This window comes from Lysobacter sp. Soil_C_15 (assembly GCF_057657315.1).
Genome location: NZ_JBDGIR010000008.1, coordinates 1 through 57,445 on the forward strand (window position 1 = coordinate 1; position 57,445 = coordinate 57,445).

Here is a 57,445-nt window from a genome sequence, read left to right on the forward strand (position 1 = left end):
GGTTAGACAGTGCCGTTACTTTCTTTGTCGCCTTGGACAAAGAAAGTGACCCGGCCGCTTGCGGACGGAAGCTTTGCTTTTGAGCTTTTGAGCTTTTGAGCTTTGTAGCTTTAGAAGCCTTCGAACGACGAACGCCGCGAGACCGCAAGAACGCGGTCGCGGCTTACGCCGCTCCTACAGGGGCGCAGGACAAAGACGTGGCTAGTGGGAGGGACGGCGGTCGCGGCTTTAGAAGCCTTCGAACGACAGACGCCGCGAGACCTTCAGAACGCGGTCGCGGCTTGCGCCGCTCCTACAAGGGGCGCAGGACAAAGACGTGGCGCGGTCGCGGCTTGTGACCGAAGGAAGTCCCTGTGGGACGCCGCACCTACATAAGGCATGCGACGCCAAAGCATGCTACGCCGCTGCGATCGGTCTCGCGCAAATTCACATGGCGCATACGCGAAGCGGCGCATCGGGCTGAATCGGCATTCATGCGCGCGGCCGCGCCGCGCCGCCGCGCATCGCCAGCGCCCGGTGCCGGGCAAACCGCTGAAATCCAGGCCCGCCGGCGACGCGCCGTTCGTCGCCGGTCCGGCCGCCCGGATAAAAATCAAGCAGAAACAATCATTTGCAAGCACCGAAAACGGCGGAAACACTTGCGCCGAAACCCTGCTTGCACACATTCTTGCAAGGACCAGACCACAGGAGAGCCGATGCACCACACGTCCCTGATCGCGATTCTGGTAGCCGGCTTCGTCCTGGCCTTCATCTTCGGAATGATCGCGCAACGCCTGCGGCTGTCGCCGCTGGTGGGCTACCTCATCGCCGGCATCGTCGCCGGCCCCTTCACGCCCGGCTTCGTCGGCGACCAGACCCTGGCGCCGCAGTTGGCCGAGATCGGCGTCATCCTGCTGATGTTCGGCGTCGGCCTGCATTTCTCGCTGCGCGACCTGCTCGAGGTCAAGGGCATCGCCCTGCCCGGCGCGGTGGTGCAGATCGCCGTCGCCACTGCCCTGGGTTGGGGCATGGCCTGGATGCTGGGGTGGTCGCACGGTGCGGGGCTGGTGTTCGGCCTGGCCTTGTCGGTCGCCAGCACCGTGGTGCTGTTGCGGGCGTTGGAAGAACGGCGCCTGGTCGAGACCGGCAAGGGCCGGATCGCGGTCGGCTGGCTGATCGTCGAGGACCTGGCGATGGTGCTGGCCCTGGTGCTGCTGCCGGCGCTGTCGGGCCTGCTCAAGGGCGAGGCCACCGACGGCGCGCAGATCTGGTCGCAGTTGTTCACCACCCTGGCCAAGGTCGGCGCCTTCATCGCGGTGATGCTGATCGTCGGCCGGCGGGTGATCCCGTGGATCCTCGAGCGCGTCGCCGGCACCGGTTCGCGCGAACTGTTCACCCTGTGCGTGCTGGCCATCGCCCTGGGCGTGGCGTTCGGTTCGGCCGAATTGTTCGGGGTGTCGTTCGCGCTCGGCGCGTTCTTCGCCGGGATGATGCTCAACGAATCCGAATTCAGCCATCAGGCCGCCAACGAGACCCTGCCGCTGCGCGACGCCTTCGCGGTGCTGTTCTTCGTCTCGGTCGGCATGCTGTTCAACCCGATGATCCTGATCCAGGAGCCGCTGGAAGTGCTGGCGGTGTTCGCGATCATCGTGCTCGGCAAGTCGGTGGCCGCGTACGCCATCGTGCGCGCGTTCGGCAAGCCGCACACCACCGCGCTGATGATTTCCGCCAGCCTGGCCCAGATCGGCGAGTTCTCCTTCATCCTCGCCACCCTCGGCCTGGACCTGGAGATCCTGCCCAAGGAAGGCCAGGACCTGATCCTGGCCGGCGCGCTGCTGTCGATCATCGTCAATCCGCTGCTGTTCGCCTGGCTGGACCGCAAGCAGGCACGCGAAGCCGCGGCGCTGCAGGAAGCCAAGACCGACCCGGTGGTGCCGCCGGTGCCGGCCGACATCGACCGGCACGTGATCCTGATCGGCTACGGCCGGGTCGGCAGCGAACTGGCGCGGCTGCTGACCGACCGCGGCGTGCCGCTGGTGGTGATCGACGGCGAAGACAGCCTGATCGCCAAGGCGCGCGCCGCCGGCTTGCCGGCGATCCTCGGCAACGCGGTCAACGAGCGGGTGCTGCGCGAAGCGGTGCCGGAGCGCGCGACCACGGTGATGCTGGCGATCCCGCAGGCGCTGGAGGCCGGCGAGATCATCGCCAAGCTGCGCGAGATCAACCCGGGACTGAGCATCGTCGCCCGCGCGCACAGCGACAACGAGGTCCGGCACCTGCTCGAACACGGCGCCGACGGTGCGGTGATGGCCGAGCGCGAGCTGGCCCACAGCCTGGCGGAAATGGTCATGGCCGCGCCGGTGTATCGTGGCGGCCGCCATCTGCCGCCGTCGACCGCGCTGACCTGAGCCCGCGTCCACGACTCTTTCCCACGATCTGCTGCGATACCGTCATGAGCGAAGCCACCGACCCGACCCCGCCCCAGGACGCTTCCGAATCCGCCGCGCCGCAGCTCAGCGCGGTCGAGGCGCGGATCGTCGCCTGCCTGATCGAGAAAGAGGCGACCACGCCCGACGTCTACCCGCTGACCCTCAACGCCATCGTCGCCGCCTGCAATCAGAAGACCGCGCGCGAGCCGACGATGCAGTTGGAGCAGGGCGAGATCGCCAACGCCCTGCGCCGGCTGGAACCGCGCGGCTGGGTCAAGTCGCAGCACACCGCGCGCGCCGAGCGTTATTCCCACCGCGCCGCGGCGGTGCTGGACCTGACCCGTCCGCAGGCGGCGCTGGTCGCCCTGCTGATGCTGCGCGGCCCGCAGACCGCTTACGAGCTGTTGTCGCGTAGCGAGCGCCTGGCCAAGTTCGATTCGGTCGGCGACGTGCAGTACGCGCTGGAGCGCCTGGCCCAGCACAGCCCGCCGCTGGTGCGGATGCTGGGGCGGCAGAGCGGCCAGCGCGAAGACCGCTACGGCCATCTGCTCAGCGGCGAACCGGTCTGGCACGGCAGCGCCCACGACGCCGGGCATGGCGACGGCGGCGGCTCGGCCGAGGCGCGGTCGGCCCTGGTCGAACGGATCGAAGCGCTGGAAGCGAAGCTCGCCGAACTGGAAGCGCGGCTGGAGGCGGCGGGGGCGTAGCTCCGTCGACGGGATGCCCGTAGCTTCTGCAGAAGCGGCGTCCCGTGGGATTTCTTGCGCTCGCAAGCCGCGGCTCAGGCTTGCAGCGGCAGGTAGACGTCGGTGCGCAGCAAGGCCTGCGGCACCTGATCGGGGTCGTCCAGGTAATCGTGGTAGAGCGGCGCATCGCCGATGCGCTCGCCGCTGGCCGGCAGCCAGCGCGCGAGCAGCGCATCGGTCAGCGCTTCCAGGCCGTCGAAGGCGCCGACATGGCGCACCCGTGCGTAGCGCCCGCCGCCCAGCCGCAGCAGGCGCAAGCCCGGTGCGCCCGCCAAGTCCAGGTCCGCGCCCAGCGCCAGCATGCAGTCGAAGCGGCATTGCGGCTCGGCCACGTCGCGACGGTCGTCCACGGCCACGCCGTACAGACCCTGCAGCCGGTCGAGCAGACCGTGCTCGCCGGCCCAGCCGAACAGGCGCTCGTAACCGGCGTGCTTGGCCTGGTAGCCGCCTTGCACCCGCAGCGCCACGACCTGGAACGGATCGATGCTGACCACTTCGACCCGCAGCGGCGGCGCGTCCTCGCCCTGCTCCGGCTGCGGCGGTTGCGCCAGCCGGTCGATCTCGCGCCATAGCCGCTGCGGCTCGGCGCGCAGTTCGCTGGGCGCGCTGCCCAGGCTCTGGCGCAACGCGCGGGTGAAGGCCTGCGCGCTCTGGTAGCCGACCGCGAGCGCGGCGTCGGTGACGCTGCGCTGTTCGCTGGCGAGCAGGCGCAGCCCCTGCAGCAGGCGCAGCCGGGCTACGGTCTGGCCGGTGGTCTCGCCGGTCATGGCGCGGTACACGCGGTGGAAGTGGAACGGCGAGAACGCCGCCGCTTCGGCCAGTCGGCCCAGCTCGGGCGGCTCTTCGCCCTGGGCGATGGCGCGTTCGATCAGGGCGACCGCGCGCTCGATGCGGCGCTGGTGCGCGTCGCGGGTGCCGGCTTTGAGCGCGGGACGTGCGGCTTCGTTGACGGGGGCCATCGCAGTGTCCTCGGGGAGGTCGGGCGGGATGCGGCCAGGATGGCCCGCGCCGGCGCCGCCGGCGGTTCCGATCTTGCGCTTTCGCGCCCCGCCGCGGCTCAGACGCTGGCCGCGAACCCCACCAGCACGGCGGCCTCCACCGCTTCGGCCAGGGCGCCGCAGCAATCGCCGGTCATGCCCTGCAGGCGCTCGCGCCAGGCCCGGCGCCACAGCGCGAACACCAGCCAAGCCAGGCCCAGCGCCAGCGCACCGCGCCAACCCGCCAGGGCGCAGGCCGCGGCGCTGATCAGCAATGCGGCGATGCAGGCCGCGCGCGGCGCGGCGACCAGGGACTGGCCGAGCCCGCCGCTGCGCACATAGGGCGTGCTCAGAAACGCCAGGGTCAGGGCCGCGCGCGCCAGCACCGGCGCCAGCAGCAGCGCCGCCCAGGCCGGCGCCGGCAGGCTGGCCAGCGCGGCGAATTTCAGCACCAGGACCAGCACCACCGCGACCACGCCGACCGGGCCGCTGCGCGGATCCTTCATGATCGCCAGGGTGCGCTCGCGCCGTTCCTGCGCGGTCGCGCCCATGCCGCCGACCCAGCCATCGGCGCTGTCGGCCAGGCCGTCCAGGTGCAGGGCTCCGGTCAGGCCGACCCAGGCCGTCAGCAGCAACGCCGCCGACAACAGCGGCGGCCGGGTCTGCAAGGCCCAGGCCAGTGCGCACAGCAGCGCACCGATCGCCAATCCCGCGGCCGGGTACCAGGCCAGCGAGCGCGTCTGCGCCTGCGGATCCTCGAACACCCGCGCCGGCACCGGAATCCGGGTCAGGAACCCGATCGCCGCCAGCAGCGCGCGCATCAACCGCCGACCGGGTCCGCTTCGAGGCGTTCGCTGCGCTCGGCGCGATGGAGCGGATGGCCGGCGCCGAGCGGCGCGCTGGCCGATGCCGGCGGCGGCCACGGCAACGGGTGCAGCGAGGCGTGGCCGACGTCGATCGCCAGCATATCGCTGTAACGGCGCCCGGCGGCCAGGCAACGCAGCAGGCGGATCACCCCGCCGTGGGTGATCACCAGCACGCGTCGGCCGGCATGCTGCTGGGCCAGGTCGTGGGTCGCCGCGACCAGCCGAGCGGTGAAGACTTCGAAGGTTTCCGCGCCCGGCGGCGGGTAGGCGACCGGGTCGGCCCAGAACTGCGCCAGCGCCTCGCCCTGATCGGCGGCGATGGCGTCGACCGAGCGGCCCTGCCAGTCGCCGAAGTGGTACTCGACCAGGCGCGGTTCCACGCTCAACGGCAGCCCGCGCGACTGCGACAGGTCGCGCGCGAACGCGGCGCAACGTTGCAGGGGCGAGCTGACCACCGCATCCCATTCGCGCCCGCGCACCGCATCGCGCATCTGCCGCCAGCCCAGCTCCAACAGGCTGTCGTCGAGCTGTCCGCGGTAGCTGCGATGGCCGGTGTCGCCATGGCGCAGCAGGTCGATCTGGGCAAGCGTCATCGCTTCGGCTCCGTTCCGTGTGCGCGTCGAGCGGTGGGAGCCCCCATCATGCCCGCTCCGCGTGACCGGTGGAGACGCCGGCTTGTAGAAAAGTCGCCATTTCGCCATGCAGCGCACAGGACAGGCGCAGCAACGGCACCGCGACCGCCGCGCCGCTGGCTTCGCCCAGGCGCATGCCCAGGTCGAGCAAGGGTTGCGCCCGCATCGCGTCCAACACCGCGGCGTGGCCGCGCTCCTGCGAACGGTGCGCATACAGCAGCCAGGGCTCGCAGCCCGGATTGAGCGCGCGCGCGGCCAGCGCGGCGACGCTGGCGATGAAACCGTCGACCAGCACCGCCAGGCCGGCCTGGGCCGCGGCGAGGTAGGCGCCGGCCAGCGCCGCGATCTCGAAGCCGCCGAGACGGCGCAGCCGCTCGGCCGCGACCTGCGCCGCATCGCCCGGGCCGGCCGACGCATGCAGGGCCAGCGCGCGTTCGATCACTACGATCTTGTGTTCGATCCCGGCCGCGTCCAGGCCGGTGCCGGCGCCGGCCAGTTCCGCCGGCGCGCGCCCCAGCAGCGCGCAAGCCAGGGCCGCCGCCGCGGTGGTGTTGGCGATGCCCATCTCGCCGCCGACGAACAGCTGCGCGCCGTGTTCGCGCGCCCGGCGCACGCTGTCGGCGCCGGCCGCCAGCGCCGCGTGCCACTGCGCCGGAGACATCGCCGGCTCCTGGCAGAAGTTGGCGCTGGACGGCGCGATCCGGATGCGCCGCACACCGGCGATCGGGCCGGGGTCGTTGACCGTCCCCAGGTCGACCACGTCCAGGTGCGCGCCGAGGCTGCGCGCCAGCACCGCGATCGCCGCGCCGCCGCCGGCGAAGTTGCGCAGCATTTCGCCGGTCACCGCTTGCGGAAACGCCGATACGCCCTCGGCGGCGACGCCGTGGTCGGCGGCGAACACCGAAATCCAGACCCGATCGACGGTCGGCGTCGGCGTGCCTTGCAGGCCGGCCAGGCGGATCGCCAGGTCCTCCAGCCGGCCCAGCGAACCGGGCGGTTTGGTCAGTTGGCCCTGACGCGCCTGCGCCTGCGCCTGGACCTCGGCCTGCGGCTGCGCGCACGCGCGCCGCCACCAAGATGCATCGTCGTTCATTGTGCGACTCCTACTATCGCGCCCGTCCCGCCCAGCGCGGGCGGCGCGCCTTTCAAAACCAGAGGCAGGCCCGCGGCGACGAACAGCACCTGCGGGCACAACGCGCCCAGCGCCTGGTGCAGCCGCCCGGCTTCGTCGACATAGCGGCGGCTGATCTCGCCCATCGGCACCACCCCGAGCCCGACCTCGTTGCCGACCAGCAGCACCCGGCCCGGCAGCGACGGCAGGGTCGCCAGCAGGTCGGCGCGTTCGCGCGCGAACGCGGCCGGTTCGGCGCCGAACAACAGATTGCTCAGCCACAGGGTCAGGCAGTCGACCAGCACGCAGCGCTGCGGCGCGGCATGCGCGCGCAAGGCCGCGGCCAGGGCGATCGGCTCTTCGATACAGCGCCAGTGCGCCGGCCGGCGCGCGCGGTGATGGGCGATGCGTTCGGCCATTTCCGCATCGCCGGCCTGACCGGTGGCGATGTAGACCACCTCGGCATGCTCGCCGGCGATGCGTTCGGCCAGCGCGCTCTTGCCCGAGCGCGCGCCGCCGAGGATCAGGCTGTGCATGCGGGTTCCTCCAGTCCGAAGCATTGCGCCAGGCGCGCGGTGTCCAGGTGCGCCTCGACCGCGTCGGCGAGCCGCTCGATGCCGGCTTCGCGCAAGGCGGCCAAGTCCAGCGGCTGCGCCTGTTCCAGACCGGCCCAGCGCAGCAGCGCGGCCAGCGCCTGCGGCGCATCGAACAGACCGTGCAGATAGGTGCCCAGCACCTGCCCGTCGGCGGACAGCGCGCCGTCGTCGCGGCCGTCGTCCAAACGCAGCGCGGGCCGCTGCAGCGCGAGGCCGTGGCTGATCCCGCAATGGATTTCGTAGCCGGCGACAGTCGCCGATTCGTCGTCGAACGCGAACCGTCCCTGCACGTTGCGCAGTTGCTTGTGCGGCTCCAGCGTGGTCTCCAGCTCCAGCCAGCCCAATCCCGCGCTCGAGCCAGGTTCGCCCTCGATGCCGTGCGGATCGTGCACCGCGCGGCCGAGCATCTGCAGCCCGCCGCAAATGCCGATCACCCGCCCGCCGTAGCGCAGATGGCGTGCGATCGCCTCGGCCCAGCCGTGGCGGCGCAGCCAGTCCAGGTCGGCGCGGGTCGATTTCGACCCCGGCAGCACGATCAGATCGCAGGCCGGCGCCGTCTCGCCGGGGCCGACGAAGCGGCACTCGACCTGCGGGTGCGCGCGCAGCGCATCGAAATCGTTGTGGTTGCTGATCCGCGGCAGCGCCGGCACGACCACGCGCAGGCGCGCGCCGGCCTTGGCCGCCGATTCGCGCGGCAAGGCGTCTTCGGCCTCCAGGTGCAGCCCGTGCAGATAGGGCAGCACGCCGAGCACCGGCTTGCCGGTCTCGCGCTCCAGCCAGTCCAGTCCGGGTTGCAGCAGGGCGATGTCGCCGCGGAACCGGTTGATCACGAAGCCAATCACCCGCGCGCGTTCGCTATCCGACAGCAGGGCCAGGGTGCCGACCAGATGCGCGAACACGCCGCCGCGGTCGATGTCGGCGATCAGCACGACCGGGCAGTCGACCGCCTCGGCATAGCCCATGTTGGCGATGTCGCGGTCGCGCAGGTTGATCTCGGCCGGGCTGCCGGCGCCTTCGACCACCACCGCCCGGTAGCGTTCGCACAGGCGCGCGTGCGAGGCCAGCACCGCGGCCATCGCGGTGCGCTTGTAGTCGTGATAGGCGCGCGCGTCCAGGTTGGCCACCGCGCGGCCGTGCACGATCACCTGCGCGCCGGTGTCGCTGTTGGGCTTGAGCAGGATCGGGTTGAAGTCGGTGTGCGGCGCCAGCCCGGCGGCTTGCGCCTGCACCGCCTGGGCCCGGCCGATCTCGCCGCCGTCGGCGGCGACCGCGGAATTCAGCGCCATGTTCTGCGGCTTGAACGGCGCCACCGCCACGCCGCGCCGGTGCAGCCAGCGGCACAGCGCGGTGACCAGGGCGCTCTTGCCGGCATCGGAGGTGCAGCCCTGCACCATCAGCACGCGCGCGCTCAACGCTGCGTCTCCATCGTTGCTATCTCCTCCACCGCGGCGGCCAGCGCCGCGTCGAGCCGGCTCCATTCGGCCTGGTCCCCGGGCAGGCCGAAGCGCAGGCTCGGCGGTTGCTCGAACAAGCGGGTCAGCACGCCGCGCCGGGCCAGGGCCTGGTGCAGCGCCGCCGCCTCGTCGCAGCGGCGCCATTGGAAGAACGCGCAGCCGCCGCTCGGCGCCAAATCGTGCGCACTGAGCAGCGCGGCCAGACGCGCGCCTTGCGCGAGCAGGCGCTCACGCTGCGTCGCCTGCCAATCGCGGTCGGCCAGCGCTGCGCGCAACACGTGCCGGGCCGGGCCGGTCAGGGTCCACGGGCCCAGCCGTTCGCGCAGCGCCTGCAGCAGCGCCGGCGCGGCGCAGACGAAGCCGGCGCGGGCCCCGGCCAGGCCGAAGAACTTGCCTACCGACCGCAGCACGATCAGCCCCTCGCGTGCGCTGTCGGCGCACAGGCTGTGCTCGGGGGTCGCATCCATGAACGCCTCGTCGACCACCAGCCAGCCGCCGCGCGCGGCCAACGACGCCTGCGCCTGCAACAACGCCTCGCGCTCGAAGCGGTCGCCGCCAGGATTGTTCGGATGGATCAGCACCAGCACGTCGAACTCGTCCGCGCGGCGCAACAGTTCGGCCGCCGGCAGGGACTGCACCGCGTGGCCGCAGCGCCGCCAGGCGTGCGCATGCTCGGCGTAGCCGGGCGCGAGCACCCCGACCCGCGCCGGCGCGCGCAACTCCGGCAAGGCCTGGATCGCCGCCTGCGAACCGGCCACCGGCCACAGCGCGGGCGCGCCGTAGTAGGCGCAAGCGATCTCGACCAGACCGTCGTCGTCTTCGGGCAGGCGCTGCCAGGCGCGCGCCGGGACCGCCGGCACCGGCCACGCGAACGGGCTGATTCCGGTCGACAGATCGAGCCAGCGCTCCGGCGCGATGCCGTAGCGTTGCGCCGCCCGCAGCAAGCGTCCGCCGTGTTCAAGCATGGGTCGACTCCGGATCGGGGCCGCCGCGCGAGCCAGCGCAGCGGCCGATGGAAAAGCGGGGCTCAGGATACCGACGCGCCCGCCGCGTCCGTGCGGCGCGCGCCAGGGCGATCGCCCGCAGGCGCTTGCAGGCGACCAGGATCGCGGTGACCGCCAAGGCCGCGCCGATCGCCAGGCCGCCCAGCAACAGGCCCAGGCGCAGGCGCGGACGTTGCAGCAGCCACGGCAGGTCCCAGCTGTGCAGGCCGTGGTAGAGCCAGCGTTCGATGCGGCTGCGGCGGTCGCTGCTGGCGACGATCTCGCCGCGCGCCGGCGCGATCTGCACCCAACTCGCGGCCGGATCGGCCAAACGCAGGCGCCAGACCGGCAGCGGCGGCGGATCGCGATGCGCCGCGTGCAGGTAGTAGGCGTCGTAGGCGCGCAGTTCCCGCCGCGCCGCGATCTTCACCCCGCTGGCGGCTTCGGCGCGGCGCAGCGCGGCGCCCAGATCCGGCGCCTGCGCAGCATCGGCCAGCGCCGGTGCCCAGGCCGACGCGCCCTCGCGCGACTCCAGCCGGTACCAGGGTTCGCCGGCCAACCACAGCAATTCGGCTTCGAGCCAGCCCGGGCCCGCCGGCACGCGCGCGCTCCACCGCGCCGGCCATGCCGGCGGCGGCGCGGCATAGGCCTCGCGCCAACGTTCCAGCGCCGGGTTCGGCGGCGCGCGCAGCGGTCCCATCGACATCCAGCCGCTGAACAGCCAGCTCAGCATCAGCAACCCGCCGCCCCAGCCGAGCCAGTGGTGCCAGGCGTACACGCCGCGATACTGAGTGATCCGGCGCACGCGCCGCCAGACGTCGACGCTGCGCCAGGCGCCGATCGCGACGCCGGCCAGCGCGGCGAGCAAAGCCGCACCCGACAGCCACATCACCACTTGCCGCCACAGCGCCGGTTGCGCGCGCAAGGCGGTCGGATAAATCCAATGCACGATCGCCCCGACCCAGTTCCAGCCGCGCTCGCTGCGGGTGCTGTCGCGCACCACCTCGCCGGTGATCGCCGAGACGTACAACTCGGTCGCCCGCGCATCGGCGAAACGCAGCTTGTGCAAGGGCGGACGCAGGCCGGACAGGCCGTTGAGGGTCCACTGATCGCGCTCCAACCGGCCGAGGTAACGCGGCGTCGCGGCCGCCTCGCCGCGCCGGCGCTGGAAATCGCGCGCCACCGCCGCCGCGGCCGAGGCGTCGAGCGCGGGCAGCACGCGGCCGTCGTCGGCGCCGACCAGGTGCCAGCGCTCGTCGCGATCGCGCAGCCGCCATACCGGCCGTGCGCCGAGCATGCCCAGCCGCGCGCGCTGCGGCGGGCCGTCCAGCCCGGCCGCCTGCGCCGCCTGTCGCGCATCGATGCGCACCGTCGCCAACGCCAGCTCCGCACGCCCGGCCCGCGCCTCGGCTTCGCTCAGGCGCGGGAACGGCACGAACAGCAACACCGCGCCGGACGCGAACCACAGCAACACCGGCAGCGCCAGGAACACGCCCAGCCAGCGATGCCACCACTGCAACTGGCGCTTGAATGCGTTCAAAAACGCTGCGCCCATTCCAGCTCGAACTCGCGTCCCGGGCCGAGCAGGGCCTGCGAGCGGCCGGAGCCGACGTACAGCGCGTCGCCGAGGTTGCGCGCACGCAAAGTCAATCGACTGCCGACGCGCGGACGCCAGGACAGCTGCGCGTCGGCGACGGTATAGCCGTCGATGCGCGAGCTGTTGGCGTTGTCGTTGTAGCGATGTCCGACCCGGCGCAGGCCCAGCGAGGCGCTCCACGCCTCGACCGGATCGAAGCCCAGCCACAGGTTGAATATCCGCTCCGGGGTGTTCGCCGGAGTCCGGCCGTCGCGCGAGACCAGACCGCCGGCGACGACCTCGCTGAAATCGTCGAACCGCGCGTCCAGCACCGCGGCATTGGCGTCGATCCGCCAGCGCGGCGACAAGGCATAGCCCAGGCCGAGCTCCAGCCCGCGCGAGCTGCGCTGGCCGATCTGCTGGACCCGGTTCGGGTCCGCTTCGTCGCGGCTGAGCAGGTTGCGCTTCTCGATCCGGTACGCGGCCAGCGTCCAGTCGCCGCGGCCGCCGGCGAAACTCTGCTTCAGGCCCAGCTCGACCTGCCGCGCCGGGGTCAGCGACCAGTCCTTCTGCGCCAGCGGCAGGGTCACCAGGCCGGAAATCGGATCGATGCCCTTGCTGGTCTGCGCGTACAGCGAGGTGCGCTGGTCGAGCGCGAACACCGCGCCCAGGCGCCAGGCGGTGAAGTCGAACCGCGCGCCGAAGCCGGTACCGGTCGGCAGCTCCTTGCGCTGCAGCTCGATGCGCTCGCGGCGCAGGCCGCCGACCAGGGTCCAGCGCGGCCACAGCTCGATGCTGTGTTCCAGGTACAGCGCGCGCTGGCGGGTGATGGTGCCGAAACGCGGCTGCGTTCCGGCGAGGTTGACGAAGCCGCCCGGGACGAAATCGAACGCCGGCACCGTGTCGCGGCCGCCGTAGGGACCGTTGTTGCTGTGGGTGAATCGCACCCGAGCGCCTTCCACGCCCAGGTTCAGGCGCTGCGCGCGCCCCCACAGCTCGCCCGCGACGAGCAGGTCGAAACGCTGGCCCCATTGCTCCTGGTCGTGGCCGATTTCGATGAAGTCGCTGCGCACGACCAGGTTCTTGCGCGGATCGAAGGCGTAGCTTTCGGCATTGCGCCAGCGCCGGTCGATCGCCACGCGATAGGTCTCGGCGACCAGTTGGGCGCGGTCGCCGAGGGCGTAGTCCAAGCGCAACCGCGTCAGGCCATCGTCGTAGCGGATATGGCTGTCGGCGACGTCGTAGTTGCGCTCGCGCAGGCGACGGTCGAGACGGCCGTCGGCCAGCGGCGTGCCGAAGTAGCGCGGATCGTGGCGGCGGCCGGCGTCGTACTTCAGCGTCGCGGTCAGGCGCGGGCTCAGGTCCCAGGCCAGGGCGCCGGAGAAGCCGTAGCGTTCGTAGCCGGCGCGGTCGATCTCGCCGTTGCCGCCGGCGCCGGTCAGGTCGGCGCGCCAGCGCACGCGCTCGCCCACGCCCTGTCCCGCGCCGAGGCCGAAGCGGTAGCCGTCCCAGCTCGACACCGCCAGCATCGCCTCGCGCCGCGGCGCGCTTTGCAGGGCGCGCGGCACGTAGTGCACCACGCCGCCGACGCTGCTGTCGCCGAACAGCACCGAGGCCGGGCCGCGCAACACTTCGATCCGATCGAGCTGCCAGGTGTCGCCGGGAAAGCTCAGCGTGCCGGAGGCGACGAACACCCGAGTGCCGTCGTAGACCTGCGCCACCGAACCGTGGCCGGAGAAGCCGCGCAGGCTCAACGAAGAATTTCCGTTGCCGGGCGCGCCCATCGGCACCACCCCGGCGGCGCGCGCCAGCGCGCGTTGCGGGGTATCGTCGCCGCGCTCGCGCAATGTTTCGCCGTCGAGAATCTCGACCGCGGCCGGCAACTCGCGCAGGCTCAAGCCGAGCCGGCTGCCGGCCTCGGCGACGCGCTCCAGCGGCGACTGCGCGCGCACCTGCACCGCGTCGAGGGTGGTGGATTCGTCGGCGCAGGCGGCCTTCGCGAACGCCAGACCGGCCAGGGCCAGGCCGAGGCGGCGCAACGCGGGAGCATGGCGGCTGAAGCGGCGGGTACCGCGGCGGGAAGTTCGGACGGACAAGCGGGCGGTCTCCGGTGCTGGCGCACGGGATGCCTGCAGATCCGGAGCGGCCGGCGCCGGCGCGCCGCTGTGCCGCGACGCGTCCACGCACGAACCCGGCCCGCGCGCGTACGCAGCGGCCGGGGCCGGACGCGTACGCAGCGGCCGGGGCCGGACGCGACGCGATCGGGATTCGACTCCAGTCCCGCGCCCGCACCCCGGAGCGCATGTTCGACTGATCGCCGCAGGGTCGGTCTTCTGGCTCGCCTTCGACCTCCTCCGCCGGCCTTCCCGGTCGCGACGACCAGTGGCATGTGGGCGGATTCGTCAGGCTTACAGCAGCGGGGGCTGCGCCGGAATGGCCGGGCCGCATCGCGGCGCCGGCGTCACCGGACTTCCCTTCGGCCTTGCGGCCGATGCCGCGCGATGGCTTGCGCGGCGAACCCTGTGGACGGCGCGAGCTTAGGCGAGCGCTCAAGGCGCCGCAACTGCACAGCGCAGTATGGCGCGAAGCTCGCGCCGCGCGGCCGACGCGGCGCGTCACAGCGCGCGCCAGGCCCATGCGCCGAACGCGATCGCCGCCAGCCACAGCAACACGCCGCGCCCGACCAGGCGCTGCGCGCGTTCGACCGAGCCCGCATCCGGCGGCTCGCCTTCGCCCAGCGATGGCCGCGCTTCCCACACGCCGTGATACGGCGCGGCGCCGCCCAGGCGCACACGCAGGGCGCCGGCACCTGCGGCCATCACCGGGCCGGCGTTGGGGCTGTCCCAGTGCGGCGCCTGCGTGCGCCAGCAGCGCCACGCCGCGGCGGTGTCGCCGAGCGCGGCATAGGTGATCGCGGTCAACCGCGCCGGCAGCCAATTCAGCGCGTCGTCGATGCGCGCCGCGGCCCAGCCGAAGCGTTCGTAGCGCGGGGTGCGATAGCCCCACATCGCATCCAGGGTATTGGCCAGGCGATAGCCGACCGCGCCGGCCGGGCCGAGCAAGACGAACCAGAACAGCGCGCCGAACACCGCGTCGTTGCCGTTTTCCAGCACCGACTCGGTCGCCGCCGCGGCCACGCGCTCGGCATCCAGCGCGGCGGTGTCGCGGCTGACGATGCGCGACACCGCGGTCCGCGCCGCCTCCAGGTCGCCGTCGCGCAGGGCGCAGGCCACCGGTATCGCGTGTTCGTCGAGGCTGCGCAAGCCGATGCACAGATACAGCGCGACCGCGCCGAACAGCACCTGGGCCCAGGCCGACCACGCGGCCAGCGCCAGTTGCACGTAAGCCGTCGCCGCGACGATGGGAACCACCGCCAGCGCCCAGGCCAGCACGCCGCGCAGGCGCCCGTCGGCGTGCGCCTGGGTTTCGATCGCCCGCGCCAGCCGGCCGAAACCGACCAGCGGATGCGCGCGTCGCGGTTCGCCGAGCGCGGCGTCGAGCATCACCCCGGCGAACAGGGTCAGCACCAGCAACGCGGCGCTCATGACGGCAGGCTCATGGCAGGGCATTCATGGCAAGAACAGACGCACCGCCGCGTCGGGATTGGAAGGGAAATAGAAGTGCACGAAGCTGGCGTTGAGCCGGCGGTCGCGGTACAGCGCCTCGCGGCTGGGGCCGCCGTTGGGGTTGTGCGAATGCGCGATCGGCGCGGCGGCGATTTCGGCGCGCGCGTAATGGAAGGTGTGGCCGCGCAGTTCGCCCTCGGGCAGCGCGACCGACTGCAGCCCCAGTGCGGCCAGCTTCGGCTGCAACGCCGCGTGGCCCGGCAGCAGGCCGGCCATCTCGCCCTGGGCGCCGTCGCGGTCGCTGAGCCGGTCCAGCGCGTACAGCAGGCCGCCGCATTCGGCCAGGATCGGCGTGCCGGCGTCGCGGCGCGCGCGCAGCTCCGCGCCCAGGTCGGTGCGCGCCGACAAAGCCGGCAAATGCAGCTCCGGGTACCCGCCCGGCAGCCACACCGCGTCGCAGGACGGCAGCGCATCGCCCGCCAGCGGCGAAAAGAACGCCAGTTCGGCGCCGGCTTCGCGCAGCAGGTCGAGGTTGGCCGGATACAGGAAGCAGAACGCGGCATCGCGGGCGATCGCGATGGTCTTGCCGCGCAGCGCCGGCGGCACCGGCGGCGGCGCGCTCGCGGCGAACTCGACCGGCGGCGGCAGCTCGGCGTCGGCGTGTCGGCCCCAGGCATCGGCGAGCGCGTCCAGGCGCGCATCCAGATCGCCGAGTTCGCCCGCGGCCACCAGGCCCAGGTGCCGTTCCGGCAAGGCCATCGCCGGATCGCGCGGCAAGGCGCCGAGCCAGCGCAGCGACTCCGGCAGGCTCTCGCGCAACAGCCGCGCGTGATACTCGCTGCCGATCCGGTTGGCGGCGACGCCGTACACGCGCACGTCGTCGCGGTAACGCGCCAGGCCGGCGGCGAGCGCACCGAAGGTCTGCGCCATCGACGAGCCGTCGATCGCCGCCAGCACCGGCACGCCGAGCGCGACCGCCAGGTCGGCGCTGGACGGCTTGCCGTCGAACAAGCCCATCACCCCTTCGATCAGGATCAGATCGGCCTCGCCGGCCGCCCGATGCAGGCGCGCGCGCACCTCGGCCTCGCCGCACATCCACAGATCGAGTTGGTAGACCGGCTGCCCGCTGGCGCGCTCGAGCACCATCGGATCGAGGAAATCCGGGCCGGTCTTGAACACCCGCACGCGCCGCCCCTGCCGCGCGTGCCAACGCGCGATCGCCGCGGTGACGCTGGTCTTGCCCTGGCCGGAGGCGGGGGCGGAAACCAGCAGCGCCGGGCAGGAGGCGGGATTCGGGACTCGGGACTCGGGACTCGCAGAAGCGGGACAGCCGACGGTCTCGGGCTTGGCGAGTCCCGAGTCCCGAGTCCCGAGTCCCGTCGAGCTCACAGCTCAATCCCCTTCTGCGCCTTGATCCCCGCCTTGAACGCATGCTTGACCATGCGCATCTCGGTGACCGTGTCGGCGGCCTCGACCAGCGCGTCGGGCGCGCCGCGGCCGGTGATCACCACATGCTGGCGTTCGGGCCGGGCCGCGGTCGCGGCGAGCACGTCGTCGAGGGCGATGTAGCGATGCGCCAGGGCGATATTGAGTTCGTCGAGCAGGACGAAGTCGTAATCCGGGTCGGCCAACATCCGCGCCGCCACCGCCCAGGCCGCCTGCGCGGCGGCGATGTCGCGCTGCTTGTCCTGGGTCTCCCAGGTGAAGCCCTCGCCCATCACGTGATAGTCCAGTTCCTCGAACTTGCGGAAGAACGCTTCTTCGCCGGTCGAGAAACTGCCTTTGATGAACTGCACCACGCCGCAGCGCAGGCCGTGGCCGAGCGAGCGCGCCAGCATGCCGAAGCCGGACGAGCTCTTGCCCTTGCCGTTGCCGGTGTTGACCACCAGCACGCCGCGCTCGACCGTGGCGCGGGCGATCTTGCGGTCGATCAGTTCCTTCTTGCGCTGCATGCGCTCGCGATGGCGCTCCTCGGTGGTCGCGGCATAGCCGGCGCGCGATTGCGCGGCCTGGTCGGCAGGCCCGTGCGCGCTCATGCCGCCGCTCCGACCCGCTGACGCTGGCCGGCCAGCCGGACCAGCGCGTACACGGCGAAACCGGCGCCGACATAGCCGGCCAGGGTGCCGAGGCTGCGCGGGTAGTACTGCGGCACGCGCTCGAGGAAACCGGCCAGGCTGGCGTCGGGATAGCGGCCCGACAGGAAGTAGAAGCCGCCCTTGGAAATAAGGTACGCCGCCACCGAGGTCGCCAGCAGCACCAGCGCCAGGCGCGGCACCGCGCTCCAGGCGTCGCGATGCGCTCGCGCATAGATCCGGCCGCCGAACCACAGCGCGCCGTAGGCGAAGGCCAGCGCCCAGTACGCCGGCGACAGGCACCAGTCGGTAATCCGCCCCTGCGCCAGGCTGCCCAGGTCCAGCGCCGAGGACAGCAGGAACAGCGCCGGAAAGCTCCAACCCGGGCGCAGCAAGGCGCCGGCGAGGAAGAACACCGCCCAGGACGCGCTGGGCAGCGCGTCGACGCTGGCGAAATGCTGGCCGCGGGTGCAGATCATCAGCACCGCCAGGGCCAGGCCGACGCCGATCTGGGCGGCGCGCGAACGCAACGGCAAGGGGGCGGAAGCGGTGTGTTCGTGGGTCGTGGACATGCTCGGACTCCGGTGACGGAACGGATGGATGGCGGCGCGGCTCGCGGCGGACTCAGCCGCGACGCTGGGCGATGGCGAGCTGGCCCAGGTGATGGGCTATCACCGCGTAGAAACCCAGGGCGACGGCGATGTAGCCCAGCGTGGTGCGCACGAACAGCGGACCCCAGCGCCACAGCCGGCTGGTGTACTCGGCGAAGTTGGGATCGGCGTAGCGCCCGCCGAACCAGTAGAACGCGCCGTTGGAGATCAGGAACGAGACCGCGGCGGCGAGCGCGGCGACCGCGAACACCGTCGCCAGCGCGCGCCATTGCGGCGCCAGCCGCGGCGCGATCCAGCGCCCGCCGTACCACAGCGCGGCATAGGCGAGCAGCAGGAAGGCATAGGACGGGGTCACGCAGTAGTGCTGGAAGAAGCCCAGCCCGCGCGAGGTGATGGCGAGGTAATCGACCGCCACCGCCATGCCCAGGTAAGCCACGAAGCCCGCGTGCCGGCGCAGCCAAAGACCGCCGAGGAAGAACACCGCCATCGACGCGTCCGGCAGGTGCAGCAGGCTGCCCAGATGGTGGAAGCGGGTGCCGAGCATCAACACCAGCAAGGCGCCGGCCACCGCGGCGCGGACCGGCGCGGACCAGGCGGCCGCAGCCGCAGGCGCTACGGCGTGGGCATGGGCGGCGATCGGGCGGGACGATGGGTTCATCGGCGGATCTCGGTGGGGCCGGCGAGCGCCGGCGGTGGCGCTGGTTCTCAGCGGGAGGGCCGGTAGCGCAGGCTCAGCAGGTAGTTGCGTCCGGGCTGGTTGTAGAACGCGGCGGTCTCGTAGCGGCGGTCGAACACGTTGTTGGCGCTCAGCTGCACGCTCCAGGCCGGATGGAAGGCGTAGCCCAGGCGCAGATCGGCCAGCGCGTAACCGCCCAGCCGGCGGCTGTTGGCGAGGTCGTCGTAGCGCTCGCCGGCGGCGTAGACGCTGGCGCCGAAGGAGAACGCGGACACGCGCCGGTCCAGGTCGATGCGTGCGCTGTGCCGCGCGCGGCGCGGCAGCCGATTGTCGCGATTGGGGCCCGGGCTGAGGTTGCGCGGGTCCAGCCAGGTCGCGCTGGCGCGCAGGTCCCACTGCGCCAGCTGCGTGTCCAACGCCGCTTCCAGGCCGCGGATGCGCGCGCTGTCGACGTTGCCGGGCAGGCCGATCGAGGCGTCGTAGGCGATCAGATCGTCGATCTTGTTCTGGAAGGCGTTGAGCGACCAGACGTGCTGGCGGCGCTCGCCCCAGGCGGCGCGCAAGCCGAGTTCGACGCTGCGCGAGGTTTCCGGGCCCAGCTCGCGGTTGCCGTAGTTCGGGTAGTACAGCTCGTTGAAGGTCGGCGCTTTGAACGCGGTGCCGTAGCTCGCGGTCAGCCGCCAGGCGTCGTTGAAGTCCCAGCCCCACAGCACGCTGCCGGTGGTCTTGCCGCCGAACTGGCTGTCCTCGTCGCGGCGCAGGCTGGCCTGCACGGCGTGGGCGCCGAAGTCCTGCTGCCACTGGCCGAAGGCGCCGCGCAGGATCCGGCTGTCGCGGGCGTAGGCGACGTTGCTGTCGATCCGGTCGCGCTGCCAGTCGAAGCCCAGGCTCAACAGGCCCGGCCCGAGGCCGAGGTCGGCCTGCAGCGAGCCCAGCTCGCGCCGGGTTTCGAAGGTGCTGGAGTACTTGCCGTTGCGATAGGCCTCGCTGAGATCTTCGCTGCGCCCGGCGCTGGCGCTGAAGCCGACGCGCTCGCTGGGTCGATAGCGCAGCTTGGCGCCGAGCACCTGTTGCACGCTGTCGGCCTGGTTGTTCTGGCTGCCGTCGTATTCGTTGTAGGCCTCGGCGCGGAACGCGCGCGCCTCGGCCTCCCAACGTTCGTCGAAACGGTAGCCGCCCTGCACGGTCAGCGACTGGTTGCGATAGCCGTCGCGATCGGGCGAGTGGGTGAAACAGCCGGCGCCGCGCGGCGCCGGCTTGCCGCGGCAGGCGTTGATGCCGTCGGTGTCTTCGTGCGCGGCGTTGACCGAATACCAGCCGCGCTCGCCCTTGCCGGCCACGCCGGCGCTGGCTCGGTGGGTCTGGTAGCTGCCGATCGCGGCGCTGAAGCTGGGCGCGAACGCGCCCTGCGGGCGGCGGGTGAACACCTGGATCACCCCGCCCAGGGCTTCGGAGCCGTACAGACTGGAGAACGGCCCGCGCACGATCTCGACCCGCTCGATCTGCTCGACCGGAATGTCCTGCAGCGCGGTGCCGCCGCTGGTCGCCGAACCGAGCTTGATGCCATCGACCAAGACCAGCACGTGGTCGGATTCGGTGCCGCGCAGGAACAGCGACGTCTGCTTGCCGGCGCCGCCGTTGTTGGCCAGCGACACGCCGGGCGCGCCGCGCAACAGGTCCGGCAGCGAGGTCGGCTGGCGCCGCTCGATCTCGGCGCGGTCGATCACCGTCACCGCGGCGAGGGTGGCGTCCTGGGTCTGGGCGGTGCGGGTGGCGGTGACCACGACCTGGTCGAGATCGACCGCAGCGGGCGCGGCGAGGGCCAGCGCGGGAGCGGCGAGCACGCCGCCGGCGAAACACAGGGAAGCAAGACGCAGGCGTGGGGCGCAGCAAGGCAAAGTCACAGGCGGTCTCCAGGGCCGCGCTCTCCCGCGCGGCCGTGATCGGTCGTGACAGAAGGCGGAAACGGCCAGGAGACGGCGCACGCGCGCCTTCGCCCCGAGACCGGCCCACCGCCTGTCGGTTCGCGCTCCGGGCCGGTCTCCGGGCTCGCGAGCCGATCCGGTCCTGTGCGGAACCGGCATCGCGTACCGCGCCTTCCCGTGTCGGAACACAGTGGCTGCGTGCGGTACGTCTACTCGCCTACCGTTGCGGGGGCAGCTCCGGCTTGGCCGCCTGCGAGGCAGACGACGACCGGATTCCCGTTTCAATCGCCGGCGAATGTGCCGGCGATCACCTTGAGCGCGGGCATCTTAACAGTCGGGCCCGGTGGCGACGCCAGCGTATGGGGGCGCTGGGCCCGAATGAGCGACGCCGTATCGGGCAACGGCGACCGGGCGGAACGCCGAATCGGCACCAATATGTGTTTCGTGGCCCGATACCACTTTTGGACTATTGCCGATAGTCGGACTTTGGCGGCTTTATTGACCGATTGTTATGCGCGTGTTAAATGCAATGACATCGCTGTCAATCCCTCAAGGAGTCGCCATGCACGTCCGCCGTACCCCCGCCGGCCCGCGCCATCCCCTGGCCCTGGCTCTGCTGCTCGCTCTCGCTGTCCCGGCTTATGCGCAGGACGCGCCGCAAAGCGACGCCAAGACGCTCGACCAGGTGATCGTGACCGGCACCCGCGTGTCCGACCGCACCGTCGCCGAATCGACCGCGCCGATCGACATCATCACCCCCGAAACCCTCGAGGCCACCGGCACGGCGGAGCTGGCGACCGCGCTGTCGCGCGCCCTGCCCTCGCTGAACTTCCCGCGTCCGGCGATCACCGACGGTACCGATGCGGTGCGCCCGGCGCAGCTGCGCGGCCTGGCCCCGGACCAGGTGCTGGTGCTGGTCAACGGCAAGCGCCGCCACACCACCGCGCTGATCAACCTCAACGGCAGCCAGGGCCGCGGCTCCTCGCCGGTGGACCTCAACGCGATCCCGATCGCCTCGATCGAGCGGGTCGAGGTGCTGCGCGACGGCGCCTCGGCCCAGTACGGTTCCGACGCCATCGCCGGCGTGGTCAACGTGGTGCTCAAGGGCTCGGGCCAGAACGGCTCGATCGCCGCGCGCTACGGCCAGTACAGCGCCGGCGACGGCGAGCAGTACCAGCTCTCCGGCGACGCCGGCTTCAATCTCGGCGAGAACGGCTGGCTGCGCCTGGCCGCGCAGGGCGGCCACCAGGACCAGACCAACCGCGCCCGCCCCTTCCAGGGCCGGGTCGAGCAGCGCTACGGCGATCCGGAAATCGACCACGGCGCGTTCTCCTACAACGCCGAGTACTCGCCGGTCGAATACCTGAGCTTCTATTCGTTCGGCAGCTACAGCGAACGCGACGTGCTGTCCAACGGCTACTTCCGCTTCGCCGGCGACCCGCGCAACATCCCCTCGATCTACCCCGACGGCTTCCTGCCGCAGATCCACAACGTCAGCAAGGACCGCGCCGCGGTGCTGGGCGTGCGCGGCGAAACCGCCGGCGGCACCCAGATCGACTTCAGCTACAACTACGGCCACAACGGCCTGACTTTCGACATCGAGAACACCCTCAACCGCAGCCTGGGCCCGAGCTCGCCGACCGAGTTCTACGCCGGCGCGCTGGAAGTCACCCAGCACGTGCTCAACCTCGACTTCACCCGCGCGATCGAGCTGGGCTGGAACTACCCGCTGACCCTGTCCTGGGGCGCGGAATGGCGCGGCGAGGAGTTCAGCCAGCGCGCAGGCGAGCCGCTGTCCTACGCCAACGGCGGCGTCGCCGCGCCGAACGGCCAGATCATCCCCGGCGCCCAGGTGTTCTCCGGCTTCCGCGCCAGCGACGCCGGCGACTTCGACCGCCACAGCTACTCGTTCTATCTCGACGCGGAAACCGACGTCACCGACAAGTTCTCGATCGGCGCCGCGGCCCGCTACGAGAGCTACAGCGACTTCGGCGAAACCACCTCGGGCAAGCTGTCGGGCCGCTACGCCTTCACCGACAAGGTCGCGCTGCGCGCCACCGCCTCGACCGGCTTCCGCGCGCCGTCGCTGCAGCAGCAGTACTTCCAGTCGATCGCGACCAACTTCATCAGCGGCATCCCCTACGAGATCGGCACCTTCCGGGTCGACAATCCGGCCGCGGTCGCGCTGGGCTCGGAGCCGCTGAAGGCCGAGGAATCGACCAACTACAGCCTGGGCCTGGTGCTGCAGCCGGCCGACGCCTTGTACATCACCGTCGACGCCTACGACATCAAGGTCAAGGACCGCATCCTGCTGTCGGAGAACCTGACCAGCACCGCGGTACGCAACTACCTGCAGGCCAACGGCTATCCGGGCATCGGCGGCGGCCGCTACTTCACCAATGCGGTCGACACCAAGACCCAGGGCGTGGACGTGATCGCCACCTACGGCTGGGAGCTGGCCTCCGGCAAGCTCAACCTCACCGCCGGCTACAACTACTCCAAGACCGAGATCGACAAGATCGCGCCGAACCCGCCGCGGCTGGCGGCGATCGACCCGGCGGCGGTGCGCATCGGCCGCACCGAGATCGGCCGCATCACCAAGGGCGCGCCGAAGGACAAGTTCTTCCTCGCCGGCGACTGGAAGACCGGCCACTGGAGCTTCAACGCCACCGCGACCCGCTACGGCCAGTTCACCGAACTGCACGCCACCGACCCGCGCCAGGACCAGACCTTCGGCGCCGAGTGGACGCTGGACCTGGCCGCGACTTACCGCCTGGACCGCTGGGAATTCACCCTCGGCGGCGACAACGTGCTCGACGCCTATCCGGACGAGTCCAAGCTGGTGCGCGGCACCCGCAACTACCTGCCGTACAACACCGCCTCGCCGTTCGGCTTCAACGGTGCGTTCGGCTACGTCAAGGTCGGCTACAAGTGGTGAACCTCCGGGCGTGACGATCTGACGCCTTGAAGACAAGCCAAGGCCCGGAGCGATCCGGGCCTTGGCTTTTGCGGGTTAGGGTCCGGCGCGGTCCGGTCCGGCCGCGATCCAGGCGCGCCGCCGGTCCGGCCGGCGCGAATCGAGCGCACAGGCCGGCACCGGCGTTTTCGTGTTTCCGGCACATCCCGGCCGCTGCGGATCGGCTATACAACGCCGGGGCGCACCCGCGCCGCCGCGCCAAACACCCGCCGGAGCCCGCCGATGCGCCCGATCGTTGTGTTGTCGTTGTGCCTGTCCCTCGCCCTTCCCGCCGCCGCGGCGCCCGGCAAACGCGACTACGTCGTGCTGATGCAGGGCCGCGTCGCCGGCGAGCAGAGCGTCGCCACCGCCGCCGACGGCTCGGTGCAGGTCGAGTACCAGTTCGCCGACCGCGGCCGCGGCGACCGCAGCAGCACGCGCTGGCGGCTCAACGACGACGGCACCCTGCGCGAGTACAGCGGCCAGGGCAACGACTACCTCAAGACGCCGTTCGAGGAGAGCTATCGGGTCGATGGCAGCCAGGCCCGTTGGAGCAATCCCAGCGAGCAGGGCCGGCGCGACCTCGCCGCGCCGGCATTCTTCCTGCCGCTGCAGGCCGCCCCCGAAGCCACCGGCGCGCTCGCCCGCGCCCTGCTCAAGGCGCCGCAGCGCCGGCTCGCCCTGCTGCCAGCCGGCGAGGCCAGCAGCCGCGATCTGGGCGAGCACGAGATCGCCGGCGCGCACGGTCCGGTCAAGCTGCGCTTGCAGGGCATCGAAGGCCTGGACTTCACCCCGCGCCTGGTCTGGCTGCGCGAGGACGGCAGCACCGCGGCGGTGATCGCCGCCGCCGGCTGGTTCTCGGTGGTCGATCGCGAATTCGAGGCGGCCACGCCGAAGCTGATCGCGTTGCAGGAGGCCGCCGCCGCGGCCTGGGCCGCCGACCTGGCCCGGCGCCTGACCCACACCCCTGCCGGCCCCTTGCTGATCCGCAATGCGCGCGTGTTCGACCCGCGCGATCTCAGCGTCGCCGCCGGCACCAGCGTACTGATCGAAGGCGAACGCATCGTACGGGTCGCGCCGGACGCGCAGCTGAGCGCGCCGGCCGGCGCCGAAGTCTTCGACGCGCGCGGGCGCTTCCTGATGCCCGGCCTGTGGGACGTGCACAAGCACTACACCGGCGCCCACGACGGCGCGCTCGACATCGCCGCCGGCATCACCAGCGCACGCGACGTCGCCAACGACTTCGACGCCTTCCCGGCCCGGGTCAGACGCTTCGACGCCGGCAGCGAAATCGGCCCGCGGGTGATGATGGCCGGCTTCATCGACGGCCCCGGCCCCTACGCCGGGCCGACCAAGATGCTGGTGGCCACCGCAGAACAGGCGCGCAAGGCGGTGGATTTCTACGCCGACCGCGGCTACATGCAGATCAAGAGCTATTCCTCGCTCAAGCCCGAGCTGGTGCCGGTGATCGCCGACCGCGCGCACCGGCGCGGCCTGCGCTACAGCGGCCACGTGCCGGCGAACATGTCGGCGCGGCAGTTCGTCGAGGCCGGCGCCGACGAGTTGCAGCATTTGCTGTTCGTCGAGCTCAACTTCATGTACCCGCGGGTGCGCGACACCCAGACCATGAAGCGGCTGACCGAGGTCGCCGCGCACGCGCACGAGTACCCGCCCGAGCATCCGCAGGTGCGCGAGTTCATCGACTTCCTCAAGCGCCACCGAACCACGCTCGACCCGACCATGGCCCTGGCCGAAGACCTGTTCGGCGGCGATCCCAGCGACAAGACCCCGCCCGGACTGCGCGGCGTGGCCGAGCGCCTGCCGCCGCAGGCGCGGCGCAATCTCAGCTGGGGCGCGCTGAAACCGCCGCAGGGCGAGGAGCAAGCCTATCGCCAGGCCTTCCCAAGCATGCTCAAGCTGCTCAAGGCCTTGCACGAGGCCGGGGTGACCCTGCTGCCGGGCACCGACGCCCTGGCCGGCTACATGCTGCACGCCGAATTGGAAGTGTACGCGCGCGCCGGCATCCCCAACGCCGAAGTGCTGCGCCTGGCGACCCTGACCCCGGCGCAGGTGTTCGGCGTCGACGCCCAGCGCGGCGCGATCGCGCCGGGCCGCTACGCCGACCTGGTGCTGATCGACGGCGATCCGCTGCGCGACATGCGCGACATCCGCAAGGTCGACGCGGTGTTCAAGGGCGGCAAGCGCTTCGATCCGGAACAGATCGAACGGGCGCTGGGGATCGTGCCGCGCAAGGCGGCGCAGTGACGCGCCTTTTGTAGGAGCGGCGTAAGCCGCGACCCCAATGGCGACGTACGCGAGCGTAGTCGTAGTCGCCGCAGCCCAGGCAATAGGCTTTCTTCGCCTTGTCGCGTGGCCGCAATATGGAAATCCGCGGCTTCGCCGGTCGCGGCTACACAGCTCCTAAAGGATCGGCGGCACAACGAAAAACGGCCCGCATCGCGGGCCATTTTTTCTCGATCGTCGTTGGCTCGATTCAGCCCTTGCGGAACACCAGGTGCCCGCCCTCGGCCTCGACCCGGATGGTGTCGCCGTTGACGAACTCGCCGCCGAGGATGCGCTGCGCCAACGGGTTCTCGATCTGCTGCTGGATCGCGCGCTTGAGCGGCCGCGCGCCGTACACCGGGTCGAAACCGACGTTGCCGATCAGGTTCAGCGCCGCCTCGCTCAGCGCCAGCTTCAGGCCGCGTTCGCCCAGGCGCTTCTCCAGCCCGTGCAACTGGATCTTGGCGATCTCGCGGATCTGCGCCTTCTCCAGCGGGTGGAACACCACGATGTCGTCCAGGCGGTTGATGAACTCCGGGCGGAAATGGCTCTGCACCACTCCCATCACCGCCGCCTTCATCTGCGTGTAGGCCTCCGCCGAGGTGTCGTTGCTCAGCTCCTGGATCATCTGCGAGCCCAGGTTCGAGGTCATCACGATCACCGTGTTGCGGAAGTCCACGGTGCGGCCCTGGCCGTCGGTCAGGCGGCCGTCGTCGAGCACCTGCAGCAGGATGTTGAACACGTCCGGATGCGCCTTCTCGACCTCGTCGAGCAGGATCACGCTGTACGGGCGGCGGCGCACCGCTTCGGTGAGGTAGCCGCCCTCTTCATAGCCGACATAGCCCGGGGGCGCGCCGACCAGGCGGCTGACCGCGTGCTTCTCCATGAACTCGCTCATGTCGATGCGCACCATCGCATCGGACGAGTCGAACAGGAACTCGGCCAGGGCCTTGCACAGCTCGGTCTTGCCGACGCCGGTCGGGCCCAGGAACAGGAACGAGCCGCTGGGACGGTTGGGATCGGACAGGCCGGCGCGCGAACGCCGCACCGCGTCGGACACCACCCGCACCGCCTCGTCCTGGCCGACCACGCGCGCGTGCAGGGCCTGCTCCATCTTGAGCAGCTTCTCGCGCTCGCCTTCGAGCATCTTCGACACCGGAATGCCGGTCCAGCGCGCCACCACCTCGGCGATCTCCTCGGCGGTGACCTTGTCCTGCAGCAGCTTGAAGCCCTGGGTCTCGGCTTCCTGCGCGGCCTTGAGCTGCTTCTCCAGCTCCGGCAGCTTGCCGTACTGGATCTCGCTCATGCGGCCGAAGTCCTGGGTGCGCTGGGCGGCCTCCAGGTCGAGCTTGGCCTGCTCGATCTGCTCCTTGATCTTGGTCGCGCCCTGCAGGGTCGCCTTCTCGGCCTTCCACACCTCTTCCAGGTCGTTGAACTCGCGCTCGAGCGCGCCGATCTCGGCTTCCAGGTCGGCCAGGCGCTGCTTGGACTCGGCGTCCTTCTCCTTCTTCAGCGCCTCGCGCTGGATCTTGAGCTGGATCAGCCGGCGTTCCTTGCGGTCGAGCTCTTCGGGCTTGGAGTCGATCTCCATGCGGATGCGCGAGGCCGCCTCGTCCATCAGGTCGATGGCCTTGTCGGGCAACTGGCGGTCGGCGATGTAGCGGTGCGACAGGGTCGCCGCGGCGACGATCGCCGGGTCGGTGATCTCCACGCCATGGTGCACCGCGTAGCGCTCCTTGAGCCCGCGCAGGATGGCGATGGTGTCCTCGACCGAGGGCTCGCCGACGAACACCTTCTGGAAGCGGCGCTCCAGCGCGGCGTCCTTCTCCACGTACTTGCGGTACTCGTCCAGGGTGGTCGCGCCGATGCAGTGCAGCTCGCCGCGCGCCAGCGCCGGCTTGAGCATGTTGCCGGCATCCATCGCGCCTTCGGCCTTGCCGGCGCCGACCATGGTGTGCAGCTCGTCGATGAACAGGATCACCTGGCCTTCGTTCTTGGCCAGGTCGTTGAGCACCGCCTTCAGCCGCTCCTCGAACTCGCCGCGGAACTTGGCGCCGGCGATCAGCGCGCCCATGTCGAGCGACAGCACGCGCTTTCCGCGCAGGCCTTCGGGCACTTCGTTGTTGATGATGCGCTGGGCCAGGCCCTCGACGATCGCGGTCTTGCCGACGCCGGGCTCGCCGATCAGCACCGGGTTGTTCTTGGTCCGGCGCTGCAGCACCTGGATGGTGCGGCGGATTTCCTCGTCGCGACCGACCACCGGATCGAGCTTGCCGCTCTCGGCGCGCGCGGTCAGGTCGATGCAGTACTTCTCCAGCGCCTGGCGCTGTTCCTCGGCGTTTTCCGATTGCACGCTGTCGCCTCCGCGCAGTTTGTCGATGGCCGGCTCGAGCTTGGCCTTGCTCGCGCCGGCCGCCTTCAACGCGCGGCCGGCGTCGCCGCTGTCGTCGAGCGCGGCGAGCAGGAACAGCTCGCTGGCGATGAAGGCGTCGCCGCGCTGCTGGGCCAGCTTGTCGGTGACGTTGAGCAGGCGCGCCAGGTCGTTGCCGACCGAGACCTGGCCGGCCTGGCCGGACACCTTGGGCAGTTTTTCCAGCGCTTCGCCGAGGCGTTCGCGCAGCAGCGGCACGTTGACGCCGGCCTGGGCCAGCAGGGGCCGGCTGCTGCCGCCGTTCTGCTCGAGCAGGGCGGTCAGCAGATGCGCCGGTTCGATCACGCTGTGGTCGCGCCCGACCGCCAGCGACTGCGCGTCCGATAGGGCCTGCTGGAAGCGCGAGGTCAGCTTGTCCATCCGCATGGAGGGTTCTCCGAAAGGTAGGTGACGGCTGGTACGCGAGTGTCGCGCGGCGGCCGCGAATGAGCTGTTAATGCGGCCGCAGGGACGCCTTTCAAGGCGCGCGCAGCCGGGCCGGCTTCAGGACGAGGGGGCCGCGACCGGCGCCTGGCGAGCGGACCGGTCGATGGTCGGGGCGCGGGGATGAGCGTCGGGGCGCGACGGGGCGGCTGACTTTGGAGCGATGGGCAAAAGCCAATCCCCCTGCCCCCTTTTTCAAGGAGGGAACTGCCGTGTGGCGGTTTACAGGCGGGGAACTGCTGTGCGGCGGTTGAGACGGCGCTCGCGAGGCGGGGGCGACGGTCGTGGAGAGTGGTTGCCCGCTTTGGAGAGGGGGCGGCGACCGCGCAGCGGTCGCGGGGGGCTTGAGCTTTTGCGGTTGACGGCTACGGCAACAGCAACTCCCCCCTAGCCCCTTGTTTCAAAGGGGGGAACGACCGGCGCGAGGAGCGACGCCCATCAGGAACCGGAGCGGGGTGGCGTTGCCGGCGCTCAGATCCGTGAGGTCGGCTGCAGGATTTCGACCCAATAGCCGTCCGGGTCCTTGATGAAGGCGATGTCCTTCATCCGGCCATCGGTCAGGCGCTTCTGGAACGCTACGCCGAGCGCTTCGAAGCGGGCGCAGGCGGCTTCCACGTCGGGCACCGAGACGCAGATGTGGCCGAAGCCGCGCGGCTCGCTGTTGCCGTGGTGATAGGCGAACCCGGCGTCGGTTTCGGTGCCGTGGTTGTGGGTCAGTTCGAGCACGCCGGGCTGGCTCAGCAGCCATTCGCCGCGCGCCGGCTCCTCGGCCGGGATCGCGCCCTTGTCGGCGACCAAGACCAGGAAGTACAGGCTGAACTTGGCCTCGTCGAAGTCGCGCCGGCGCACCAGGGTGAAACCGAGCACGCGGGTGTAGAAGTCCAGCGAGGCGGCCGGGTCCTTGATCCGCAGCATGGTGTGGTTGAACACGAAGCCGCGGGTCGCGGCTTCGGGCGCGGCGGTCACGCCGGGCACGGCGTCGAGTTGGTTCTGCAGGGACATGGCGCGGGCCGGTTGATAGGGGAACCGGCTATTTGCGGACTGCCGGCGCCGGTCTCAAGCCGACGGCGCCGACGACACCGGATCGCGCTGCAAAGACAGCAGACCCAGCAAGATCGCCAGCCCCAGGTAGGCGCCGATGAACTGCCAGGCGATGGTGCGCTGCAGGCCTTCCAGGGCCCAGGGCAGGTACACCCCGCCGCGCGCGTCGACCGAATGGATGACGCCGAACAGGCTCAGCCCGGCGCCGCCGAGCAGGAAGGCCGCAGCGCGGCGCAAGCGGCCGTCGACCATCGCCGCGACCGCCGAAGTCCAGATCATCGAGGTCATGATGAAGCCGTTGCCCAGGGTCACGATCACCGCCAGTTCCGGCAGGCCGTGGCCGTCCAGCGCGCCCATCAGCTGGGCGTGCCGGGCCGGGTCGATCCAGGCCGGGTTGCCGGTCTTGATCGACAGCATGTAGGCCACCGGCGGCAGGAAGCCGAACACCATCGCGGTGGCGTGCCGGGCCGGGGTGGCCTGGAAAGCCTGGGTGGTGATATCCAGCGCGACGTAGACGATGATCGGCGCCAGCACCGCCAGCGGCAGCCACTGCACCAGGCCCGAGATCAGCCCGAGCATGCCGCCGAGGCCGACGAACAGGCCGGTCAGCAAGGTGTAGCCGCTGCGCGCGCCCATGTGCTTGTAGGCCGGCTGGCCGATGTAGGGCGTGGTCTGGGCGACGCCGCCGACGAAGCCGGCGATCAGGGTCGAAAAGGCCTCGGCCAGCAGGATGTCGCGGGTGCGGTAGTCGTCGCCGGCGGCGCGCGCGCTCTCGCTGACGTTGATGCCGCCGACCACCATCAGCAGGCCGAACGGCAGCAGCAAAGGCAGATACGGCACGGTGTAGGGCAAGCCTTCGAGGAAGCCCAGCGTGGGCAGCGGCAATACCGGCTGCAACGGCTGCGGAGCCGGCCACTCGAAGCCCGGCGCTCCCAACCCCAGCGCCCCGAAGCCGTAGAACAGCACGGTGCCGAACACGAACGCGACGAACACCCCCGGCAACTTCACCGGCAGCCGGCCCTTCGCCACCAACACGTACAGCAGCAGCCCCAGGGTCATGAACCCGACCAGCGGCGAGCGCAGGGTCTCGATCAGCGGCAGGAAGCCCATCAGCACCAGCGCGGTGCCGGCGATCGAGCCGAGCAGGCCGGCGCGCGGGATCAGCCGGGTGACCGCATCGCCGGCGAAGGACAGGACGAACTTCAGCGCGCCCATCACGATCAGCGAAGCCATGCCGAGCTTCCAGGTCGCGTCGGCGGCGGCGGCCTCGTCCATGCCGGCCTGCTTGAAGCCGACGAAGGCCGGGCCGAGCACCAGCAGGGCCATGCCGATGCTGGTCGGCGCGTCCAGGCCCAGCGGCATCGCGGTGACGTCCTCGCGCCCGCTGCGCGCGGCCAGGCGCCGCGCCATCCGGGTGTAGATCAGGTTGCCGACCAGCACGCCGAACGCGGTGCCGGGAAACATGCGCGTGTACACGACCTCGGCCGGGAAGCCGAAGATGCCGATCAGGGCGGCGGCGATGAAGCCCAGGATCGACAGGTTGTCGACCACCAGGCCGAAGAAGCCGTTGAGATCGCCGGCGACGAACCACGAGCGCTTAGAACGCCTCATATCGACGTTCACCGTCCGCGTCCCCCGTACCTCTTACCCGACCCCGACCATCCCCATCGCAACGCCCCCCGCCCCAGCTGCGCGGACTCGAAACAGGATGCCAACCAACCAGCAGGAACGTAGCTCATCGACGGTACTCGGGACGCGGGAGGGGCGCTTCCATGCCGGGCGGGTCTGCGGATCCGTGCTCAGCCGCGAGTGTGCCGCGATTCGGCCGGCTTGGGGCGGTTGCGCGCCGGCGAATGGGTTATCGGCTTATGTCGGAATGCGCGGCCGGCGCCGGCCGCGCTTCAGTCGTCGACGTCGAGCCAGCCGCGGTAGCGGACCAGCAGGCCGACCAGCGGCAGACGCGCGGCGACATCGAAGTGGTAGCGGCCGTCGCGCTCGAACTCGCGCGCGCACACGCCGGAGAACCAGCTCGCCGGCAGCGGCAGGCCGAGCGCGCGCACCCGCATCAGCCGCCAGCGCAGGCCCGGATCCTCGACCTCGGCGGCGCCCTCGCCCGCCGCCGGCAGCGGCGTCACCGCCGAAGCCACCGTCACCTGCGCGCCACCCTGCAGCGACAACACCCCCGATGCGGCCGCCTCGGGCAGGTCGCCGGCCAATTCCAGGGCGAAGCCGAAGCGCATCGGCCCCAGCCGCTCCAGCACCAGGCCGTTGCGCTCGACCAGGCGCGAACGCATCGTCGACTTGCCGAACCGGCGGGTCCAGGTTTCGCCGCGCGCGCCGGCGTCGATCTCGACCTCGATCGGCCCGGCATGCGCCTTGGGCAGGCGGGCGATGCGGGCGAACAAGCGCGCGCACAGGCCCTGGCCGCGCTCGACCTGGGCCTGCCCGCGATAGCTGCGGCGCCCGTCGCGGCCATGCAGCTGGCGCAGGGTCGGCGGCAAGAACACGAAGCGCACGCCGAGCGCGCGCGGGTACAGACCGGCGCGCGCGCCCAGCCGCGCCGCGTCGCGCGGCGCCTTGTCGACTGCCTGGTTTCGCATCACAGCCCGCGCAGCGCTTCCGGCACGACGTATCGGCGGCCGTCGAAGGCCAGGCGCAGGCTGCTCTTCTCGGTCTTGCCGGGCACGTCCGCGCAATCCTTGCCCTTGGGCACGTTGCGCCGATGCTCGGTCGTGCTGTTGATGCGCAGTCCGGCGTAGCCGCGGTCGCGCTTGGGGTCGATGGCCACGGTGCGGCGCACGGTTTCGAATTCGCCGGCGCAATTGGTGTCCCACTCGCCGCGCTCTTTTTCGACTTCCAGCTTGCTCAGCACCGGCCGCAGCTGGCCGGCGGCGTCGGCGGCGTACAGGTTCAGCACCGTGCTGCCGTAAGGGTTGGCGCGCGAGGAACCGCTGTAGCCGATGCGCAGGCCGAACGCGGTGGTGCGCTCGTCGAGCTTGTAGCGGGCGGTATCCAGGCTCAGCGAACTGATCCGCACCGCATCGGAGGTCAGCGCGCCGTTCTCGCGGTAGCGCTGCAGGATGCGCGGGCGGACCGAGTCGACCACCAGCACTTCCAGGTCGGCGGTGTCCACGTCCAGGCCGGTGGCGGCTTCGTGCTGCAAGGGCACGGCGAGCAGGGTCTTGTCCGGCGAGGCCGGCCAGACCTTGCAGACGACCTTGCCCAGGTTGACCCAGCGCGTCGACGCGCCGGCGGTGCGCAACAACTCGCCCTCGTCGCCGGTTTCGCCGACCGCGCCGGGATAGGCGGCGCGCAGCAGGTCGTAGGTGCGGTGCTGGCAGTCGGCCGCGGCGGCATCGGCGCTGACCAGCGCGGCGAGGGACAAAGACAGGGACAGGACCGTCCGTTGGGCCAAGAGCATCGTCAATCCATCCAGATCAGGGTCGCCATGCGCCCGGTGATGCGGTCGCGGCGGTGGGAGTAGAAGCGTTCGCGGTCGGCGATGGTGCACAGGCCGCCGCCGTGGACATGATCGGCGCTGAGTCCGGCGCGCGCCAGACGGTCGCGCGCCAGCCGATACAGATCGACCCGCCAGTGGCCGGGCCGGGTCGGCGCGAAGGCCGCCGCGGCGGCCGGGTCGGCGGATACGAAAGCGTCGTAGACCTCGGCGCCGATCTCGTAGTGCTGCGGACCGGCGGCCGGGCCCAGCCAGGCGTGCAGGCGCGAGGGCGCGGCGCGCATCGCCGCGACCGTGGCCTCGAGCACGCCGCCGGCCAGGCCGCGCCAGCCCGCATGCGCGGCGCCGACCTCGCCGCCGTCGTCGGCCGCGAACAGCACCGGCAGGCAGTCGGCGGTGAGGATCGCCAGCACCGTGCCCCGGGTCGAGGTCGCCGCGGCGTCGGCTTCGGGCTCGTCGCCGTGCGCCCCGCCGTCGAAACGCAACACCCCGGCGCCGTGCACCTGGTGCAGCCAGCGCGGCGCGGACGGCAGGCCGGCGCGCTGCGCCAGCAGTTCGCGATTGCGGCTCACCGCCGCGGGGTCGTCGCGGTGCTGGCCGTAGCGGGTGCCGAGGTTGAGCTGGTCGAACGGCGCGGCCGACACGCCCAGGCCGCGGCGCACGGTGGTGAAACCGCGCACCCTGGCCGGCAGCGGCCAGTCCGCCTCGATCCAAGGCGCCGCGCCGGCGCCTGCGCTCATCGCCCGGCCTCGGCCGCCGCGCGCGAATCGGCGCGAAGTTCGGCGACCAGGTGCGACAGATCGGCCGGAACCGGCGCGGTGCAACGCACCGGTTCGCCGCTGAGCGGGTGGACGAATTCCAGGGTTTCGGCGTGCAGGGCCTGGCGCTTGAAGCCGCGCAGGGTTTCGATCAGGCCGTCGCTGGCGCCCTTGGGCAGCTTCAGCGGGCCGCCGTACAGCGGGTCGCCGACGATCGGGTGCTTGAGGTGGGCCATATGCACGCGGATCTGATGGGTGCGCCCGGTTTCCAGCCGGCATTCCAGCAGGGTGTGGGCGCGGAAACGCTCGCGCAGGCGGTAGTGGGTGACCGCGTCGCGCCCGTCCTCGCGCACCGCCATGCGCAGGCGGTCGCGCGGGTGGCGGTCGATCGGGGCGTTGGCGGTGCCGCCGGAGACCAGCGCGCCGACCACCACCGCCAGGTACTGCCGGTGCACTTCGCGCGCCGACAGTTGCTCGACCAGCGAGGTATGCGCCGGCAGGGTCCGGGCCACCACCATGACCCCGGAGGTGTCCTTGTCCAGGCGGTGGACGATGCCGGCGCGCGGCAGCGCGGCCAGGCCGGGGTCGCGGTGCAGCAAGGCGTTGACCAGGGTCCCGGCCGGGTTGCCCGCGCCGGGATGCACGACCAGGCCGGCCGGCTTGTCGAGCACGATCACCTGCTCGTCCTCGTACAGGACGTTCAGGGCGATGTCTTCGGCCATGGCATGGGTCTGGGTGTCGAGCACGACCACCAGCTCGACCGATTCGCCGCCCTGCACCGGGTCGCGCGGCCGGGCTTCGCGGCCGTTCAGGCGGGCGTCGCCGGACTTGATCCAGGCCGCCAGCCGGGAGCGCGAGTAGTCGGGGAACAGTTCGGCCAGCACCGCGTCGAAGCGGCGCCCGGCGGCGCTGTCGGGCACGGTGGCGGTCAGGGTCTCGCGGGTCGGGGTCATCGGCAGGATCTGTGCGGCGAAGGGAGTACGGGTTCGGTTAAGGGGCTCGACCCGCGGACTGCTATTATCGGCTCTTCGTGCCTCCGGCGCCCGTCGATGCCTGCCATGACCGTACGCTCTGCCCCGTCCCGCGGTTTCATTCGCCTGCTGTCCCTGCTGTTGGTCGTGGCCGTCGCCGGCACCGGCTGCAGCCGCGTCGGCAAGATGTTCAAGAAGGACAAGGACGCGGACGAGGGGCAGCCGGTCGAGGCCATCTACCAGAAGGCCCACACCTCGATGACCAACGGCAACTGGGCCTCGGCCGAGGTCAGCTTCAAGCGCCTGGTCGCCCAGTACCCGTACGGCCCCTACACCGAGCAGGCGCTGATCGAGACCGCCTACGCCCAGTACAAGTCGGGCAAGCACGACGACGCGATCAGCAGCATCGACCGCTTCATCCGCACCTACCCGACCCACCGCAACATCGCCTATCTCTATTATCTGCGCGGGCTGGTCAACTCCAGCCGCGACACCGTGTTCCTGCAGCGGGTCTGGCGCCTGGACGTCAGCCGCCGCGACCTGGCCACCCCGACCCAGGCCTACAACGACTTCCTGATCGTGCTCGAGCGCTATCCGAACAGCCGCTACGCCGAGGACTCGCGCAAGCGGATGATGGTGCTGCGCGACACCTTCGCCCGCCACGAACTCGACGCCTCGCTGTACTACCTGCGCCGCACCGCCGACGTCGCCGCCGCCGACCGCGCCAAGTACCTGCTGGAAACCTACCCGCAGAGCCGCTACCAGTACGACGCCGTGGCGGTGCTGCTGACCGCCTACGAGCGCCTGGGCAACCAGACCCTGGCCGCGGACGCGCGCCGGGTGCTGCAGCAGAACGACCCCAACCATCCGGCGCTGAGCGGCGAATGGCCGGACTACCCGAGCAACCTGCGCAAGCTCAACCCGTTCGCGGGCGAGAAGTCGGCGGTGGACAACCGCGACAAGCTGGAAGCCGAGCGCCAGAAGCAGTAAGCGCTCCTGGCGCAACGCCGGACACGAAAACGCCGCCCTAGGGCGGCGTTTTTCGTTGCGGCGCGGCGTCCTGTGGGAGCGGCGCGAACCGCGACAACCGAAGCGGTTGGATACCGCCCCAGCCGAAGCCAGCCCGCGGCAAGACTGCGAGCCCGGGCGGCCCGGGCTTCGGCCGCGGCGCTCGCGTACACCCCTGCGGTTGTCGCGGCTCACGCCGCTCCTACAGGGGCGGGCGGGATCCGCTCAGCCGGCGTAGCCGTTGGTGATCGGGTAGCGCCGCTCGCGGCCGAACGCGCGCCGCGACACCTTCGGCCCCGGCGCGGCCTGGTGCCGCTTCCATTCGCTGATCCGCACAAGGCGCAGCACCTTGTCGACGATCGCCGGCTCGAAGCCGGCGGCGACGATCTCCTCGCGCGACTGCTCCTGGTCGACGTGGCGCAGCAGGATCGCATCGAGCACGTCGTAGGGGGGCAGCGAGTCCTGGTCTTTCTGGTTCTCGCGCAGCTCGGCCGAGGGCGGCCGGTCGATCACCGCCCAGGGGATCACCGGCGCCCCGGCGATCGCGTTGCGCCAGCGCGCCAGCGCGAACACCTCGGTCTTGTACAGGTCCTTGATCGGCGCATAGCCGCCGCACATGTCGCCGTAGATGGTGGCGTAGCCGACCGCGTACTCGCTCTTGTTGCCGGTGGTCAGCAGCAGGCCGCCGAACTTGTTGCTCATCGCCATCATCAGCGCGCCGCGGGTGCGCGATTGCAGGTTCTCCTCGGTCACGTCCACCGGCTTGCCCTCGAAGGCCTCGGCCAGGGTGTCGAGGAACCCCTGGAACGGCTTCTCGATCGGCAGCGCCAGCAGCCGCACGCCCTGGGTCGCGCACTGTTCGGCGGCCAGGTCGTTGGACAGGTCGGCGGTGTAGCGCGACGGCATGCGCACCGCGATCACGTTCTGCGCGCCCAGCGCGTCGACCGCGATCGCCATCACCAGCGAGGAGTCGATCCCGCCCGACAGCCCCAACCAGACCTTGTCGAAGCCGTTCTTGCGGCAGTAGTCGCGGGTGCCGCGCACCACCGCGCGCCAGGCCAGCGCGTCGCGGCCCTCGTCGGCCTCGACCGGCCAGGCCACCGGCACGAAGCGCCGCTCGCCGTCGTCGTAGTCGGCGATCAGCCAGTGGTCCTCGAACGCGGCCGCGGCCGGATGCACATGGCCGTCGCCGTCGGCCAGCACCGAGGCGCCGTCGAACACCAGCGCGTCTTGGCCGCCGACCACGTTCAGATAGGCCAGGGCGACCCCGGTCTCCTGCGCGCGCTGCTCCAGCAGGGCATCGCGCTGGGCGTGCTTGTCGCGCTCGAACGGCGAAGCGTTCGGCACCAGCACCAGGCGCGCGCCGGCCGCGGCGGTCGCCGCCAGCGGCTCGGCGAACCACAGGTCCTCGCAGATCACCACCCCGACCGGCACGCCGGCGACCTCGAACACGCAGGCCTCGCCGTCCGGGTCGACGTCGAAGTAGCGGCGCTCGTCGAACACCGCGTAGTTGGGCAGTTCGCGCTTGCGGTAGGTGGCCGCGACCCGGCCGTCGCGCAGCACGCTGGCGGCGTTGTAGACGATCGCTCCGGCCGCCTGCGGCCAGCCGACCACCGCGACGATGCCGCGCGCGGCGCTGGCGATGCGCTGCAGCGCCGCCTCGCATTCGGCCAGGAAGCTCGGCCGCAGCAGCAGGTCTTCGGGCGGATAGCCGCTGATCGCCAGTTCGGGGAACAGCACCACCTCGGCGCCGTGCTCGTCGCGGGCCTGGGCGATCATCGCCGCGATCCGTTCGGCGTTCTTGGCCACCGCGCCGACCGGGAAGTCGAACTGGGCCAGGGCGATGCGCAGGGTCTTGGGCATGCGGCGATTCTCGAAAGAGCTTCAGTCGTGCGTGTAGCCGGCCTCGCGCTGGGCGCGGACGGCGAGGATGAGGATAGTGTCGAACTCGGCCAGGTAACGGTACAGGGCGACGTACCCGCGCGCGTCGCGGCCGACGATCAGTTCGCGCAAGTCGCCATCGAGCGTGCGCCCGATCAGGGGGTTGTCGGCCAACACGTCGATGGCGCGAGCGATACCGTCGATCCGTTGTTCGCGCTGCGTCGCCTCGTGCCGGTCCAGATGTTCGAGTATCCGGGCGAAGTCCTCCGCCACGGCGGGCGACAGGACGATCCGGGTCACGATCCCTGCCCGAACGTTTTCTTCGCCGGTAGCGCCGGGTCTTCGCCCCGCGCGCGCCGGGACAGGTAATCGCGCATCTCTTCCCAGGCGAAGCTCTGGCCGTCGGCGACGAACGCCTGCCAACGGCTCTGCGCTTCGCCGATGAAATCGTGCCGGCGCTCGGCTTCGCCGACCTTTTCCTCGAGCGCGCCGAGGATGAAGCCGTGCGGCGTGGTGCCGCTGTGTTCGGCGGCGCGGGCGATGCGCGCCTTGAGCTCGTCGGACAGACGGATCGTGGTGGTCGACATGGCGCCCTCGCCGGATCGGACTGCCTGCACTGTAGCACACAAGTGCTACAAACGAAGAGCCGCCCGGAGGCGGCTCTTCGAGGCGTCGGCCCGCCGCAGCGGGCCGGTGCAGCCGTCTTACTTGGCCAGGCGCGCAGCGATCGCCGCGCCCAGGTCGCCCGGCGACTTGACCGTGGTGACGCCGGCCTTTTCCATCGCCGCGAACTTGCCTTCGGCCGTGCCCGAACCGCCCGAGGCGATCGCGCCGGCATGGCCCATGCGCTTGCCCTTCGGCGCCGAAGCGCCGGCGATGAAGCCGACCACCGGCTTGGTCACGTACTGGGCGATGAACTCGGCCGCTTCTTCCTCGGCCGAACCGCCGATCTCGCCGACCATGATGATGCCTTCGGTCTGCGGGTCGTCCTGGAACCACTTCAGCGCGTCGATGAAGTTGGTGCCGTTGATCGGGTCGCCGCCGATGCCGATGCAGGTCGACTGGCCCAGGCCCACGTCGGTGGTCTGCTTGACCGCTTCATAGGTCAGCGTGCCCGAACGCGAGACGATGCCGATCTTGCCCGGCTGGTGGATGTGGCCCGGCATGATGCCGATCTTGCACTCGCCCGGGGTGATCACGCCGGGGCAGTTCGGGCCGACCAGGACCACGTCCTCGAAGCCGTTGAGCACGTTCTTCACCCGCAGCATGTCCAGCACCGGAATGCCTTCGGTGATGCAGACGATGACCTTGATGCCGGCGTCGGCGGCTTCCAGGATCGCGTCGGCCGCGAACGGCGGCGGCACGTAGATGACCGAAGCGTCGGCGCCGGTCTCGGCGACCGCGTCGGCGACGGTGTTGAAGACCGGCAGGCCCAGGTGCTCGGTGCCGCCCTTGCCCGGGGTCACGCCGCCGACGACCTTGGTGCCGTAGTCCAGCATCTGCTGGGCGTGGAAGGTGCCTTGCGAGCCGGTAAAGCCCTGCACGATGACCTTGGTATTTTTGTTGATCAAAACGGACATGTCATCGGCCTCTTACTTACCGGCGGCGGCGGCAACCGCCTTCTTCGCGCCGTCGTTGATGTCGTCGGCCGCAGTGATGGCCAGACCCGAGTTCTTCAGCAGTTCCTTGCCGGCTTCGACGTTGGTGCCTTCCAGGCGCACGATCACCGGGACCTTGACGTCGACTTCCTTGACCGCGGCGATGATGCCTTCGGCGATCATGTCGCAGCGGACGATGCCGCCGAAGATGTTGACGAAGATCGCCTTGACCTTGTCCGAGCTCAGGATCAGCTTGAACGCCTCGGTCACGCGCTCCTTGGTGGCGCCGCCGCCGACGTCGAGGAAGTTGGCCGGCGAGCCGCCGTTGAGCGAGATCACGTCCATGGTCGCCATCGCCAGGCCGGCGCCGTTCACCATGCAGCCGATGTTGCCGTCCATGGTGACGTAGTTGAGGTCGTGCTGGCTGGCCTTGACCTCGGTCTCGTCTTCCTGGCGGATGTCGCGCATCGCGGCCAGTTCGGCGTGGCGGAAGGTCGCGTTGTCGTCGGAGTTGATCTTGCCGTCGAGCACGGCCAGGTCGCCGTTGGTCAGGATCGCCAGCGGGTTCAGTTCGACCAGCGCCAGGTCCTTTTCGTTGAACAGCTTGTACAGGCCCAGCATGATCTTGGTCAGCTGGCCGACCTGCTTGGCGTTCAGGCCCAGGTCGAAGCCGAGGTTGCGGCACTCGTAGGGCTGCAGGCCCTGGACGTAGTTCACGTTCAGGGTCTTGATCGCCTCGGGCTTCTCGTGAGCGACCTGCTCGATGTCCATGCCGCCTTCGGCCGAGGCGATGAAGGTGATCGAGCGGGTGCTGCGATCGACCAGCACCGACAGATACAGTTCCTTGGCGATGTCGGTGGCCTGGGTCACCAGCACGCTGTCGACCGGCAGCTCGACGCCGGCGGTCTGGTAGGTGGCCATCTTGGTGCCGAGCATGCCCTTGGCGTACTCGCGCACTTCGTCGTAGGTCTTGGACAGCTTGACGCCGCCGGCCTTGCCGCGGCCGCCGGCGTGGATCTGCGCCTTGACGACCCAGAAGTCGCCGCCGATCGCCTTGGCAGCATCGACCGCTTCTTCCGGAGTGCGCGCAACGCGCCCGGCCGGCACTGCGATGCCGTAGTCGGCGAACAGCTGCTTAGCCTGATATTCGTGAAAATTCATGCGTCACCGAGGGGAGTGAAAGACGTCCCGCGCGGACGCGCGGCCAGGGGGCCGGAGCGCGCGCGAGGGGGCCGCATTGTCGCCGATCGGGGCGGGCCGAGCAAAACCCCGCCGCCCGTGCCGCCCGGCCGGGGCCGCGAAGGCCAGGATCGGGACCGGTCCGGCCAAGCCGCTCGCCCTATACTGCGTGCCATTCCGCCCGCGCCGGGAAACTCCGCTTGCCGTCAGGTCTCGCCCCTTCCAGTCCGGCCGATGCCGATCTCGCGCTACGGCGCGAACTGTATTTCTTCACCCTGTACCGGCTGCTGGAAGCCGCGTTGCTGGTGTTTTTCCTGTTCGGCCCGGTCGAAAACCTGATCGGCAGCCCGCGCCACGACCTGTTCGCCCGCTCGCTGGCCCTGGCCTACCTGTTCATCGCCGGCCTGCTGTTCCTGTTCAACGGCCGCGGCGAGCTGCGCGGCCAGGTCTTCTCCGGCATCGCCAGCGACCTGTTCTTCGGCATCCTGGCCATCCACGCCCTGCCCGGCGCCGGCACCGGCATCGCCCTGATGCTGATGTTCAACGTCGGCGCCGCGGCCCTGCTGCTGCGGGCCCGCTACGGCATCGGCGCGGCGGTCGTGGCCTGCCTGGGCCTGATCGGCGAATGGGTCTGGAACTGGATCGGCGGCGAAAGCCTGAGCCGGACCATCGCCGAGCCGATCATGTTCGCCCTGGCCTACCTCTCGATCGCCCTGCTCACCAGCGCGCTGGGCCGGCAGATGCGCGAGAGCCAGGAACTGGCCGAACGGCGCGGCGCCGAGGCCGCCAACTACGCCGAGGTCAACGAACTGATCATCCGCCGGATGCGCACCGGCGTGCTGCTGGTCGACGGCGAGGGCCGCCTGCGCCTGGCCAACGAGGCGGCGATGCTGCTGCTCGGCGACAGCGGCGAGTACGACGGCCAGCGCCACGGCCACCGGGTGCTGGCCCTGGCCGCGCCGGAACTGGCCCGGCGCCTGAGCCGTTGGCGCACCGAGGGCCGGCCCGACGAAAGCCCGATGCAGCTGGCTCCGGACCTGCCCGAGGTGGTGCCGCGCTTCACCCGCCTGCTCGCCGGCAGCGACCAGACTCTGATCTTCCTCGACGACACTTCGCTGGTCTCGCGCCACGCCGAATCGATCACCCTGGCCGCGCTGGGGCGCTTCTCGGCCAGCCTGGCGCACGAGATCCGCAACCCGCTGGCGGCGATCAACTACGCCGTGCAGTTGCTGGAGGAGTCGCGCGACATCGCCGTGTCCGACCGCCGCCTGCTCGAGATCGTGCGCCAACAGGGCGTGCGCATGAACGGTATCGTCGAGAACGTGCTCGGCATGGCCCGGCGCGAGCCGGCCAAGCCCGAGCACGTCGAACTGATGGGTTTCGTCCGCCAATTCGTCGACGAATACCGCGCCAGCCACCCGATCGAGCAGGACACCCTGCGCGCGACCGGACCCGACCACCGGGTCGAGACCATGGTCGACCCGCGCCAGTTGCATCAGGCGCTGACCGTGCTGGTGCACAACGCCCTGACCTACGGACGCATGCCGGGGCAGCCGGCGCGGGTCACCGTGAACGTGTATTTCGACGACGTCGGCCTGCCGGCGATCGACGTGCTCGACCGCGGTCCGGGCATTCCCGATTCGGTCGCCGAGCGCCTGTTCCGGCCGTTCTTCACCACCTCCAGTCACGGCACCGGCCTGGGCCTGTATATCGCGCGCGAGCTCTGCCGCGCCAACCAGGCCTCGCTGGATTATGTGCCGGTGCCCGGCGGCGGCGGTTGTTTCCGCATCCGCCTCACCGGCCCCAGCGCTTTGCCGACGCGTTGACCGTACCGCTGCGCATCCCATTCCGGACATATTCAAGCAGAGCATGCTTGGCCGCCACCGCCACGTTAAGATATCGTGGTCGGTGGAGGGCTCATGGCTGAAACCCGTAGTGCATTGGTGGTCGACGACGAACGCGATATTCGCGAGCTGCTCGTCATGACTTTGGGCCGGATGGGCCTTCGTTGCGACACCGCGTCCGGCATCGGCGAGGCGCGCAGTCAGCTGCTGCGCAATCGTTACGATCTGTGCCTGACCGACATGCGCCTGCCCGACGGCTCGGGCATGGAGCTGGTCGCCGAGATCAGCCAGAAATATCCGAATACCCCGGTCGCGATGATCACCGCCTTCGGCAACGTCGAAGCCGCGGTGGAGGCGCTCAAGGCCGGCGCCTTCGATTTCGTCGCCAAACCTGTAGACCTGGCGGTGCTGCGCGATCTGGTGCGCCATGCGCTGGAGCTCAACGAGACCCGGCGCAGCGCCAGCGAGGCGGTCGGTTCGCGCCTGTACGGCGAGTCTCCGGCGATGATCAAGCTGCGCCAGACCCTGGCCAAGGTCGCGCGCAGCCAGGCGCCGGTGTATATCGCCGGCGAATCCGGCGTGGGCAAGGAACTGGTCGCCCGCACCATCCATTCCGAAGGCGGCCGCGCCGACGGCCCGTTCGTGCCGGTCAACTGCGGCGCGATCCCGGCCGAACTGATGGAAAGCGAGTTCTTCGGCCACAAGAAAGGCAGCTTCACCGGCGCCCACGCCGACAAGCCCGGCCTGTTCCAGGCCGCCGACGGCGGCACCCTGTTCCTGGACGAGGTCGCCGAGCTGCCGCTGCCGATGCAGGTCAAGCTGCTGCGCGCGATCCAGGAGAAATCGATCCGCCCGGTCGGCGCCCAGGCCGAGGTGGTGGTCGACGTGCGGATCCTGTCGGCGACCCACAAGGACCTCGCCGCCCTGGTCGCCGACGGCCGCTTCCGCCAGGACTTGTACTACCGCATCAACGTCATCGAGCTGCGCGTGCCGCCGCTGCGCGAGCGCCTCGACGACCTGCCCGGCCTGGCCGCCAAGATCCTGCAGCGCCTGGCCGGCAACCAGGGCCGGGCGGTGCCGCGCCTGGGCGACGACGCGCTGGACGCGCTGCGCGCCTACGGCTTCCCTGGCAACGTGCGCGAGCTGGAGAACATCCTCGAGCGCGCCCTGGCCCTGGCCGAAGGCGAGGTGCTCAACGCCAGCGACCTGCGCCTACCGCGACTGGCGACCCAGGGAGCCCCGGTCGAGACCGGCGCCGGCGCAGTGGCCGGCTCCAACGCACCGGCCGCGCCCGCAGCCGTCGACCCGCGCACGCTCAACCCCCGCGACACCGCCACCAGCGCCCTGCCCTCCTACATCGAGGAGATCGAGCGCGCGGCGATCCAGCAGGCGCTGCAAGAGAACCGCTACAACAAGACCCGCACCGCCGCGGCGCTGGGCATCACCTTCCGCGCCCTGCGCTACAAGCTCAAGAAGCTCGGCATCGACTGACCCGGCCCGGTGCGTCGCGGCTCGCGACGCCCCTCCCTGGCGAACCGCAGCGGTTCGCCGCGGCCGCGGTCACTGCGGCGAAGGCGGCAACGCCGTCGTCCGCAAAAACATCCACCGGCCGCCGCTTCGGCCACACATCGCCTCGACGGGCGCGCCTGCGGCCGCGGCACTGGCTGCCGCCCCCCGTCCCCATCCAATTCCGCTTCGGATCGCAGGCCGGCTTGCTCCGCGACCGCACCGGCGGCTCGCCGGCGCGCACCGATCCGGCACAGGTCGCCCCCCCCCCCTCTCTCGCCGTGCCGCGATCGCCGGCATGCGCGTGTTCGTACGCCCTCAATGCCGCCCCGTCCGCACGGCAAACACGACCGCTTCCGGCCATCGTATTCAGCCTGCAATGTGATTCACATCTCGATTCATCCACGCAACATCGAAATCGAGCGACGAGCTCAAGCGCCTCGCCGGCAAATCGCGAAACCATTGCGCGATAAAGCTCACGCTTTTTAACGACGAATGTTCAACCTGACACATTTGGTCACCGTGAAGCCCCTGTGACTGACCTTCCGCGTCACTCCGCACAACCGCTCCGGGCAGCGATACGTGACCTCGCTACCAGTTTCTGACCGGGGCCTTCGCAGCCACGCGGTTGGCATGGGTTATGCGTACTCCCTGGTGCACGTGCGGCACGCACGGCTGCCGAAGGACCGAACACCGGACCTGCCGGCACGTGAAGCAACTCAATCACTCCTAGGGGATACACCATGAAGAAGCAGCAAGGCTTTACCCTGATCGAACTGATGATCGTCATCGCGATCCTGGGCATCCTGATCGCCATCGCCCTGCCGGCCTACCAGGACTACACCGTTCGCACCAAGAACGCCGAGTGCCTGAACGTCGCCGCCGCCGCCAAGCTGGCCGTGTCGGAAACCGCTCAGGACCGTGGCGCTCTGTCCCAGATCACCGCGACCAACACCGGTTACAGCTTCGTCGCCAGCAGCTACTGCACCAGCGTGACCATCACCGCCGGCACCGGCGTGATCATCGCCACCACCGACGGCGACACCCCGGGCACCGGCGGTCCGCAGGTGGCTTTCACCCTGACCCCGACCCAGGCCGCTGGCCGCATCGAATGGGATTGCTCGGTCCCGGCCGGTACCAAGATGTCGCAGGTCCCGGCCGAGTGCCGCCCGTAATCGTCTGATTACTGCCTGCTTCAACGAAGGCCCCGGCGCAAGCCGGGGCCTTTTGTTTTGCGCGTCCGTCTCTGCCGATGCTCGCTATATCCCCTCATCCTTGTCTCCCGCAGCGCGCCAGCGAATCGGTTCGTGCCGGCGACGACCGCTTACACGCCATGAGATACCGCTCATCGGCAGACTTATGTCGCACCGAGAAAAATAGCGATGAACGTCACTTTTTAGCTCTCTTTTACGCGCTCCGTCGCGATGCATTGGCACAGAGCATGCTTGCCATATGGGTATCGCGTACCACGGAGCAAGATCGCCGACGGACCGATCGCGGCCGACGCGGGCCACAGCCAAACTCCAGGGGGACACCGTAATGAAGCCGCAAAAGGGTTTTACTTTGATCGAACTGATGATCGTCATCGCGATCCTCGGAATCCTGATCGCCATCGCCTTGCCGGGCTATCTGGACTACACCACTCGGACCAAGAACTCCGAATGCCTTAACGTCGCCGCCGCTGCCAAACTCGCAGTAGCGGAGACCGCGCAAGACCGTGGCAGCCTCGCAGCGGTCACTGCCGCCAACACGGGCTACAGCTTCATCGCGTCGAGCTACTGCGCAAGCGTCGATATCGGTGCCAATGGAGTGATCACCGCCGTGTCCTCGCCGCAGAACAGCAACGCGGTGACTTTCACTCTCCGCCCAAGCGCTTTAGCCGGCCGGGTGGAGTGGGACTGCAGCGTAGCGGCGGGCACCAACCTGACGCTAGTGCCCGCGGAATGCCGCTAAGAGTCAAATCCCGTCCTACCTCAGAGCAGAAAACGAGTAGCGAGTCACTCGACGACCGCGCGGCACTCGGCAGAACGCCACGCGCTCCGTATAGTCTGGCCCGGGGCTCAATTCGGAACGGACTATGCTTGCTCGAGTCATCCTGCTCGCCGCGATGGCGCTCACCGTTGTCGCCTACTGGGCCGGCTTGTCCGGCCCCTTCATTTTCGACGACCAGCCCAACCTGGAGCCGATCCAGCGCTGGCTGGCCGGCGAGACCACCTGGCAGGCGGTGATATTCGGCAACGAGTCCGGCTTGCTGGGCCGGCCGGTGTCGATGGGCAGCTTCGTCCTCAGCGCCTACTTCGGCGGCCATACGACGTTCGCCTACAAGCTCGGCAACCTCATCGTCCATCTGCTGTGCGGTCTGGTCGGGTGGCAGGTCATCCGTCGCCTGCTAAGCGAAGATGCGAGACTGGCGCCGCGTGCGGATCTGCTGGCCAGCGTCGTAGTCGGTCTGTGGTTGCTGCATCCCATCAACGCCAGCACCGTGCTCTATTCCGTACAGCGCATGGCTCAGCTGAGCACCTTGTTCGTCCTGGCCTCGCTTTGGACCTATCTGGCCGCACGCCGCCAATTGGCCGCCGGCAGAGTCGGTCTCGCGCTGCCCAGCTTGTTCCTACTGTTTCCGCTGTTCGTCGCGGCCGGCCTGATGAGCAAGGAGAACGCCGCCGTCGCCCCGGCGCTATGCCTGGTGATCGAACTGGCCTACTTCCTCGCACGACCGGAACACAAGCGCATTCGTCAAGCGTTCTTCGGCGTGTTTCTGGCTCTGCCCGCCCTCGCCGTTTTTGCCGCGCTGTTCCTGGCTCCCGACAAGCTGATCGGCAGCTACTCCGAACGCGACTTCACCCTGACCGAACGCTTGCTGACGCAATCGCGCGCGTTGATGGATTACGTCGGCACCTTGTTGGTCCCGCGCACCCCGCTGATGGGCCTGTACACCGACGACTTCGCCGCCTCGGCCGGCCTGTTCTCGCCGCCTACGACGGCGATATCGATCCTCGCGCTACTGCTGATCAGCGCTTTGGCGATCAAGCTGCGCAAGCGGGCGCCGAGCTTTTTCGCCGGCTGGTTCTTCTTCCTGGTCGCGCACTCGGTCGAATCCGGCATCCTGCCGTTGGAGCTGTACTTCGAGCATCGCAATTATCTGCCCGGCTTCGGCCTGATTCTCGCCGTGGTCGGCCTGACCGCGCTGTTGCCAGAGGATCTGCCGCTCAACGTATTCAGCCCCAAGCAGCTCGGCTTCCTCGTCGCCGGCGGCTTCGCCGCAGCCTTCGCGATGGGCACCCTGGGCCGGGCCAATGTCTGGCAAGCCGAAGACACGATCCTGGAGCAGGGTTTGAAGCACCACTCGGGGTCGCTGCGCGCGCAATTGACCCGGGCCACCATTTCGATGCGCCAAGGCAATCTGCAGGGCTCCTACGATGCCTTCGCCGACCTGGTGGCCAGCAAGAACCCGCGCGTCCAGGCGGTCGGCCGAATCAGCTGGGTCACTCTGGACTGCATCAGCCGCAAGCCGGTCACCAAGGGGGAACTGCAGCACGCAGTGTCGTATGCGCGCCCCAGCCTCAGCACGTCGGAGGTTCCTGCGCTGCGATTGCTGGCGCGCGTGGTGCGGGAGCAAGGTTGCGGCGAAGTCACCAACACGGATATCGCCGATGCCATTGCATCCATGCTCGGCCGAGCCTCCCGACAGCCGGATAGCGCCCGGGCCAAATGGCTGACCCGCTTCCTCGCAGCCGAAACCTATCTCCAAGCCGGCAAGATTGCCGACGCGCAGAAGCAGGCCGAACTGGCCTGGAACGCCAGCGGCGACCTGCCGGTCGGGGTCCTGTTGGCGCAGATCTACGCCGGACGCGGCATGAAGCCGGAAGCCGAACGCCTGGTGGCCACGCTGCGTCAGCGCATGAAGCCCTACGATAAGACCGGGCAGGCGGAACTGGCCAAGGCCGAAGCCCTGCTGGCCAAGCTCTGACGGTTCGGCGCGCGCCGCCCGTAACTCGCGAGCGGCGCGCGGGCGGTGGCGCAAGTGACGCACGCGCCTTCGCGCCCTGCCCTTTAGGTATCGCCGGGATCTCGCCCGGCGAACCAGGCATAGGCGGCCGTCCCCAAAGCCATCACACCCAGCTGCACGAAACGGTCGACCAGCAAGGCGCCGATGAAAGCCTGCTCGTCTACCGAAAAAACGAATGCGAGCGAGCCCAGCAGCGCCTCTTTCACCCCCAGATTCGCCGGGGTCACGCTCAGAACCAGCATCAGATTGGCCAGCGCGCAGACCAGGATCGAGAACACCCAATCCCCGCGCAGCCCGACCGCATGCAGCAACCATTGCGTTTGCAGCACTTGCAGTGCGAAGAACGCGATCAACAAGAGCAAGATCTTTGCCTGGCAACGCCACGGCCGGGCCATCGCCTCGTGCACCCCGACCAGTGCGGGCGGCAACCACGAACGCAGGAACGCGTAGCTGCGCGCGTGGAGCAGGGCTGCGCAAGTCGACGCCACCCCAACGGCGACGGCGGCCATGAGCCACACCGGCGCCCGGTAGCGGACTAGAACGTCGCCTCCGTGGATGAGCGCCGCGGCGACGAACAGGACCGCGCTGAGACCGATCGTCAGCAACGTGACCAAAAGGAACTGGCCGATGGCATACCCGGGCGCTACTGCATACTTGAGGCGCAGGATCACCAGTCGCGAGCCCATTCCCCCCAACCGAAACGGGGTCAGATAGCCGGCAAGCGACGAAGTCATGTTGATGCCGGCCGCGTCGGACCAGCCGATGCCCCGATAGGGCGGCTCCAAGCCCGCCTTGAGAATCCACGCATTCAAGCCCTGCGCCGCGACGTACGACAAGGCCAGGACTCCGACGTTGCCCCAGCCGAAAGCCAACGCCCGCTGCACCACCTGGGGGTTGCACCAGCCGTACGCAAACAGCCCCGCAACGGCGGCCAAGAACAGCGAAGCGCGTAGCCAGGAATGCTTAAACACCCAGGAACCTCGCGAAAGGTCGGGGATCGTTCCATCGCCAATGCGCCAACATCCAGCGCCGGGTCAGCAAGTGCCCGACAGCCGCCAATGAATCGCGCCAGTCGGAGAACAAGGACAGCGGGAAGCCTTCATGAACCCAAGCCACGGCGCCCGGCAACCGCTCCGGCTCGCTCACCGCCTCGCCCGAAAGCCAGCGCCGGTAAAGATTGGCGTAGTCGATACCCAACAGGCGCGCCAGCTCGTGCTGCAGCCAGAACCGAAGGTTCACATCGATGACGAACAAGCGGCCGCTCTCGGAGCAGCGGATGAATTCGATCTCGAACATCCCCTGATAGTCCAGTTCGGCCAGCAGCGCCGCAGCGCGCTCCTGCAGCTCGCGATGCAACTCTCCGCGCTCATGGATCACCGAAAGCGTGGAAGTCCCGCCGGGGTGCGGATACTCCAGCGCTTTGGCATAGACCGCGCTACCGATCACCGTATCGGTACGCAAGCCGCATAACGACAAGTGCCCGCCCAGCGGCGCGCTCAAGCGCTTTTGGACGATGAACTCCTCGCCGGCCCGATACCCCCGCTCGATCTCGCCCGCCCCGGCGCCCTTTTTGCGTATCTCGAAGCCGGTAAACGGATGGCGCGGCTTGACGATCCAATCGCGGCCGGGTTCGCTTCCGGCATACGGCCGGGTTTCCGGCACATCGGACGCCAACTGGGCCAAAGCGAGCTTGTCGGCTACGCGCTCGATGGCCGCGATGCCGGCGAAAGGAAACCTCGCGCCGGTCGCCTGCAGCATCGCGCGATTGCGGGCGACATAAGCGTTCCACCGATCGTCGGTGGAGTAGAGTACGCCGCCGCCATCGGCCAGCAGCGAAAGCATCAATGCGTTGACGGCGTCGTCCGTCGGCTCGGGCCGGTGGAAGCGCGCTACCGCGCGGGAGACGCTGCAGACGGCGCGCGAGTCCAGATCCAGCACGTCGCACCGGACGCCCTCGCGCTGCAATGCCCTGGCGATCCCCAGCCCGTTCGCACGCCCGCCGAGAACGATGTGCTTCATTTCGCCTTGACGATCATCAATATTTCGTTGCACAACACTGCGTCGGCGAATCCGGCGATGCGCGAAACGACGCCCACGAGCCTCGGCGCACGCCGCCGGGTCGCGTTCACGAGCATGTTGTCGACGTATTCGATGCGGACCAGGGCGCCATTTTCGGGAACCATCCCTCGCAGCAGACCCTTCGTGAAACGACGATAGCGGAACAGGGAATTGCCGCGAAGCCGCTTCGCCGCGGAGACGATCACGTCGATGAAATTCCAGCGATTGTGAGCGAAAACGAACGCGTAGCCGGAAGTGATCCGAAGCTGCTCCTCGACGATCTTCGCGGATTGAAGGTCGTCGAACACCACGATCAAGCCGCTGTGGAACGTGATTTCGAACGCCGAATCCCTGAACGGCATATGGAAGGCATCGGCCACCACGCAGGAAGTGGCCGCGGATGCAGCGCGATCGAACACGCCCCGTTCCTTGTCCAGACTGCAGCACAGCGCCTGCGGCAGCTTCTCCGATAGGTAGCGAATGTCCTTGCCGCTGAACGCGCCCATTTCCAGCAGCGAGGCAGGCATCAAGTCGATCTCGCGGAGAAACTCCAGCACCCGTTCGGCCCGCTTCGGCCTGGCGCCACGATAGAGCTCGATGTTGCTGTCGAACAACGCGTCCCAATGATGAGATTTCATGCCGGTTTCCCCGAGGCATAGCCAATCAAGCCGACGCCGCGTTCGCGCAAGGCCAGCAACGTGGAGCAGAACAGATCGCGGCCGATGCCGGCGCAGAACACCGGATGGTCGTAGACCACCGCATGCGCCGCAGGCCCGGGCCGCAACTGGGAAACGATGCGTTCGGCCGCGCTCGCGGCATCCACGCCGCGCACCAGGCAGCTTTCGAAGTACCCCACCCCGCCGGGCTCGCCGGCGAATGCGGTATTGATTTCGCGCAGGATGCCGCCGCTCGCGGCCGCGCCGATGGGAAGGCCGGGCTCATGACGATCGTGCAGTTCCTCGAACCCGCACTGCGCCAGCACCGCTGGCAGGCCGGGCGGCGAGTTCCAGCCCGGCGAAGAGAACCGGCGCGGACGTTCCAGTCCGACCCGCTCGAACGCCCGCATGCCCCAAAGGACTTCGTCGCGCAAACGCTCGGTGTCCCAGTTCTGCGCCCCCCACTGCCATTCGCCGTGGTTGCGTCCGCCATGCAGACCCAACGCATGCCCTTCGCGTTCGGCCCGTCGTAGGATGGTGCCGGCGGTGAGTCCGACTTCAGGATTCAGCAGCGCCGTGCGCAGATAGCCGCCCAAGCCCATGCGCTGCATCGAACCGAGCTTGTCTGCCGGGGGCTCGGTCGCGGCGGCCGGCGCCGGCGGACGGAACAGATTGCGCAGGTACAGGGCGTGGGACACCGCCCGGCCCATGTTGACCATGAAGCAGAACTTCGCATCCAGGCGCTGGGCGAAGTCGATCAGAAAGGGCATGCCGCGATGCGCGCACGACCAAGTGTCGACATCGAAGCGGACGGTCAGGCGCATCAGTGCGGGCGCTCGCGCAGGTAACCGCGCAAGGCGGTGACGATTTCCTTGCTCGGCGACTGCGCGGGCAACGGCTTGATTCGCCCCGGCTCGCTGGCGGCGCGCTGGGCGAACTGCTTGATCTTGTCCAAGTCCAGATCGGCCAGCAGGACCGAATCGTCCAAGCCGTCGGGCCGCTCGGTGGCCTGGCGCAGCAGTACGCACGGGATGCCCAGCATCGCGCACTCTTCCTGGTTGCTGCCGCCGTCGGTTGCGACCAGGCGCGAGCCGCGGATCAGTCGGCCGAACGACACGAAATCCATCCGTTCGACCAGACTTACCCCCCGCCATCGCTCGATCTGCGCCAACAGCCCCAGTTTCTCCAGGCGTTGCCGGGTCACCGGATGCAGCACGAACCGCACCGGCATGACGTCGCGCCCCAACGCTTGCAGGACCGCGAGCGCGCGGTTCAAGCGATCGCGATTGAACAGGTTCTCCTGGCGGTGCATCGAGAACACCGCATAGGGCGGCCCGGCACGCGGCCCGGCGTCGGGCTCGCCGGCCACCGTCAGCCGCATCGCATCGACCAGGGTGTTGCCCTGGGTCATCAGTTTTTGGCCGCCAGCCCGATCCAGGTTCGCCATCGCCATCGGGTCTGGACACAGGTGCAAGGTCGCGACCTTGGACACCGCGACCCGGATCAGCTCCTCCGGGAAGGGATGGAAGATATCGAACGAGCGCAGCCCGGCCTCGACGTGTGCCACCGGCAGCGAGAATCGACGCCCGATCATCGCCCCGAGCAGGGTCGAGGCCGTATCGCCGTGAACCACGACGGCGCTGGTCCGACCCCAGACGCGCCGCAGTTCGGGACTGCCTGCGCGGCGCCAGGCCTTCACCGCCCAGGCCAGCAGGGACAGGCGGTCCTTGGCCTCCTCGCCAGGCACCAGGACCAGGTCGGGGTCGGGCAAGCCGAAGTTGCCCTGCAGCTCGTCGAAGGTCTCGCGGTGCTGTCCGGTGAGGATCAACGAGTAGTCGATCCCCTGGCGGATGGTCTCGCGGACGACCGGAGCCATCTTGATGTATTGCGCCTTGGTTCCTACGAGGTAAACCAGCACCGGATGCTCCGCCTTCAGTCCTTGCGGTAAGTCAGGCTGGTGATCTGCTCGGACACCAGCCCGATCAGGAACACGATGACGGCGGCGCTCAACAACAGCGCCGACATGTTGGTGAACCGCCCGTGCATGGCGTAAGTCCAGGCGTAGTGTCCCAGCCCGAGCAGGGTGAAGGCGACCGCAGTCGGGGCGAACAGCTTGAGCGGCGAATACAGCGTGGCGATCTTGAAGATGATCAGCAGGAAGCGGACGCCGTCGCGCAGCGGCCGGATATGGCTGTTGGTGCCGACCCGGCGCGCCACGTCCACCGGGACGTAGGTCACCGGATAGGCGCTGCGGAAGAACGCCATGGTGCTGGTCGTCGGGTAGCTGAATCCGTTCGGCAACAGGTGCAGGAACTCACGGAACTTGGCTGAGCGGACCGCGCGGAAACCTGAGGTCAGATCCTCGACCAGGTGGCCGGTCATCCAACTGGCGAGGCGGTTATAGAGGGCGTTGGCGGCGCCCCGGCCGACGCTGGCCTGGCCGGACGCGCTGCGCGCCCCGACCGCCATGTCGTAACCGGCCTCCAGGCGTTCCAGCAGCAACGGGATATGGGCTGGGTCGTGCTGGCCGTCGGCGTCCATGAACACGATGACCTCGCCGCGGGCCTCGCGGGCGCCGCGCTTGATCGCCGCCCCATTACCCATGGAATACGGCGAGGACAGGACCTTGGCCCCGAGCTCGGCCGCCACTGCGGCGGTGTCGTCGGTCGAGCCGTCGTCGACCACGATGATCTCGGCCCCAGGCAGGACCTGGCGCAACAAAGGCAGGGTGCGCCCCAGCCCCTCCGACTCGTTCTTGGCCGGCAATACTACGGATACGTGCATGTCACCTCCCCAGGGCGCAGGATAGCCGGTGTGCGCTGGGGCTCAAACCACCCGGCTCCAGAAAAGCGACACAGGTCAGCTCGCCAACCGCTGAGATTCAGGTAAAGTCAGGGTGGGGAAAACTGAGGGCTGCAATGTCCATCGCAACTGCCAATCTGGTGGGAATCACCGGCATTGCCCGGCGTCTGGTCATGGACGGCGCCCTGGACGAGGTCAAGGCGCGCGAGGCCATGGCCGCGGCCAGCGCCGACCGTAAGCCGATCGCCACCTATCTGGCCGAACAACGCCTGGTCACTTCGGGGCAGCTGGCGGCCGCCAACTCGATCGAGTTCGGCGTGCCCCTGTTCGACCCCTCGGCCATGGACCCGAGCCAGTCGGCCGTGCGCGCGATCAGCGAGGAGTTGATCCGCAAGCACAACGCCCTGCCGCTGTTCAAGCGCGGCAACAAGCTGTTCATCGGCCTGGCCGACCCGACCAACACCGGCGCCCTGGACGAGATCAAGTTCCAGACCAATGCCGCGGTCGAGGCGATCCTGGTCGACGAGGAGCTGATCCGCCGCACCCTGGACCGCTGGCTGGAGAGCTCCGACAACCTTGCCACCGCGGTCGGCGACGGCGATGGCCTGGAAACGCTCGAGATCGGCAAGGACGAGGACCTCGCCAACGTCGGCGGCGACACCGGCATCGACGCCAAGGGCGACGACACCCCGGTGGTGAAGTTCGTCAACAAGGTGCTGGTCGACGCGATCCGCCGCGGCGCCTCGGACATCCACTTCGAGCCCTACGAAACCGACTACCGGGTGCGCCTGCGCATCGACGGCCTGCTCAAGCAGGTCGCCAAGGTGCCGAACAAGCTGCACGCGCGCATCGCCGCGCGCCTGAAGGTCATGGCCCAGCTCGACATCGCCGAGAAGCGCGTGCCGCAGGACGGGCGCATCAAGCTCAACCTGTCCAAGACCAAGCAGATCGACTTCCGCATGAGCACCTTGCCGACCCTGTTCGGCGAGAAGATCGTGCTGCGCATCCTCGACGGCAGCGCGGCCCGGCTCGGCATCGAGAAGCTCGGCTACGAGGACGACCAGAAGGAGCTGTTCGTCGGCGCGGTGGTGAAGCCCTATGGCATGGTCCTGGTGACCGGCCCGACCGGCTCGGGCAAGACGGTGTCGCTGTACACCGCGCTCAACATCCTCAACGACGAGCAGCGCAACATCTCCACGGTCGAGGACCCGGTCGAAATCCGCGTGCCGGGCATCAACCAGGTGCAGATGAACGTCAAGCGCGGCATGACCTTCGCCGCGGCCCTGCGCAGCTTCCTGCGCCAGGACCCGGACGTGATCATGGTCGGCGAAATCCGCGACCTGGAGACCGCCGAGATCGCCATCAAGGCCGCCCAGACCGGCCACATGGTGCTGTCGACCCTGCACACCAACGACGCCCCGCAGACCATCGCCCGACTCATGAACATGGGCGTGGCGCCGTACAACATCACCTCCTCGGTCACCCTGGTGATCGCCCAGCGCCTCGCCCGCCGTCTGCACGACTGCAAGCGCGAGGTGCACCTGCCGGAACACGCGCTGCTCGCCGAAGGGTTCACCCCCGAGGAGATCGCCTCCGGCTTCAAGCTTTACGAGCCGGCCGGATGCCCGGACTGCACCGAAGGCTACAAAGGACGTACCGGCATCTACCAGGTCATGCCGATGACCGAAGAAATCCAGGCGATCGTGCTCGAAGGCGGCAATGCGATGCAGATCGCCGAAGCCGCCCAGCGCTCGGGCGTGCGCGACCTGCGCCGCTCGGCATTGGTCAAGGTGATGAACGGCGTCACCAGCCTGGCCGAAATCAACCGCGTAACCAAGGACTAAACCATGTCCGCGACCCGATCCGCCACCCGCGCCGCCACCAAACAACCGCAGCCCCAGGCACGCCGCGCCAACCCGCTCGACGTATTCGTCTGGGAGGGCACCGACAAGCGCGGCGTCAAGATGAAGGGCGAGCAGGCGGCCAAGAACGCCAACCTGCTGCGCGCCGAATTGCGCCGCCAGGGCATCACCCCGACCGTGGTCAAGCCCAAGGGCAAGCCGCTGTTCGGGGCCGGCAAGCGCATCACCCCGGGCGACATCGCCATCTTCAGCCGCCAGATCGCGACCATGATGAAGTCCGGCGTGCCGATCGTCGGCGCCCTGGAGATCATCGGCGAGGGTCATAAGAACGTGCGGATGAAGAACCTGCTCAACGCCGTGCGCGCCGACCTGGAAAGCGGCCTGTCGCTGTACGAGGCCATGTCCAAGCATCCGGTCCAGTTCGACGAGCTGTACCGCAATCTGGTCAAGGCCGGCGAATCGGCCGGCGTGCTCGAGACCGTGCTCGACACGGTCGCGACCTACAAAGAGAACATCGAAACCCTCAAGGGCAAGATCAAGAAGGCGCTGTTCTACCCGGCCACCGTGGTCGCGGTCGCGATCCTGGTCAGCGCGATCCTGCTGATCTTCGTGGTGCCGCAGTTCCAGTCGACGTTCAAGAGCTTCGGCGCCGACCTGCCGGCCTTCACCTTGATGGTGATCGGCATGAGCGATTTCATGATCGCCTGGTGGTGGGCCATCCTACTCCTGGTGATCGGCGCCGCGGTGGCCTTCATCATGGCCAAGAACCGCTCGCCGGCGTTCGCGCACTTCCTCGACCGGCTGATGCTGAAGATTCCAGTGGTCGGGCAGATCCTGCACAACGCCGCGATCGCCCGCTTCGCCCGCACCCTGGCGGTGACCTTTCGCGCCGGCGTGCCGCTGGTCGAGGCGCTGGACACCGTCGCCGGCGCCACCGGCAACGTGGTCTACGAGAAGGCCGTGAACCGGATCCGCGACGACGTCTCGGTCGGTTACCAGGTCAATATGGCGATGAAGCAGGTCAACCTGTTCCCGCATATGGTGATCCAGATGACCGCGATCGGCGAAGAGGCCGGCGCGCTCGACACCATGCTGGTCAAGGTCGCCGAGTTCTACGAGCAGGAGGTCAACAACGCCGTCGATGCGCTGTCCAGCCTGCTCGAACCGCTGATCATGGTCCTGCTCGGCGTGATCGTCGGCGGCATGGTCGTGGCCATGTACCTGCCGATCTTCAAACTTGCTGCGACGATCTGATCGGCGAAGTATCCTGACCGTATGGCATTTCTAGATCAGAACCCCGGCCTCGGGTATCCCCTCGTGGCCGGTTTCGGACTGCTGCTGGGCAGCTTCTACAACGTGGTGATCCTGCGCCTGCCCAAGCGATTGGAGTGGGAGTGGAAGAAGGATGCGCGCGAGGCCCTGGAGCAGCCGGAGGTCTACGATCCGCCGCCGCCGGGGATCGTAATCGAGCGCTCGCACTGCCCGAACTGCAAGCACCAGTTGTCCTGGTACGAGAACATTCCGGTGTTCAGCTACCTGGCGCTGCGCGGGCGCTGCCGTCACTGCAAGACCCCGATCTCGATGCAGTACCCCGCGGTCGAGCTGATCACCATGCTGCTGATGCTGGCCTGCGTGGCCCGTTTCGGCTTCGGCTGGCAGGGTTTCGGGGCGATGGTGTTCACCAGCTTCCTGATCGTCCTGTCCGGCATCGACCTGCGCACCCAGTACCTGCCGGACAACCTGACTTTGCCGCTGATGTGGCTGGGTATCATCGCCGCCAGCGACAACCTGTATTTCCCGGTCAAGCCGGCGGTACTCGGCGCCATCGCCGGCTACCTCAGCCTGTGGCTGGTCAATTGGATCTATAAGCAGTACCAGGTCGTGGTGAAACGGGTCAAAGACCCGCGCGAAGGCATGGGCGGCGGCGACTTCAAGCTGCTCGCCGCGATCGGCGCTTGGGTCGGGCTCAAAGGCATCCTGCCGACGATCCTGATGTCGTCCCTGGTCGGCGCGGTGATCGGTTCGATCTGGCTGGCGGTCAAGGGCCGCGACATGGGCGTGCCGATTCCGTTCGGCCCCTACCTGGCCATCGCCGGCGCGATCGTGTTCTTCAGCGGCGACTCCCTGCTCCAAGCCTACCTGCGCTTCTCCGGCCTGGCCTGAGCCGATGGCCGGGTTCTGCGTCGGCGTCACCGGCGGTGTGGCCTCGGGCAAGAGCGAGGTCACGCGCCGCTTCCAAGCCCTGGGCGTCGCGGTCGCCGATGCCGACCTGGCCGCGCGCGCCGCGGTCGCGGCCGGCAGCGCCGGCCTGGCCGAAATCGTCGCCGCCTTCGGTGCCGAAGTGCTCGACCGCGACGGCGGCCTCGACCGCGCCGCGATGCGCCAGCGCGTGTTCGGCGACGAAACCGCCCGCAAGCGACTGGAAGCCATCGTCCACCCGCGCGTGCGCGAGACGCTGCAGTTGCAGTGCCGCCAGGCGCCGGGACCGTACGCCATCGCCGCAATCCCGTTGCTGACCGAAGG

47 protein-coding genes and 2 riboswitches (1 of these 49 cut by a window edge) are annotated in these 57,445 nt (G+C 69.6%); of the genes, 14 read left to right on the forward strand and 33 right to left on the reverse strand.

What is annotated here, in order from left to right:
* The first annotated feature begins 695 nt into the window (after window positions 1-695).
* Both ybaL and AC3A57_RS17530 read left to right on the forward strand, forming a co-directional pair.
* Complete coding sequence (gene ybaL, locus AC3A57_RS17525; RefSeq protein WP_487580099.1) at window positions 696-2,387, forward strand: YbaL family putative K(+) efflux transporter; 1,692 nt, start codon at window positions 696-698, stop codon at window positions 2,385-2,387.
* A 44-nt stretch (window positions 2,388-2,431) separates the two neighbouring features.
* Window positions 2,432-3,115, forward strand: coding sequence for a YceH family protein (locus AC3A57_RS17530; RefSeq protein WP_487580100.1), 684 nt, complete (start codon window positions 2,432-2,434; stop codon window positions 3,113-3,115).
* A 74-nt stretch (window positions 3,116-3,189) separates the two neighbouring features.
* Here the strand turns inward: AC3A57_RS17530 and AC3A57_RS17535 are convergent, their stop codons facing one another.
* The 15 genes from AC3A57_RS17535 to btuB form a co-directional block, all read right to left on the reverse strand.
* A complete protein-coding gene (locus AC3A57_RS17535) occupies window positions 3,190-4,113 on the reverse strand; it encodes an AraC family transcriptional regulator (RefSeq protein ID WP_487580101.1) in 924 nt (307 codons plus the stop codon).
* Between the two features lie 98 nt (window positions 4,114-4,211).
* Complete coding sequence (locus AC3A57_RS17540) at window positions 4,212-4,955, reverse strand: adenosylcobinamide-GDP ribazoletransferase (protein ID WP_487580102.1); 744 nt, start codon at window positions 4,953-4,955, stop codon at window positions 4,212-4,214.
* Window positions 4,952-5,590: a histidine phosphatase family protein gene (locus AC3A57_RS17545; protein WP_487580103.1), complete on the reverse strand. Its 639-nt coding sequence runs from the start codon at window positions 5,588-5,590 to the stop codon at window positions 4,952-4,954. The genes AC3A57_RS17540 and AC3A57_RS17545 overlap by 4 nt, the downstream gene beginning before the upstream one ends.
* Before the next feature lie 46 nt (window positions 5,591-5,636).
* Entirely contained in the window at window positions 5,637-6,722 is a 1,086-nt protein-coding gene (gene cobT / locus AC3A57_RS17550; RefSeq protein ID WP_487580104.1) for a nicotinate-nucleotide--dimethylbenzimidazole phosphoribosyltransferase, read from the reverse strand.
* A complete protein-coding gene (cobU, locus tag AC3A57_RS17555) occupies window positions 6,719-7,276 on the reverse strand; it encodes a bifunctional adenosylcobinamide kinase/adenosylcobinamide-phosphate guanylyltransferase (RefSeq protein ID WP_487580105.1) in 558 nt (185 codons plus the stop codon). Before cobU ends, cobT begins: the two co-directional genes overlap by 4 nt.
* Entirely contained in the window at window positions 7,264-8,748 is a 1,485-nt protein-coding gene (locus AC3A57_RS17560; RefSeq protein WP_487580106.1) for a cobyric acid synthase, read from the reverse strand. Before AC3A57_RS17560 ends, cobU begins: the two co-directional genes overlap by 13 nt.
* Window positions 8,745-9,755 (reverse strand): threonine-phosphate decarboxylase CobD, encoded by a 1,011-nt coding sequence (cobD, locus tag AC3A57_RS17565; protein ID WP_487580107.1) that lies wholly within the window; start codon window positions 9,753-9,755, stop codon window positions 8,745-8,747. Before cobD ends, AC3A57_RS17560 begins: the two co-directional genes overlap by 4 nt.
* Window positions 9,748-11,313 carry a hypothetical protein gene (locus AC3A57_RS17570; protein WP_487580108.1) on the reverse strand — a complete coding sequence of 522 codons (1,566 nt, stop codon included), beginning with the start codon at window positions 11,311-11,313 and terminating at the stop codon, window positions 9,748-9,750. Before AC3A57_RS17570 ends, cobD begins: the two co-directional genes overlap by 8 nt.
* Window positions 11,310-13,445 (reverse strand): TonB-dependent receptor, encoded by a 2,136-nt coding sequence (locus AC3A57_RS17575; RefSeq protein WP_487580109.1) that lies wholly within the window; start codon window positions 13,443-13,445, stop codon window positions 11,310-11,312. The genes AC3A57_RS17570 and AC3A57_RS17575 overlap by 4 nt, the downstream gene beginning before the upstream one ends.
* Before the next feature lie 231 nt (window positions 13,446-13,676).
* Window positions 13,677-13,824, reverse strand: a riboswitch (cobalamin riboswitch).
* 140 nt (window positions 13,825-13,964) lie between these two features.
* Window positions 13,965-14,882: an adenosylcobinamide-phosphate synthase CbiB gene (gene cbiB, locus AC3A57_RS17580; RefSeq protein WP_487580299.1), complete on the reverse strand. Its 918-nt coding sequence runs from the start codon at window positions 14,880-14,882 to the stop codon at window positions 13,965-13,967.
* A 36-nt stretch (window positions 14,883-14,918) separates the two neighbouring features.
* Window positions 14,919-16,187 carry a cobyrinic acid a,c-diamide synthase CobB gene (locus AC3A57_RS17585; RefSeq protein ID WP_487580300.1) on the reverse strand — a complete coding sequence of 423 codons (1,269 nt, stop codon included), beginning with the start codon at window positions 16,185-16,187 and terminating at the stop codon, window positions 14,919-14,921.
* Between the two features lie 113 nt (window positions 16,188-16,300).
* The gene (gene cobO / locus AC3A57_RS17590; protein ID WP_487580110.1) at window positions 16,301-16,951 is read right to left on the reverse strand and encodes a cob(I)yrinic acid a,c-diamide adenosyltransferase; all 651 of its coding nucleotides are present in this window, start codon (window positions 16,949-16,951) and stop codon (window positions 16,301-16,303) included.
* Window positions 16,948-17,559, reverse strand: coding sequence for a hypothetical protein (locus tag AC3A57_RS17595; protein ID WP_487580111.1), 612 nt, complete (start codon window positions 17,557-17,559; stop codon window positions 16,948-16,950). Before AC3A57_RS17595 ends, cobO begins: the two co-directional genes overlap by 4 nt.
* A gap of 52 nt (window positions 17,560-17,611) precedes the next feature.
* Window positions 17,612-18,256 (reverse strand): hypothetical protein, encoded by a 645-nt coding sequence (locus AC3A57_RS17600; RefSeq protein ID WP_487580112.1) that lies wholly within the window; start codon window positions 18,254-18,256, stop codon window positions 17,612-17,614.
* Window positions 18,257-18,303: 47 nt separating this feature from the next.
* On the reverse strand, window positions 18,304-20,151 hold the full coding sequence (btuB, locus tag AC3A57_RS17605) for a TonB-dependent vitamin B12 receptor (RefSeq protein WP_487580301.1): 1,848 nt from the start codon (window positions 20,149-20,151) through the stop codon (window positions 18,304-18,306).
* Window positions 20,152-20,291: 140 nt separating this feature from the next.
* A riboswitch (cobalamin riboswitch) is annotated at window positions 20,292-20,529 on the reverse strand.
* Between the two features lie 232 nt (window positions 20,530-20,761).
* Here btuB and AC3A57_RS17610 point away from each other — a divergent pair.
* Both AC3A57_RS17610 and AC3A57_RS17615 read left to right on the forward strand, forming a co-directional pair.
* Window positions 20,762-23,137 carry a TonB-dependent receptor plug domain-containing protein gene (locus tag AC3A57_RS17610; RefSeq protein WP_487580113.1) on the forward strand — a complete coding sequence of 792 codons (2,376 nt, stop codon included), beginning with the start codon at window positions 20,762-20,764 and terminating at the stop codon, window positions 23,135-23,137.
* Between the two features lie 261 nt (window positions 23,138-23,398).
* Window positions 23,399-25,420 carry an amidohydrolase family protein gene (locus AC3A57_RS17615; protein ID WP_487580114.1) on the forward strand — a complete coding sequence of 674 codons (2,022 nt, stop codon included), beginning with the start codon at window positions 23,399-23,401 and terminating at the stop codon, window positions 25,418-25,420.
* Between the two features lie 229 nt (window positions 25,421-25,649).
* On the opposite strand, the gene clpB is transcribed toward AC3A57_RS17615, so the two are convergent.
* The 7 genes from clpB to rluD form a co-directional block, all read right to left on the reverse strand.
* Entirely contained in the window at window positions 25,650-28,235 is a 2,586-nt protein-coding gene (clpB, locus tag AC3A57_RS17620) for an ATP-dependent chaperone ClpB (RefSeq protein ID WP_487580115.1), read from the reverse strand.
* 528 nt (window positions 28,236-28,763) lie between these two features.
* Entirely contained in the window at window positions 28,764-29,294 is a 531-nt protein-coding gene (gloA, locus tag AC3A57_RS17625) for a lactoylglutathione lyase (RefSeq protein WP_487580116.1), read from the reverse strand.
* Window positions 29,295-29,348: 54 nt separating this feature from the next.
* Window positions 29,349-30,944 (reverse strand): SulP family inorganic anion transporter, encoded by a 1,596-nt coding sequence (locus AC3A57_RS17630; protein WP_487580117.1) that lies wholly within the window; start codon window positions 30,942-30,944, stop codon window positions 29,349-29,351.
* A gap of 290 nt (window positions 30,945-31,234) precedes the next feature.
* Window positions 31,235-31,933, reverse strand: coding sequence for a DUF4166 domain-containing protein (locus AC3A57_RS17635; protein ID WP_487580118.1), 699 nt, complete (start codon window positions 31,931-31,933; stop codon window positions 31,235-31,237).
* Window positions 31,933-32,754 (reverse strand): PA3715 family protein, encoded by an 822-nt coding sequence (locus AC3A57_RS17640; RefSeq protein WP_487580119.1) that lies wholly within the window; start codon window positions 32,752-32,754, stop codon window positions 31,933-31,935. The genes AC3A57_RS17635 and AC3A57_RS17640 overlap by 1 nt, the downstream gene beginning before the upstream one ends.
* Window positions 32,755-32,756: 2 nt before the next feature.
* Window positions 32,757-33,530, reverse strand: coding sequence for a peptidoglycan editing factor PgeF (pgeF, locus tag AC3A57_RS17645; protein WP_487580120.1), 774 nt, complete (start codon window positions 33,528-33,530; stop codon window positions 32,757-32,759).
* The gene (gene rluD / locus AC3A57_RS17650) at window positions 33,527-34,501 is read right to left on the reverse strand and encodes a 23S rRNA pseudouridine(1911/1915/1917) synthase RluD (protein ID WP_487580121.1); all 975 of its coding nucleotides are present in this window, start codon (window positions 34,499-34,501) and stop codon (window positions 33,527-33,529) included. Before rluD ends, pgeF begins: the two co-directional genes overlap by 4 nt.
* A 105-nt stretch (window positions 34,502-34,606) precedes the next feature.
* Between rluD and AC3A57_RS17655 the strand changes: the two genes are divergently transcribed.
* The gene (locus AC3A57_RS17655; protein ID WP_487580122.1) at window positions 34,607-35,509 is read left to right on the forward strand and encodes an outer membrane protein assembly factor BamD; all 903 of its coding nucleotides are present in this window, start codon (window positions 34,607-34,609) and stop codon (window positions 35,507-35,509) included.
* Between the two features lie 243 nt (window positions 35,510-35,752).
* Here the strand turns inward: AC3A57_RS17655 and AC3A57_RS17660 are convergent, their stop codons facing one another.
* The 5 genes from AC3A57_RS17660 to sucC form a co-directional block, all read right to left on the reverse strand.
* Window positions 35,753-37,390, reverse strand: a complete 1,638-nt coding sequence (locus tag AC3A57_RS17660; RefSeq protein ID WP_487580123.1) for an NAD+ synthase — start codon at window positions 37,388-37,390, stop codon at window positions 35,753-35,755.
* 21 nt (window positions 37,391-37,411) lie between these two features.
* Window positions 37,412-37,708, reverse strand: a complete 297-nt coding sequence (locus tag AC3A57_RS17665) for a type II toxin-antitoxin system RelE/ParE family toxin (protein ID WP_487580124.1) — start codon at window positions 37,706-37,708, stop codon at window positions 37,412-37,414.
* Window positions 37,705-37,995: a CopG family ribbon-helix-helix protein gene (locus AC3A57_RS17670; RefSeq protein ID WP_487580125.1), complete on the reverse strand. Its 291-nt coding sequence runs from the start codon at window positions 37,993-37,995 to the stop codon at window positions 37,705-37,707. Before AC3A57_RS17670 ends, AC3A57_RS17665 begins: the two co-directional genes overlap by 4 nt.
* Window positions 37,996-38,112: 117 nt before the next feature.
* Window positions 38,113-38,988, reverse strand: coding sequence for a succinate--CoA ligase subunit alpha (gene sucD, locus AC3A57_RS17675; RefSeq protein WP_487580126.1), 876 nt, complete (start codon window positions 38,986-38,988; stop codon window positions 38,113-38,115).
* A 12-nt stretch (window positions 38,989-39,000) separates the two neighbouring features.
* Window positions 39,001-40,167 (reverse strand): ADP-forming succinate--CoA ligase subunit beta, encoded by a 1,167-nt coding sequence (gene sucC / locus AC3A57_RS17680; protein WP_221669760.1) that lies wholly within the window; start codon window positions 40,165-40,167, stop codon window positions 39,001-39,003.
* 218 nt (window positions 40,168-40,385) lie between these two features.
* Between sucC and AC3A57_RS17685 the strand changes: the two genes are divergently transcribed.
* The 5 genes from AC3A57_RS17685 to AC3A57_RS17705 all read left to right on the forward strand — a co-directional run bounded on the left by AC3A57_RS17685 (window position 40,386) and on the right by AC3A57_RS17705 (window position 47,505).
* The gene (locus AC3A57_RS17685) at window positions 40,386-42,011 is read left to right on the forward strand and encodes a sensor histidine kinase (RefSeq protein ID WP_487580127.1); all 1,626 of its coding nucleotides are present in this window, start codon (window positions 40,386-40,388) and stop codon (window positions 42,009-42,011) included.
* A 93-nt stretch (window positions 42,012-42,104) separates the two neighbouring features.
* Window positions 42,105-43,520, forward strand: coding sequence for a sigma-54-dependent transcriptional regulator (locus AC3A57_RS17690; RefSeq protein ID WP_487580128.1), 1,416 nt, complete (start codon window positions 42,105-42,107; stop codon window positions 43,518-43,520).
* A gap of 758 nt (window positions 43,521-44,278) precedes the next feature.
* Window positions 44,279-44,710, forward strand: coding sequence for a pilin (locus tag AC3A57_RS17695; RefSeq protein WP_487580129.1), 432 nt, complete (start codon window positions 44,279-44,281; stop codon window positions 44,708-44,710).
* A 364-nt stretch (window positions 44,711-45,074) separates the two neighbouring features.
* The gene (locus AC3A57_RS17700; protein WP_487580130.1) at window positions 45,075-45,488 is read left to right on the forward strand and encodes a pilin; all 414 of its coding nucleotides are present in this window, start codon (window positions 45,075-45,077) and stop codon (window positions 45,486-45,488) included.
* Between the two features lie 124 nt (window positions 45,489-45,612).
* Window positions 45,613-47,505 (forward strand): hypothetical protein, encoded by a 1,893-nt coding sequence (locus AC3A57_RS17705; RefSeq protein WP_487580131.1) that lies wholly within the window; start codon window positions 45,613-45,615, stop codon window positions 47,503-47,505.
* Window positions 47,506-47,588: 83 nt separating this feature from the next.
* Here the strand turns inward: AC3A57_RS17705 and AC3A57_RS17710 are convergent, their stop codons facing one another.
* The 6 genes from AC3A57_RS17710 to AC3A57_RS17735 are packed head-to-tail and all read right to left on the reverse strand — an operon-like array spanning window position 47,589 to window position 53,042.
* A complete protein-coding gene (locus AC3A57_RS17710) occupies window positions 47,589-48,515 on the reverse strand; it encodes a lysylphosphatidylglycerol synthase transmembrane domain-containing protein (protein ID WP_487580132.1) in 927 nt (308 codons plus the stop codon).
* Complete coding sequence (locus AC3A57_RS17715) at window positions 48,508-49,563, reverse strand: hypothetical protein (RefSeq protein ID WP_487580133.1); 1,056 nt, start codon at window positions 49,561-49,563, stop codon at window positions 48,508-48,510. Before AC3A57_RS17715 ends, AC3A57_RS17710 begins: the two co-directional genes overlap by 8 nt.
* Window positions 49,560-50,240: a hypothetical protein gene (locus AC3A57_RS17720; RefSeq protein WP_487580134.1), complete on the reverse strand. Its 681-nt coding sequence runs from the start codon at window positions 50,238-50,240 to the stop codon at window positions 49,560-49,562. Before AC3A57_RS17720 ends, AC3A57_RS17715 begins: the two co-directional genes overlap by 4 nt.
* Window positions 50,237-51,028, reverse strand: coding sequence for a polysaccharide deacetylase family protein (locus AC3A57_RS17725; protein WP_487580135.1), 792 nt, complete (start codon window positions 51,026-51,028; stop codon window positions 50,237-50,239). The genes AC3A57_RS17720 and AC3A57_RS17725 overlap by 4 nt, the downstream gene beginning before the upstream one ends.
* Window positions 51,029-51,081: 53 nt before the next feature.
* A complete protein-coding gene (locus AC3A57_RS17730; protein ID WP_487580136.1) occupies window positions 51,082-52,176 on the reverse strand; it encodes a UDP-N-acetyl glucosamine 2-epimerase in 1,095 nt (364 codons plus the stop codon).
* A 14-nt stretch (window positions 52,177-52,190) separates the two neighbouring features.
* Entirely contained in the window at window positions 52,191-53,042 is an 852-nt protein-coding gene (locus AC3A57_RS17735; protein ID WP_487580137.1) for a glycosyltransferase family 2 protein, read from the reverse strand.
* 134 nt (window positions 53,043-53,176) lie between these two features.
* On the opposite strand from AC3A57_RS17735, the gene pilB reads away from it, so the two are divergent.
* The 4 genes in view from pilB to coaE are tightly spaced (at most 21 nt apart) and all read left to right on the forward strand, a layout consistent with a single transcriptional unit that may run on beyond the window.
* Window positions 53,177-54,904 (forward strand): type IV-A pilus assembly ATPase PilB, encoded by a 1,728-nt coding sequence (gene pilB / locus AC3A57_RS17740; RefSeq protein WP_487580138.1) that lies wholly within the window; start codon window positions 53,177-53,179, stop codon window positions 54,902-54,904.
* A 3-nt stretch (window positions 54,905-54,907) separates the two neighbouring features.
* Window positions 54,908-56,176: a type II secretion system F family protein gene (locus AC3A57_RS17745; protein WP_487580139.1), complete on the forward strand. Its 1,269-nt coding sequence runs from the start codon at window positions 54,908-54,910 to the stop codon at window positions 56,174-56,176.
* A gap of 21 nt (window positions 56,177-56,197) precedes the next feature.
* On the forward strand, window positions 56,198-57,085 hold the full coding sequence (locus AC3A57_RS17750) for a prepilin peptidase (RefSeq protein ID WP_487580140.1): 888 nt from the start codon (window positions 56,198-56,200) through the stop codon (window positions 57,083-57,085).
* Window positions 57,086-57,089: 4 nt separating this feature from the next.
* On the forward strand, window positions 57,090-57,445 hold the 5' portion of the coding sequence (gene coaE, locus AC3A57_RS17755) for a dephospho-CoA kinase (protein WP_487580141.1). Its footprint extends 259 nt past the window's final position; 356 of the gene's 615 nt are visible here — the first part of the coding sequence; its start codon is at window positions 57,090-57,092; its stop codon lies beyond the right edge, outside the window.

What these genes read in the sequence shown, in the direction of transcription:
- ybaL (WP_487580099.1), top strand. Translation starts at nt 696, where the DNA reads ATGCACCACACGTCCCTGATCGCGATTCTGGTAGCCGGCTTCGTCCTG.
- AC3A57_RS17530 (WP_487580100.1), top strand. Translation starts at nt 2,432, where the DNA reads ATGAGCGAAGCCACCGACCCGACCCCGCCCCAGGACGCTTCCGAATCC.
- AC3A57_RS17535 (WP_487580101.1), bottom strand. Translation starts at nt 4,113, where the DNA reads ATGGCCCCCGTCAACGAAGCCGCACGTCCCGCGCTCAAAGCCGGCACC.
- AC3A57_RS17545 (WP_487580103.1), bottom strand. Translation starts at nt 5,590, where the DNA reads ATGACGCTTGCCCAGATCGACCTGCTGCGCCATGGCGACACCGGCCAT.
- cobT (WP_487580104.1), bottom strand. Translation starts at nt 6,722, where the DNA reads ATGAACGACGATGCATCTTGGTGGCGGCGCGCGTGCGCGCAGCCGCAG.
- cobU (WP_487580105.1), bottom strand. Translation starts at nt 7,276, where the DNA reads ATGCACAGCCTGATCCTCGGCGGCGCGCGCTCGGGCAAGAGCGCGCTG.
- cobD (WP_487580107.1), bottom strand. Translation starts at nt 9,755, where the DNA reads ATGCTTGAACACGGCGGACGCTTGCTGCGGGCGGCGCAACGCTACGGC.
- cobO (WP_487580110.1), bottom strand. Translation starts at nt 16,951, where the DNA reads ATGAGCGCGCACGGGCCTGCCGACCAGGCCGCGCAATCGCGCGCCGGC.
- AC3A57_RS17595 (WP_487580111.1), bottom strand. Translation starts at nt 17,559, where the DNA reads ATGTCCACGACCCACGAACACACCGCTTCCGCCCCCTTGCCGTTGCGT.
- AC3A57_RS17600 (WP_487580112.1), bottom strand. Translation starts at nt 18,256, where the DNA reads ATGAACCCATCGTCCCGCCCGATCGCCGCCCATGCCCACGCCGTAGCG.
- AC3A57_RS17610 (WP_487580113.1), top strand. Translation starts at nt 20,762, where the DNA reads ATGCACGTCCGCCGTACCCCCGCCGGCCCGCGCCATCCCCTGGCCCTG.
- AC3A57_RS17615 (WP_487580114.1), top strand. Translation starts at nt 23,399, where the DNA reads ATGCGCCCGATCGTTGTGTTGTCGTTGTGCCTGTCCCTCGCCCTTCCC.
- clpB (WP_487580115.1), bottom strand. Translation starts at nt 28,235, where the DNA reads ATGCGGATGGACAAGCTGACCTCGCGCTTCCAGCAGGCCCTATCGGAC.
- gloA (WP_487580116.1), bottom strand. Translation starts at nt 29,294, where the DNA reads ATGTCCCTGCAGAACCAACTCGACGCCGTGCCCGGCGTGACCGCCGCG.
- AC3A57_RS17630 (WP_487580117.1), bottom strand. Translation starts at nt 30,944, where the DNA reads ATGAGGCGTTCTAAGCGCTCGTGGTTCGTCGCCGGCGATCTCAACGGC.
- AC3A57_RS17635 (WP_487580118.1), bottom strand. Translation starts at nt 31,933, where the DNA reads ATGCGAAACCAGGCAGTCGACAAGGCGCCGCGCGACGCGGCGCGGCTG.
- AC3A57_RS17640 (WP_487580119.1), bottom strand. Translation starts at nt 32,754, where the DNA reads ATGCTCTTGGCCCAACGGACGGTCCTGTCCCTGTCTTTGTCCCTCGCC.
- pgeF (WP_487580120.1), bottom strand. Translation starts at nt 33,530, where the DNA reads ATGAGCGCAGGCGCCGGCGCGGCGCCTTGGATCGAGGCGGACTGGCCG.
- rluD (WP_487580121.1), bottom strand. Translation starts at nt 34,501, where the DNA reads ATGACCCCGACCCGCGAGACCCTGACCGCCACCGTGCCCGACAGCGCC.
- AC3A57_RS17655 (WP_487580122.1), top strand. Translation starts at nt 34,607, where the DNA reads ATGACCGTACGCTCTGCCCCGTCCCGCGGTTTCATTCGCCTGCTGTCC.
- AC3A57_RS17660 (WP_487580123.1), bottom strand. Translation starts at nt 37,390, where the DNA reads ATGCCCAAGACCCTGCGCATCGCCCTGGCCCAGTTCGACTTCCCGGTC.
- AC3A57_RS17670 (WP_487580125.1), bottom strand. Translation starts at nt 37,995, where the DNA reads ATGTCGACCACCACGATCCGTCTGTCCGACGAGCTCAAGGCGCGCATC.
- sucD (WP_487580126.1), bottom strand. Translation starts at nt 38,988, where the DNA reads ATGTCCGTTTTGATCAACAAAAATACCAAGGTCATCGTGCAGGGCTTT.
- sucC (WP_221669760.1), bottom strand. Translation starts at nt 40,167, where the DNA reads ATGAATTTTCACGAATATCAGGCTAAGCAGCTGTTCGCCGACTACGGC.
- AC3A57_RS17690 (WP_487580128.1), top strand. Translation starts at nt 42,105, where the DNA reads ATGGCTGAAACCCGTAGTGCATTGGTGGTCGACGACGAACGCGATATT.
- AC3A57_RS17695 (WP_487580129.1), top strand. Translation starts at nt 44,279, where the DNA reads ATGAAGAAGCAGCAAGGCTTTACCCTGATCGAACTGATGATCGTCATC.
- AC3A57_RS17700 (WP_487580130.1), top strand. Translation starts at nt 45,075, where the DNA reads ATGAAGCCGCAAAAGGGTTTTACTTTGATCGAACTGATGATCGTCATC.
- AC3A57_RS17705 (WP_487580131.1), top strand. Translation starts at nt 45,613, where the DNA reads ATGCTTGCTCGAGTCATCCTGCTCGCCGCGATGGCGCTCACCGTTGTC.
- AC3A57_RS17715 (WP_487580133.1), bottom strand. Translation starts at nt 49,563, where the DNA reads ATGAAGCACATCGTTCTCGGCGGGCGTGCGAACGGGCTGGGGATCGCC.
- AC3A57_RS17720 (WP_487580134.1), bottom strand. Translation starts at nt 50,240, where the DNA reads ATGAAATCTCATCATTGGGACGCGTTGTTCGACAGCAACATCGAGCTC.
- AC3A57_RS17725 (WP_487580135.1), bottom strand. Translation starts at nt 51,028, where the DNA reads ATGCCCTTTCTGATCGACTTCGCCCAGCGCCTGGATGCGAAGTTCTGC.
- AC3A57_RS17735 (WP_487580137.1), bottom strand. Translation starts at nt 53,042, where the DNA reads ATGCACGTATCCGTAGTATTGCCGGCCAAGAACGAGTCGGAGGGGCTG.
- pilB (WP_487580138.1), top strand. Translation starts at nt 53,177, where the DNA reads ATGTCCATCGCAACTGCCAATCTGGTGGGAATCACCGGCATTGCCCGG.
- AC3A57_RS17745 (WP_487580139.1), top strand. Translation starts at nt 54,908, where the DNA reads ATGTCCGCGACCCGATCCGCCACCCGCGCCGCCACCAAACAACCGCAG.
- AC3A57_RS17750 (WP_487580140.1), top strand. Translation starts at nt 56,198, where the DNA reads ATGGCATTTCTAGATCAGAACCCCGGCCTCGGGTATCCCCTCGTGGCC.